Origin of the sequence: Pseudomonas sp. GM55 (assembly GCF_000282395.1) — a bacterium.
Classification (GTDB): Bacteria; Pseudomonadota; Gammaproteobacteria; order Pseudomonadales; family Pseudomonadaceae; genus Aquipseudomonas; species Aquipseudomonas fluorescens_CC.
Map to the genome: position 1 here is coordinate 1 of NZ_AKJJ01000058.1, position 49,745 is coordinate 49,745.

Consider the following 49,745-nt stretch of genomic DNA (forward strand, 5'->3'; position numbering starts at 1 on the left):
GGCCGTTCTCTGCCGATCATGGTTACAAAGCGTGCTGGTCAAATCCGATGCAATCGGTGGTCAGAACGAATGCAAATGACTGGTCAGGTCGAATGCAAGCGGGTGATCAAGTAGAGTGCAATTTCGCAGCTGAATATCGGATTAGTGTTGTGGGGACTTGTAAGGGGTGATGATGGGGCTCAACAAACCAGTGCAGGACCTGAAGCGCGATCTGCAGGGGGTCGCCTCTGATTTGAAGTGGTCGGCCGTGGAGTTAGTTCGGATTGCCGAGCGGCTAAGCCACGCAGGTAATGGACCAGACGCTGAGGCGCTTCGAAGGATGATCACAATCTTCCAGCAAGGTGAGAATCGGTTAGATGGCTGGATTAAAGAAATCGGTGCAGGTCAGGTAGTCCGGCCGGCGAAGGCAGACCACTGCCAATGATCGCGGAAGGGATTGGCAGGAGGTTGTCATGGCACTTAACAAACCCAATCAAGAGTTACGCCGCGACTTGAAAGCCGCTGCATATTCCCTCGAAGAAGCTGCCCTGGAAATGTTCAGGCTTGCAAAACAGCGCGGGGATACAGAGCTTCTGGAGGCAATGGAGACGATCGAAAAGCTGCATGAGCAAGCTGATCGGCTGACTGCTTACACAGATGAGGTGAAGGCGGGAAGGATTGTCCGGAAGGCTGAATAGCCATGCGTCTGGCGGGCGTATTCGCGCTAGATCTGAAATACAAGCAATGCCCTGTAAACGGTTACTCAATGAAGAAGAAGCTGACGGACAGTAAAGCAGCAGTGACTGCTGCTGAAATTGAGCGTTCTATCCAAGCCCTGAACAAAATGGCTGAACGCCTATGGGGGGATGGCCGGGAAGCCGAGGCGAAAGCTCTCCTCGATGCCTTGGACGCATTAAACCGGGCGCTTGATCGGATCAGGATTGGAGAGAGTCGCAGGGTTCTCCATTGAACGGCACAAACTAGCTGGCGGGTTATGAAGGTGAGAAGAAGTGTGCGGGGGAAGGCGGAGTAGGCGCGTGGTATGACGGCGAGATGTTGTAGCGGCTTGGCGGTCGCACCGATGTAACTCAAATGCCCGGTCCAGAGCCGGGCTTCTCGTATCTGCCCCTGTCATGCCTTCGTCACACCTACCAAGCACAATGCAGTCAGCCAAAGGGATTTGGCCCATCTACAGAGAGCCCGGCTAATGTGCCGGGCTTTTTCGTTTCTACGACATGCTTTTCACCAATCGCTCACATGGTGGAGCGCAGATTAACCCTGCTCCTTTGAAGAATTCCCATTTGGCCCGCCCGCATGCGGGCCATTTTTTGGTCGCTGCCACGATTTCTACAAGAACTGGAGAAGCGACCATGTCAGATGACTGCGAAATTGCACTCCACTTGACCACCCGCTTGCATTCGACCTGACCAGTCATTTGCATTCGTTCTGACCACCGATTGCATCGGATTTGACCAGCACGCTTTGTAACCATGATCGGCAGAGAACGGCCAGAAGCGGACGTTCCCGAGCGTCTATTTAATCAGGGGCGATTCAGGGGCTGGGGGTATGCATAGTTGATTGCCAAGCTAATCCTCAAGCTCAAACTGCTGAAAACCTACGCGCCTGACGTAAACCCAAAAGTCATCCCTTGGCTCATACTGCTCCATGCAAACGCTGTGATCCTGGCACAGTTCATCTTCGTCGATAAGGATACGATCCCAATCGAAATCAGGGTTCTTGGAAATAGCGTAGCTAGGGTAAGGTTTGTCGAGATCGAAGTGGATCGAGTACACGAACAACGGAGACTCCCACAGCATGTGGGTTTCGTACAACCGCATCAGTTCGGGCATCAGTACTTTACAGTGCTGTTCGGCAAACTTCAGTGCCTGGGGCAAGTCATCCCACACATCCTTGACCACTCGTTGCGCGGCGCCGAGCCTGGCGCAAGGTGGCTCGCCATTGTGGTGTTCGACGTAAATCAATCGGTTGCCGAACTGGAATTCGCATTGCCAGACACCCGAGGGAGCACGCCAATGGCCAAGCATGGATTCGATCAGTAGATTGATGTCCATATCGCTACCACACAGATGGAAAGGTGCTCAGGTTACCCTCTCAAGCACCAGCCTGGGAATGCCGTAGGCACTTGGGCAAGTTGTCCGACATCCACTGGATCTGACCGGCAACTATGGGTCGAAAGCCCCCCCTTCGTGACAGACAGAAATCGGCCAGAAGCAGTCACTGGCCTGTCTCAACTGGAGCGCTCGCTCAAACCGCTCTAGAAACTCGCGGTTGTGGTGTGAAGATTGACCAGTTTCCATTGGCCCATTCTCACCACATAAACCTCCGTATAAACCAGCTTGTAAACACTACCTCCATTCACGGTAAACGCAGCTTTACCGGTAACAACGGCCACGTCTCCATACACCTTCGCGGAGGCTTCTTTCAGAGCGATATTGTCGTATCTAAACCGTTTGCTTCGCAGTTCACTGATCCATTCCTGCTTCGTGGTGACGAACCCAGTGATGTGCACAAACACCAGGTTGTCATCGAATAAATCCTCGATGAGGTCGAAATCCCCTGTTGTTTTCCAACGGAATTTCTCCATGGATAGACAAAGGATTTCACTTTCCCAAGAGGAAGTGTTGCATGGCATGAGCATATTGGAACGTATCTCAAAGGTTATGACTATGGGCTTTTGGGGAGGGGCTAAAGGCGTGCCTCTAAAAAGACACGCCTGCGGTATCAGTCTTCGGACATCGACAGCAAACCCTCGTCTAGCCGGCCACCCTGGATATTGATTGCCGACAATTGCTCATCGATTTCCCGCAGGTCCGTTGCAGTCAGCTCAAGCTCGATCGATTTGATGTTGTCATCCAGGTATTCGATTTTGTCCATGCCGGGGATGGGCACAATCCACGGCTTCTGGGCCAGTAGCCAGGCCAGTGCAATTTGTACCGGGGTCGCGTTCTTTTTCGCGGCCATGGCGCGGAGCATGTCCACCACCGGCATGTTGGCCTGCATCGCCGCCTGAGTGAAACGCGGAAAATTCGCTCGCAGGTCGGTGGCGCTGTCGAACTTCGTATTAGCGTCGATAGTGCCGGTCAAAAAACCGGTCCCCAGCGGTCCCCAAGGCACAAATCCGATGCCCAGTTCTTCGCACACAGGGATCACTTCAGCCTCCGGCTCCCGTGTCCAGATCGAGTACTGGTTCTGCACCGCCGCAACCGGGTGCACAGCATGCGCTCTGCGAATGGTCGAGGCGCCGGCTTCAGACAAGCCGTAGTGCAAGACCTTGCCCTCGGTGATCAGGCCTTTCAGCGTCCCCGCCACATCCTCAATCGGCACATCAGGGTCAACACGGTGCTGATAGAAAAGGTCGATGTAATCCGTCTTCAAGCTTTTCAGCGAAGCTTCGGCCACCGCTCGAATGGTTTCTGGCCGGCTGTCGGTGCCGACAATGCCACCGTTCTCCAGCTTGAAACCAAACTTGGTCGCGATAATGACTTGGTCACGAAACGGAACGAGAGCTTCACCCAGCAGCATTTCGTTGGTGTAGGGGCCGTAGGCCTGTGCCGTGTCGAAGAAGTTGATACCCCGCTCCACGGCAGCGCGAATAACCTTCACGCCTTGGCTTTGTTCGACGGCTTTGCCGGTGCCGAAGCTCAGGTTCATCACGCCCATGCCCAAGGCAGACACTTCAAGGCCGCTGCTGCCCAACTTGCGAGTCATCATTTTTTCACCTTTTGCGTTAGCAGTTAGTTTTGATGCCGCCAGTGTGTGCCCACGAGAAACGCGGCTCCGCTGTGCTTTTGCCCGACCTGTTGTGATTTTGCTTATATATTCAGGATTGGTGGTGCGCATGCCCTGCTCCCACTTCAAAGCCCAGGCGAGGCAAATCTGTCGTCGTATCGGAGCGCCCCATGATCAACACTTCAGTCCCACAGATGACTTCAGCCGAGCACCTTGATGCCTACCCCGCCGGCCAGCGAGTCAGCACCACCAACGGCCCCGCCTGGCAAGACGTGCGGCTGTCCGTGTTCTCGCTGGCGTCAACCTCGGAGGTATTCAGCATGCCGGCGGTCGCTGAGCCTTTGATCGTCTGGGTGACCTCGGGTGAGGCTGAAACCCAGGAGCGCGAGGAAGACGGCCCGTGGATGATCAGCCGGATTAAACAAGGCTCGCTGTTTGTAACTGCCGCCGGTGCGCCTTATGACTTTCTCTGGAAACGCTTGAGCACCGAGCCGTTCGAAGTGGTCATGGTGCTTCTGAGCCTGGCGCTGTTCGAGGAGGCCTTGCACGACCTCTACGGCGCGAACGCTACGCACGCCACACTTCGCGATATCTCGGGGTTCGAAGATTCGCAACTGGTCACCTTGCTGCAATGCTTGCGCGAAGAAGCCGACCGTCCCGAGGCCAGTAAACTGTTTACTCACGGCATCGCCCAGGCCTTGTGTATCCATCTGGCCCGCCACTATGTAGAACTCGATACAGGCTCGATCAGGGGGGCGTCATCCCTGCCGGCCTTCAAGCTGCGCCGGATCACCGCCTGGATGGCCGAGCATTTGGCCGAGGAGTTCAGCCTGGCGCTGCTGGCCGAACAGGCGGGCATGAGCGAGTACCACTTCAATCGCCTGTTCAAACGCGCCGTGGGCATTGCACCGTCGCAGTATCAAATCAAATTGCGTATAGACACGGCACGACGTCTGTTGCGCGAAACAGAGATGACGGTCATCACGATCGCGAACGAAGTCGGATACTCCAACCCGAGTCACTTCTCTCGCATATTCCGCAAAGACACCGGTTTTTCACCGAGCGACTACCGGCGCCAGCGCTAAGCCACCCTCCCCGGCACGCGGCAGATACTTACAACTCAACAACATGAATCTGATGCGCGTTGTTGGTGCCGGTGAGGATTAGTTCTTGTAACGCAAGGCGTCCACCAGCAAAGCAAATGCGGGCGATGCCTGGCGCCGACTCGGGTAGTAGAGATGGAACCCGGCGAACAGCGGCGACCAGTCTTCCAGCACATGAATCAGCCGGCCAGTCTTGAGGTGGGGCGCGACCAGGTCGTGGGGAATGTAACTCAGTCCGAAACCGTCCAGCGCCGCCTGCAGCAGCTGATAAACGCCGTTGTATGTCACTTGGCCCGTCACGCGAACCTTGAGGCTTTCACCATCCTTGGAGAACTCCCAGGCGTACAGGCCACCGTTTGTGGGCAGTCGCAGGTTATTGCATAAATGATCGGTGAGTTCTCGGGGAGTCTTGGGCAATTCACGGTTTGCAAAGTAGGCAGGTGAGCCAACCACCGACATACGCATATCCGGACCGATACGAGTGGCGATCATGCCTTCTGCCACGTCCTCGCCCAGCCTGATCCCGGCGTCAAAGCCTTGGGCTGCAATGTCGACAAAGCTGTAATCGCAGCAGACTTCCACCGAGATGTCCGGGTATTTGGGCAAGAACTCTTTCAGCACGGGCCGGATGATGAGATCCAGTACATGGTCCATGGCGTTGATGCGGATACTACCAGCGGGGGTATCGCGCAGATCACTCAGACCTGCCAGCTCGATTTCAATCTCCTCAAAACGGGGTCCGACCTTACTGATCAAACGCTCGCCCGCCTCGGTGGGCGAAACGCTGCGCGTGGTACGGGTCAGCAGCCGCAGGCCGAGTCGCGCTTCCAGACCACGAATGGTATGGCTTAGCGCCGATTGAGAAACCCCCATCTTGGCAGCGGCCTTGGTAAAGCTCCTTTCCCGGGCGACAGCAAGAAAGGCGAGCAGATCGTTGGCATTTTCCCGCAGCATTAATGAATCACTCACATAAGTCTATTCTGATTCTAGCGGCTAATCATCTTAATACGCAGCTGATAAATTTGTGACCTTGCTCTGGGTCAGCTGACCGCACGCCTGCCAGGTTCAGGAGGCGCTTTTGAGTTCTCCATGTTCCGCTCCGTTACTCGTCAATCCAGGCCGTCACTGACGGCTGTTGCCTAAGGGGGATCGTCATGAAAAGCCTCGCATCCACGGCGTTATCGCTGTCATTGCTCGCTCTTGATGTACCCGCAGAGGAAAAATCCATGCTCGTCATCAACACCAACGGCTCGCAGCCATCGGCCAAGGGGCCCGCCGATTATTTCACCGGCACTGTTCGTGTCGACGCGCCGTTCAAGGGCACAGAAGACGCTCGGGTCAGCGGCGCCACCGTGACCTTCGAGCCGGGCGCGCGCACTGCCTGGCACACTCATCCTTTAGGTCAGACCCTGATCGTCACCGCTGGCTCCGGCCTGGTGCAGGAGCTGGGCCAGCCGGTGCGTTCCATCAAACCGGGCGATACGGTGTGGATTCCACCGAACGTCAAACACTGGCATGGCGCGACCGCGACCACTGCGATGACTCACATCGCCATTGCCGAGGTTCTGGACGGCAAGGTGGTCGACTGGATGGAACAGGTCAGCGACGAACAATATGCCCAAGGACTTTGATACCGCTGAAACGCCATCCGACCGCCAGAGCCTGTCGACGCTGGCAATCCTCAGTATGTTGATGGCGTTCGCCTCGGTTTCCACCGACCTGTATCTGCCCGCCTTGCCCGCCATGGCCCACGCCCTGCACGCCAACAACGGCCAAGTGGAGCTGACTATCTCCGGATACCTGATCGGCTTCAGCCTTGGGCAGTTGTTGTGGGGGGCCAATTGGAGACCGTCATGGTCGCCGCTTGCCGATTGCTCTGGGTTTGGTGCTATTCATCATTGGCTCTGCGGGGTGCGCGCTTTCCGACAGCGCCAGTGTGATGATCGCCTGGCGTGCCGTGCAAGCAGTGGGAGCCTGCGCCAGCGTAGTGCTGGCACGCGCGATGGTCCGTGACCTGTACAGCGGGCATCGTGCCGCGCAGATGCTTTCGACCCTGATGACGGTCATGGCTATCGCGCCGCTGCTGGGGCCCAGTCTCGGTGGACTGATCCTGCATGTGGCGTCGTGGCGGGCGATCTTCTGGGCACTGGTGCTGGTCGGGCTGGGAACCCTCACAATGCTCTATGTTCTGCCGGAAACCCTACCCCCTGAGCGCCGTAATCGGGAACCTCTCAGTAATGCGCTGAGCCGCTATGTGCGGTTGCTGGGCGACCGCAGCGTCCTCGGTTACATCGGTGCCGGTGGATTCTTCTACGGTGCAATGTACGCCTACATTGCAGGAACGCCCTTCGCCTACATCAGCTACCACCACGTCTCACCCCAGCAATACGGCGTGCTGTTCGCCGTAGGCATCGTCGGCATCATGCTGACCAATCAACTCAACTCGCGCTGGGTGGCACGCCATGGCAGCGACCGCTTGCTGCGGATGGGCACCCTGGCCGCCGCGCTGTCGGCGCTGCTGCTGGCCATCGACGCCTGGACTGACTGGGGTGGCCTTGCGGGGCTGGTGATCCCGCTGTTCCTGTTTGTGTCCGCGACCGGTTTCATCGTGGCCAATTCTATCGTAGGGGCCATGAGTGCGTTCCCCGAGTTCGCCGGAGCGACCTCGGCACTGGTCGGCTCTCTGCAATACGGCACAGGCATTCTCGGTTCAGGTCTGGTTGGCACGTTCGCCGATGGCACCCCCCGGCCGATGGCGGCGGTGATCCTGTTGTTTGGCGTCGGCAGCCTGCTCTGCGCCAAATGGCTCGTCCCCGAAGTAAAAGTACCGACTGCCACAGCGGCATCTCTTTAGAAGAAACACTCAGCCAATGAGATTGAATTTCACACGAGGTTTTCCATGAAAAACACCCGTAAAGTCACAGTCGTCATCGGAGCCGGATCGATAGGTCAGGCGATTGCCCGCCGCGTCAGCGCGGGTAAACACGTCGTGCTGGCCGACCTTCGCCAGGAGAGCGCCGATACAGCGGCCAAAGTGTTGCTCGATGCAGGGTTCGACGTCACGACAGCCATCGTCGATGTGTCCTCGCGTGAGTCGGTGCAAGCGCTGGTTCAGACGGCAACCGCCATCGGTGATATCACCGGCGTAATCCACGCTGCGGGTGTTTCACCTTCGCAAGCGCCGGTGGCGACCATCCTGCGTGTGGATCTGTACGGCACCGCGCTGGTGCTGGAGGCATTCGGTGACGTGATCGCCGAAGGTGGTTCGGGGATTGTTATCGCCTCGCAATCCGGGCATCGCCTTCCTGCCCTGACACCTGAGCAGAATAAGGCGCTGGCAACCACGCCTGTCGAAGAGCTATTGGCGCTGCCGATGCTGCAAGCCGACAAGGTGACGGACCCACTGAATGCTTACCAGATATCCAAGCGCGGCAACTCACTGCGCGTGATGGCCGAGGCCGTGCGCTGGGGCAAGCGCGGAGCACGTGTCAACACCATCAGCCCCGGCATCATCTTCACCCCGTTGGCCAGAGACGAATTAAGCGGCCCGCGAGGCGAAGGCTACCGCCGCATGATCGACCTAAGTGCCGCGGGCCGTGGCGGCACACCTGATGAAGTGGGTGCCGTCGCGGCACTACTGATGGGGCCTGAAGGAACTTTCATCACCGGCAGCGACTTCCTCATGGACGGCGGTGTCACCGCAGCCTACTGGTACGGCGACCTGGCGCCTCAGTAGGACGACTGGCGTTCACCGGAAGCAAGTCCACCCCTCTCCCATTTCTAGCGTTTTCGAGGACTCCCAATGAAGACCGTAGGCTACGCAGCCCTTACCGCCGAATCACCCATGACACCGTTCGTGTTCAATCGTCGTGCCCTGCGCCCCAACGACGTCGCCATGGAAATTCTCTACTGTGGCGTCTGCCATTCGGACCTGCACACTGCACGCAATGATTGGGGCTGGACCGTTTACCCCGCATTGCCTGGCCACGAAATCGTCGGTCGGGTCACCTCCGTGGGTGCCGACGTGGGCCGCTACGAAGTGGGCGACATCGTTGCCGTCGGCTGCATGGTGGACAGCTGCATGGAGTGTGATCAGTGCCGCAAGGGCGAAGAGCAATTGTGCCGCGAAGGCAATACCAACACCTATAATGGTCAAGACCGGGTGACCAGGGAAAATACCTACGGCGGTTACTCCAAGCACCTTGTGGTTCGCGAAGAGTTCGTCTTGCGCGTGCCCCAAAACCTGGATCTGGCAAAAGTCGCTCCCCTGCTGTGTGCGGGCATTACCACCTACTCACCGCTGCGCAGCTGGAGTGTCATGCCCGGCAGCCGCGTTGCGGTGATCGGTCTGGGCGGGCTGGGTCACATGGCGGTCAAACTGGCCCACGGCATGGCTGCCAAGGTCACCGTACTGAGCCGCTCCGCCGACAAAAAAGACGACGCTTTGGCGCTTGGCGCCGATCACTTCCTGCTGTCGACCGACAGCGACGCGATGACCAAGGCGCAGTCGAGCTTTGACCTGATCATCGACACCATTCCGGTGAAGCACAGCGTCGACCCTTATGTATCGCTGCTGGATGTCGACAGCACGCTGGTCCTGGTCGGCCAGGTCGGTCCGATGGACGAACACAATTCAGTGCCGATGCTGCTCGGTCGTCGTCGCATCGCCGGGTCGCCTATCGGTGGCATCAAGGAAACGCAGGAAATGCTCGACTTCTGCGCCGAGAAAAACATTCTGCCCGACTGCGAAATGATCCGCATGGACGAGATCAACCATGCCTTTGACCGCATGGAAAAAGCCGATGTGCGTTATCGCTTCGTCATCGATATGGCGTCCCTGAATCAGGGATCGAATCCATGAAGCTGATCACCACCACGCTCGCCAGCGTGTTGTTTTCCACCTTGGTGGGCGCTGAAGAAGGCAAGCCCCGGCCTGACCCCGAGTGATCGCAGCCTGATCACCGTGGCCACACTGATCAGACAGAACCAGTCGGCACAACTGGCCTTCCACCTCAACCGCGCAATGGACAACGGATTGACCCGCGAACAGGCGTCAGAAGTGGTCACCCATCTGGCCTTCTATGTTGGTTGGCCGAAGGCGATGTCGGCAGTGCCGGTACTCAAGGAAGTGTTCGCTTCGCACAGCAGGGGCTGACGCCACAAAGCCACTTACAGCCCGGACACCCGGATTGTTTAAATCGAGCCATGGATAACATTGTCCATGGCGACCTTAACCGGTCAGTCCTGTCTTCGCTCATGGAATTCATACCTGGAAATCCGTCACTGGTGTTTGGGCTAACTAACTTCATGGTTTTAGTCACCGCCGCATTGATGTTGCTCGCACACAAACACACTGGATGAAGCCTGTTGCTTGAGCAGGGACTCAACTGTTCAGCGAACCAGAGCAGTGTCCGCTTTGGGTCGTTTTTCTGCCTCACGCGACAGGCAGAAATCGGCCAGAAGCTGTCGTTCGAACACCAAGGTTAAACGGGCTTGTTCAAGTCACCGTTGCAACCTTACGGTTACTAATCCTTGCGAGTAAGGACTAATGACGAAGCATCTAATGATGCCTCGTCTTGAAGCTTAGGCTGGCTTGAAACAGTACGCAGCCAGTTTGTTCCCATCGAGATCCCGCGCGTAAGCCGCATAGGCGTCAGGTGCCCAGCCTCGCGGACCCGGCGTACCTTCGTCGGTGCCGCCACTGGCCAGCGCCGCGGCGTGGAAAGCGTCAATGGCGGCACGATTCGGCGCCTCGAAGCTGATGGTGACACCATTACCCACACTGGCCGGGGCGCCGTTCGCCGGTTTCAGCACGAAGAAGGACGGGGCGCTCTCACCCCAGATCGACCCCTTGTCGTCCAGATCAGCGATGCGTTTTTGGCCCAGAGTACCCAGGACTTTGTCATAGAAACTGCGCGCTTTTTGCAGGTCGTTGGTACCGACGGTCACATGAGTGAAAATGGTCATCTTTGTGCTCTCTTTGGTGTAGATACGGTGGGTTGATGGTGCAGGTTTTCGCGCCTTTGACTTGCCCTGACGGGCTTCGCCAATCTGTTGAGTCAGCGATCGAAATGGATAACGGTGCGGATGCTTTCGCCTTTGTGCATTAGGTCGAAGGCTCTGTTGATCTCCTCCAGCCCCATGGTGTGGGTAATGAAACTGTCCAGTGGAATGTCGCCCTTTTGCGCGCTCTCGACATAGCTGGGTAGCTCGCTACGTCCTTTCACACCGCCAAATGCCGAGCCGCGCCAGACTCGCCCGGTCACCAGCTGGAAAGGACGGGTACTGATTTCCTGCCCTGCTCCGGCGACGCCAATGATCACCGACTCGCCCCAGCCCTTGTGGCAGCACTCCAGAGCGGCGCGCATCAGATGGACGTTGCCAATGCATTCGAAGGAATAGTCCACACCGCCCTCGGTCATCTCGATGATCACGTCCTGGATCGGTCTGTCGTAATCCTTGGGGTTGATGAAGTCGGTAGCGCCCAGTTGCCTGGCAATCTCAAACTTGGCCGGGTTGATATCGATCGCGATGATCCGGCCGGCCTTGGCCATGGTCGCACCGATAATGGCTGCCAGCCCGATGCCACCCAGACCGAAGATGGCCACGCTGGCTCCCTCCTCCACCTTGGCCGTATTGATCACCGCACCAATGCCAGTGGTTACACCACAACCGAGCAGGCAGACCTTCTCCAGTGGCGCATCCTTGGGGATTTTGGCCAGGGAAATTTCGGGAAGCACGGTGTATTCGGAGAACGTCGAGGTGCCCATGTAGTGAAAGATAGGCTGCCCTTCGTAAGAGAATCGGCTGGTGCCATCGGGCATCAAGCCTTTGCCTTGAGTGGCACGAATCTTTTGACAAAGATTGGTCTTGCCGGAGGTGCAGAATTTGCACTCGCCACATTCCGGGGTGTAGAGCGGGATCACATAGTCGCCCACCGCCAGTGAAGTGACCCCCTCGCCAACCGCTTCGACGATACCGCCACCTTCGTGGCCAAGAATGACGGGGAAGATCCCTTCGGGATCGGCGCCAGATAACGTAAACGCATCGGTATGGCAGACACCTGTCGCAACAATGCGTACCAGCACCTCACCGGCTTGCGGCGGCGCTACATCGACTTCGACAATTTGCAGAGGCTGGTTCGCCGCGAAGGCGACGGCCGCTCGTGATTTGATCATGTTCATGATTCCCGGACGCAAAGAGACGCCGTTCCTGTGTAGAAACAGTCAAGAGATGGTGTTCAGAGGGGCGTTACAGAGGGCGAGCGTCCTTGCCCTGGAGGCAGACTAGAGCGATGCCTCAATCTTTTTTGCCGCGGCTTCGTCGACCCAGGCATGCCAGACTTCGGGGTGTTCCTTGAGGAACATCCTGGCCAGCTTCGGCGATTCGATGCGTTCCCGGGTCATTCTCGCCAGGTTCTGATTCAGCAGATCGATGGGGATGTTGACCTTTTCAAGTACTGCGACCAATTCGGGAGCCTGTTCATGAAAAGCCTTGGAGAGTCCCACCATGGTGATGACGTCTTTGTTGGACCCGGTCTTTTCCTCCAGCCTTATCGCATCGATCTGCCCCATCAGCGGCGTCGGTGACCAGTAGTAGAACAGCACCGGTTCACCGCGCTTATAGCTGGACAGGACAGCCGCATCCAATGCGGCACCAGTGCCTGGACGGAAATTCGTGAACGTGTTCTCAAGACCATACTCTTTCAACATCTCGGTATTGTCCTGCTCACAGATCCAACCCGCAGGACAATTGTAGAAACGGCCTTTGGACGGTTCCTCCGAATCGCGAAAAACACTCGCGTACTTGCTCAGGTCAGCGACTGTCCTGAGGTCGGGCGCCTGCGCTGGCCGGTTACGTTTAGCGTCCCCTTCAACGACGTAACGCGGCACATACCAGCCCTGAGTCGCACCAATGATCGGAGCGCCAACCCCGACAACCTTTCCGGCCGCCGCCGCCTTTTTCCAGACTTCGCTGCGCTCCATCCACTCTTCGCCAAACACCTGAATGTCATTGCCGGCCAGTGCGGTCTCGAGAATGATGGTGTTACCCACCAACTGATCCGTTGCACAGCCATAACCATCCTTGAGCACGATCATCATGATGTCGGTAAGGAGCATCCCGCTCTCCCAGTTCAGACCGGCAAATTTCACCGACTTGCCCGATTCACACCACCCGGATGCCTGGCTTGAAGCACTACCGACAAGCAAGCCAAGGGTGAGCAACGAGGCCAACAAACTCTTCCTGTTTTTCATGATCAGACGCTCCGAATCATTATTATTGGGGGCAGCGAACTGTTGCGTGCGACACAGGAACAAACGAGTCCATCATATTCAGCATGGACAAGTGCGTGCGCAAACACGTGAAACAAAGGCGTGAATCAATTGCTTTTATTGTTATTGGCGAAACTCAAGCTAATGGATCAACAGAGGTACGCCCGTAGAACAACTGGCGCGCATAGGCACTGAACTCGACATCGGGCTGGTCCACGTACGCAAACACCGCGTTGAGCCTCAGCCTATCCCCTTCCACCGGTGTGACCCGGTGCAATGAATAGCGACCGCGGAACAATGTCAGGGTGCCAGGCACTTGAGGCAGAACCTCTACCTGCTGTGTTTGCGAGTCATCGAGGAATTGCCTGACCGCGTCATAGCAATCGTCGCGTTCATTGCGCAGCATCCGCACATACTCGAAATCCCCACCGGCGCTTGCAGCCTGAAGGGACAGCGTGACGCTGAAGTCGGAACGATCAAAGTGCCACCCCAACTCCTGCCCTGCCGTGAAGCCCTGCAAGTTAAGGGCGGCCAATGGATCGGCATGACGATAGAGCGTGTCCAGAGCCAAAACATCTTTGATGAAAGCAAGGACGTCGTCCGACCCATAGATCTGCCGGATCAAATGGTCGGCAGGAATATCGGCATAGGCAACGGTATCTTTTGCCGTGTTCATCAAGCGTCGTAGCGGGTGTTGCGGATCAACGCTTTCGTCCTGGGGTTTGAAATAAACCGTGTGGTTTTCCCGAAAATGAAACATGCGCGAGTGCAGTGCAAGTGTCTGCTGCGCCATCGTGACAACCGATGGATTGCGCACAAACCCCGGAAAGATCGCAACGCCCTCTTGTGCCAGCAACGACTGACTGTGAGTGACCAGTGCGAGATAAGCGGGGCTGGTGCGATCGGTGATTGGGTAACGCTCGAGATCGACGAGATCGCCCAGGGTTAGCGCAGGTGTGAAAGGCAGGGTAGTCATTGTTGTTGGTCTCCGTTGGTTCTGCTGGATTCAGATTGCATCGGCACCAAAAACAAGTCACGCTCATAATTTTACGCAATTTTGTGAATTATTTTCAGGTCGCATACCCATGAGACTGACACTGGATCACTTGGTGATGTTGCAAACCCTGTCGGAAGTCGATTCGATAACCGCGGTGGCCGAACGTTTATGGCTGACACCTTCAGCCGTCAGTCACCGCATACGCGAAGCGGAGCGGCGGCTAGGTGTGAGCCTGACGGAAAGATCAGGAGGAAAGCTCAGACTCAGCCCTGCCGGCGTACGCCTGGAACGGGCCGCCAAAGACATCATCGCCATACTCAATGAGGCCGAGTCCGAGGCCCGGTCCATGGCCGGTGGCGTCACAGCGTTTGTCCGTATGGGTGTCACCTCCTACGGCCCATTTCGCTGGATTCCAAAATTCATCAAGCACTACTCAAGACTTCGGCCGGACATCGAAATCACACTGGTGACCGTGCCCCGTAACGACGTTTACGCGAGCCTGATGCAAGGCAGACTGGATGTGTCCATTATCGATGACGGCATGGTGCCTAGCGGTGTCGCCAGGTTGCCGCTTTTTCGGGACGACTTGATTGCAATCATGGCAACCGATCATCCCCTTGCGGGAAGGAAAAATATCTATGCGCAAGACTTCAAGACTTACAACCTGGTGACGTATTCGACCGATCGCGCCAGTGGCTGGGAGTATGACCGTTTCTTCGCCCCCGCCAGCATCTTGCCGCGCCGCATGATCACAGTGGAGTTGATCGAAGCCATCGTTGAACTGGTCCGTTCAGGATACGGAATCAGCATATTGCAACGGGATTTGGTAACCCCCAGTCTTGAGCGCGGGGAACTTGCGTGGGCGGCCCTGAATGACGGCTTGGATATCGCCTGGAACGCAATCGTTCGCCCCTCGGAACGGGAAGATAGCGAGGTCAGTAAAATGGTTACGGAGCTTGATACCTGGATTAAAAATGCAGGAAAACCTGAACGCAGCTAATCGCTCGTTAGCGCGTAAAAATGGTTTTTGGTCGATGGCATCCCTTCGCGACGAGCAGCTATCGGCTGTGGATTCAACCGGTGATCACCACATTCGACGCCCGGCGGCTTTCGGGGCGTCCGTCTACTGCGCGGTCATTGACTACCGGTTAACTGAAACCCGGGCCGCGTAGCTGGATGTTTCTTCGCGCATACCGACTTGAGTATGGACATTCAGGCTGCAGCCATTAATTCCATTGGTTATGTGGGTGAGGAGCATTCGTTCTATTGCACGCGGCACAGGTGACTAATCTACGGAGGTTGAAGGGGGGCAACCGTCAGGAAGGTGCAGCCATATGGACGTAAATCCGATCGAAACCGACTACCTGATCATCGGTGCTGGCGCGACGGCCATGGCTTTCGTCGATACGCTACTCATGGAAACGAATGCCCGCATCGTGATGGTGGATCGACACGACCGACCTGGCGGGCACTGGAATGATGCCTACCCCTTTGTCCGGTTGCACCAGCCCTCGACCTGCTATGGCGTCAACTCACGCGAACTGGGCAGCGGAACGAAAGACACGACGGCACTGAACGAGGGCTTGTATGAGCTAGCCTCCGGCGCCGAGGTGGTGAGCTACTTCGACCAGGTGATGAATCAGCAGTTTCTGCCGTCAGGTCGAGTCCGTTATTTCCCCATGTGCTACTACACCGGCGACCGCATTGACGACCACCGGTTTACCTCGCTGGTCAGCGGGGTAAACCATCAGGTCCGGGTGCACAAAAAGGTGGTCGACGCCACCCATGCCCAGACAGCAGTGCCCTCGACCCACCCGCCCAGGTACAGGGTGGAACCCGGCGTGCAATGCGTACCACTGAACGACTTGCCGAAAATCCGGCACCCATACTCCAGCTACGTGGTAGTGGGATCGGGCAAGACCGGTATCGACGCCTGCCTGTGGTTGCTGCAAAACGGTGTGGCGCCCGCAACAATCTGCTGGATCATGCCGAACGATCCGTGGTTGATCGACCGGGCCAACATGCAACCCGGCCTCGACAGCTTCGAACGAACAATCGGCGGCGTCACGGCACAGCTCGAGGCCATCGCAGCCGCAGACTCGATCCCGGACCTGTTCTCCAGGCTTGAGGCGACGGGCCAGCTCTTGCGCCTGGATACGTCCGTCGAACCCACTGCTTACCGCTGCGCCACCGTCACTCAAACGGAATTACGCGAGCTTCGACGCATCGACAACACTGTGCGCCTGGGGAGAGTGCAAGCGATCGAGCCAACGCGCATCGTGCTCGAGCAGGGCAACATCGCCACGAGCCCGAGTGCCCTGCACATTGATTGCAGCGCCAGTGCCATCCCGATACTCCCTGAAATGAAGGTGTTCGACGGCGGCAAGATCAACCTGTTGATGGTAAGCAGTTGCCAACCCGTGTTCAGCGCGGCCTTGATCGCCTATGTGGAAAGCCACCTGGTCGATCAAGCGCACATGAACTCGCTGTGCATGATGGTCCCCCCGCCTCACGTCCCCACGGACTGGATCAGAATATGGGCGGTTTACCTGGGCAACCAGCTACGCTGGGGAGAGCATGAAGGCCTGGCCCGCTGGATCAAGCAGTCGCGTTTGTACTTCATGACGGCGGTGGTCAGGGGCTTGCAAGAATCCGACACCGAGAAACTGGCACAGCTGCATCGGCTCTCTGTCAGCAGGCAGCAGGCTCAGGCGAGTTTGCCGCGGTTGCTGGGGGCCATCGCTTGAATCGCAGGAAGCGCACATGAACGAGCCACACCTCGAACTGCTCGACATCAATGGCATCCGCATGCAGATAGCAACGCAAGGTAGCGGACCGCTGGTCTTGCTATGCCACGGTTTTCCGGAGCTGTGGTACTCGTGGCGCAACCAGCTTGCTGCGCTGGCGGCCGCCGGCTACAGAGCGGTAGCGCCCGACATGCGCGGCTATGGCGGCACAGATGCGCCGGCCGAACCCGACGCCTACACCACGCTCCACCTGGTAGGCGACATGGTCGAGCTGGTCCACGCACTCGGCGAACAGCAAGCGGTGATCGTCGGCCATGACTGGGGGGCGCAGGTGGCCTGGAGCGCAGCAATGATGCGACCCGATCTGTTCCGCGCAGTGGTCGGCATGAGCGTGCCCTTCTCGCCACCGGCGCGCGTGGAGCTCCTCAGCGCGCTTGCCTCGCGGGGTATCAACGACTTCTACATCCAGTATTTCCAGGCGCCGGGTGTGGCCGAGGCCGAGCTGGAAAGGGACGTCGAGTCGTCGATCCGGCGCATCTACTTCAGTGGCTCGGGTGACGGACCCGATTGGCCGGTGTTCGGCCGGCTGCAGCCGGGCCAGGGCTTCCTGGGGACGATGATCGAGCCCGAAACCCTGCCAGCCTGGCTAAGCCTCGAGGATATTGCCTGCTACACCCGCGAATTCACCCGCAGCGGATTTCGCGGCGGCTTGAACTGGTACCGCAACATGACGCGTTCATGGGCACTGCTGGCACCCTGGCGCGGTTGCATTATCCGGCAGCCGTCGATGTTCATTGCCGGGAGCCGCGACGGCGTGCTGAAGTTTCCGAGCTCCCCGCGGCAGATCGAAGCCTTCGCGCAGACACTGCCGGAACTGCGCGGATGTCATATCCTCGAAGGTGCCGGCCACTGGATACAGCAAGAGCGCGCGACAGAGGTCAATGAGCTGCTGTTGGGCTTCCTGAAAAAACTCTGAATGGCTTTAAAACTGGAGGGAACCATGAGCAATCTCATCGCCACCGACGAGCCACCTGTAGCCGTTCGCCTCATGGTCAAGGTTTACGCCTACTTGCTGCTCGCTGGATTTGCGTTTGTTCCGGCCTATCTGATTGGCTACTTATACTTCTTTCAGGACCCCACGCTTATATTCGAGAATCACCTGTTCCATGTAGTTGCGATCACGACAGCCACCTTGGCAGGCTCGTTTGTTACTTACGTAACGTGGCGCTGCTATCAGTCATCGGGAGATCCGCTGCTGCGATGGATGACGCTTGGTTTCCTCGGTTTTGTACTGATCTACGCGTTGCATGGTGCGTTCACCGGACTTGCACACCACAATATCTGGCTCTTCCTGCTTTATGGACCGGCCTCTCGACTGGTCATGTCGATTCTGCTGTTGGTCGGATTGCTGTCGTACCACCGCCCACCTGATGCCGCGGACCAACGAATGAAGGCCCGCCCGTGGTTGACCTGGATAGGGCTGTTCCTGCTGGTTGACCTGGCAGTGGCGTACGTCGCGAATTTGCCGATCGCCGGCAATCTCGCGGTGCGCCTCTCGATGGAGGGTGGTGCCCTCGTTCTTTCCACATTGACCGCGACAATACTCCTGCTGCGCCGTATCCGTTCGCCGCTGATGATCATTTTCATCATCTCGGTCACCGCGTTCGCGCTGTCATCTCTTGCCTTCATCCTTGCACGTCCGTGGAACCATATGTGGTGGCTCGCTCACGCGATCTTCGCCGGTGGATTCTTCATGTTGAGCTATGGGGTGGTGCAAGCGTTCCTCACCACGCGGTCGTTTTCCAAGATTTACAGCCAAGAGGAGTTGATGGTGCGTCTTGCCGAAGCGATGGCGTATGCCGAGAGCGCCCTGCAGGAACTCCAGCGCACCAATCAAGAACTCGGGCACCTTGCGGCGACCGATCCACTGACAGGCGCTGATAATCGGCGTCGGTTCATGGAGCGGGTCGAAGTCGAAATTGGCCGGACCAAACGCGGCGGTGCGCCGTTCTCCGTGCTGGCACTCGATCTGGATAATTTCAAATCCATCAACGATCGCTTCGGGCATCAGGTTGGCGATGACATCCTGAAGAGCTTCGTGGAGAAATGCCTCGATTCGATCCGGCCGTATGACGGTGTAGCCCGAGTGGGCGGGGAAGAATTCATGATACTGCTGCCCCAGACTTCACTTGAAGGCGCGCACGAAATCGCTGAGCGCCTGCGAAGCACCGTTGCAAATAGTTCTTTTCATGGCCTGCAGCGGTCAACCGTGGTCACAGTGAGCATCGGCGTATCGCAATCCGGTCGCGATGGCGACACCATCGAAGCAATTCTGCGTACAGCCGATCAACGCCTGTATCACGCTAAACACGAAGGCCGTAACCGTGTGGTTACTACCTTCAAAATCAGCCTCCAACCTCTGCCCTGACCATCGTCGCGAAGTCGCTGAACGCGTTGGTACTTACCGTGAAAGTGGGACGGACTATCTATAATGGGTCGTATGCCGCTCGTCGCTACAGGCAATAACCGACCAAATGCAAACTTTAACGCTGGCACGCGGTTATGATCCGGGATCATCAGGCTCCCTTGGACCCAAGCTTATGCCAGCCTCGCAAATCCGCCCCTCACCCGCGCCACTGCTCAAACCAGGAGAGACGGTGGTCTTGTTCGATGGTGTCTGCAAACTGTGCAATGGCTGGGTAAGGTTCCTGATTCGCCATGACCGCCAGCGGCGCATGCGGTTGGCGGCGGTTCAGTCACCCGAGGGGCAGGCTCTGCTCGCGTGGGCCGGTTTGCCTGTGGATCAATTCGACACCATGGCGGTGATCCGCGACCGACACTACTGGGCGCGTTCGGATGCATTTTTCGAAATCATCGCCCAGTTTCCCGCAGTCTGGCGCCCCGTGAACCTGTTGCGCATCTTCCCTCGCACACTTCGAGATTGGGCATACGACCGCATTGCGCTTAATCGTTATCGGCTCTTCGGGAAATACGACACATGCCTGTTGCCGGATCCTGATCATGAACAGCGCTTTTTGAAAATGCCCCTATGAACGCCCTTAAACGCATTGACTGGATCACCCGTGGGGGGAGTTCATGTTTGCTACTACGGTCTGACTCCCAAGTTGCTGTGGCCAGACCCGGGCGAGCGGACAATGATCCAGTCTCACGGGATCACTCAGGTTGGGCTGATTAACGTCAGCCCTACCAAGCGTCAGTGAGAATATTCCAGTCACCTACGCTTTGCGGTGCTTTCCCGATCACTGATCCGCAGACCCCGTTACGGCGAAAATGTTGCAGGGCACTTGATACAGAACCTGCTCCGTCGTACTGCCCACCCATTTGCCCAGCCCCTTGCGATGCGCATTTCCCATGACGATCACATCGGCCCGGTGATGCGCTGCAAAGTCGGCTAGCGCTTTGCCAGGCGGTCCTGCAACGAAGTGTTGTCGCTCAGTGGGAACGCCAAAGTGGTCGGCCAATGCGGTAAATGACTTTTGCAGTGACTTGCGTACATCGCTGCTGAAGCCTGGCATCGTCACTGCACCAGCGCCTGCGTCGGATATATGTGTCAGCGATAGATCGTAGGCATGCAGCAGATGCAGCTCCGCGTTGCATTGCATCGCCAACCCGTTCGCCGCCTGGATGATGCGGTCGTTGATGCCCGTGATCTGAGTCTCGGGGTGTGACGGATCGACTGCCGCCACGACCACCCGTGGAAGTGGGCACCTGAGTTCGCTGACCAGATGCACGGCCACCGGACATTCGCGCAACAAGTGCCAATCCAGAGGCGTAATGAAAACGCGTTTGAGCGCTGACTCGTGGTGCACGTCCTTGATAACCAGATCCGGCTGCATTTCTGCCACATGCCGAAGTATTTCTTGCAGCGCGGTGCGTGTAACAAGCACTTCAGTGCTCACTGCGACTCCGCGCCCGCGGATCAGATCAGCCTCATCCTTCAGCCACTTTTCGTTTTCTTGCTGACAGGCCTCACGAAAACGTGCACCGGCGCTCATCAAACCCAAGAGGCTGGAGTCTTCGATAAACACCGTGATATGCAGCGCTGCGCCAGTGGCTTCGGCAATGGCGACAGCTCGCTCCAACGCCGGTGTGTGACGCATGACTGGACCGGCTATCAGAAAGAGTCGTTGATACTGGCTCATGTAACACCTCCAAACGTTCCGGGATATCTGGCTCCCCCAGCGCTCTCGACTGTCACACCACCGAAGATTTGCTATCGCCTCAACTCTCTGGACCGACACTATCAATATACGCTTGGATTCCATCGGCCCCCTACTTGGCCGAGTCGACTTTTTCAACAGAATCGACCGTTTTCTGTCGGTCGAGATCGGCAGCTATGGGTTGATCAGGGCTGATCGCAATAATGACTGTTTGGAGTGCTCTGCAGGGGTTGCGCCTGGCACAGAGCGACCAAAGCGGACGTTCACTGGGACAGCGATCTGACCGCAGGCAACGGCCGTACTATAATTAACTTCTGCCAATGTTTGCGTGGCGAGCGCTCCAAAACGAATCAGGTATCCATAGCGTTCACCTGACAGGCAGAAGGCAGCACAGCAAATGGGATGGTCAGTACGTCTGATTACGCGAGAGAGGATTCAGCCATGAAAATTCACTCCTTCCAGCATTACTCTCATGGTCTGGAAATGGCCGTTCACGATGCATGGATTACCGCCAAGGTGAAGTCGGCCCTGGCATTTTCCGATCCGACCCTTAGCCTGCATATCAATGTCAAAACCCATGCGGGAATAGTGGGGTTAAGCGGCCGCGTCAACACTCATAGACAGTGTGAACAGGCCATCGGTCTGGCCCGTTCGGTTCATGGTGTCACCGAAGTCGATGCCAGCGAATTGCAGACCCATGTGTTCACGCCAGGGAGTTTTCCAGAAGCGCCCAACGCCGAAGAGAGCACTGAGCGCCGGCCACAATCGTCAACAAAGATGGACGACAAATGATAATGGCAACTTTGTAGGCGCCGCGCTCCCAGTCGGGAACCGAGGGCAGAGGAAAGCTGAATGCCTGTGTACCCCCAGAGCGAATCGCCCATCGTTTCGTGGACATTTCCGACTGGCTGCTTATGGCCGATTCAGTTGAAAAAGTCGACCATGGTTTCCGCAGCAGAAAAGTATGCGTCCGAGATTGAAATCTTTACTTTCGGCAGAGACTTTCGGACTCAGATTTCACGTAGCGGTGTGCAAAAAAGCGTTTTAACCAGTCAATGACCAGGCTGTTTGGGCGAACCGACTTTTTCAACAGAATCGGCCAGAAGCCGACGTTCAATGGGGACAATGAGGGGGCGACATCTTGCTCCCATCTGCAAATAGCGCAGTAGACAACAAAAAACTCATTCCTGAGGTGCGGTCGCCCCCATCAGCCTTTAACTGATGCCCCGAAACCTGCAAAATTGCCGGCTATTTTCGCGACAGGAAGTCCGACCATGCAACGGATTGTAATTCTGGGTAATGCTGGTAGCGGCAAATCTACCCTCGCCCGCGCCCTCGGTAAGCGCCTTGGCCTGCCCGTGGTGCACTTGGACACACTGTTCTGGGAGTCCGACTGGGTCGAGCCCGACGCTGAGCAGTTCCGCGCACGGGTCAGCGAAGCAATCGCACCGACTGCCTGGATTTGTGAAGGCAATTATGCCCGGCGTACCTTCGATCTTCGCCTGCCCCGTGCCGACCTGATCATCTGGCTCGATACACCACGACTCACCTGTTTCACCCGGGTGATCATGCGCAGCATATTGAATCGCCCTCGGCCTGACCTTGCAGCAGGTTGTACAGAGAAGCTCGACCGGGCGTTCTTTACCTTTCTGAACTTCGTGTGGAATTTCGATCGAGACTACCGCCCAGGTATCGAGGCGGTGCGTCTGGCCATAGGCCCGCAGATTCCGGCGGTGCACTTGCGGCATCGCCGGCAGATTGCCGCATTTCTTGATAACTTGCCCCCAATGCCTCAAACCTGTCTTGAATAGGTGGACAGCGGCACTCGACACCCAAGGTTCTGTAGAGACACCCGCACTCGTACGCGATGAGGTACAAGCAGTATTGGAGGCTATTAAGAATGTCCGTCATGGGTCGGATGCAGCTGTTCACGACAGGCAGAAATCGGCCAGGAGCGGACTGTCAAAAGTGTTTGAAACCCCAAGAGGAATTGATTATTGGACATTGCGGTTGGGCGGTAGCCGGATCGACACGCAGCTCGCGCCTAGCATATGGAGTCTAGGCGCTGCTCTGGTAAGGATGCTCCCGACATAGGGCCTGGGGGAGATTCAATTTACTGAGAAGTGTCGTCTATCTGGACGCTGCATCCATATAAGACTTTACCGCCGCGAGCCCAGGTTGACCTTCCAGTGATTGAACATCAAGCAACGTTCTATCAAGCCATTCTGGATGGGCACTCAACCATTTTTTTACGGCAGAGCGTGGGTCAAGGCCACCATTGATCACGTAGTCCATCATGGTATTTTCGGCATCTATGGAGAACTCCAGATTCTTCAGAAGCTGGCCCACGTTAGGGCATTCGTCCAAGTATCCCGTACGCACATCGGTACGCACCGACGATGCGCCAAAATTTTCTCCGTAGTACTTGTCGCCACCTGACAAATATTCCAGTTCAATATTCTTGTTCATTGGGTGAGGTGCCCAGCCCAAAAACACGATCCAGTCGTTCTTTCTGATTTGCCTGCCGACTTGTGTCAGCATGCCCTTCTCACTGGACTCAACCAGGCTCCAGCTCCCCAGGTTATACGCGTTATCCGCGATGAGGTTCTGGATCGGTTTGTTTCCGCCTGGCTCTACTCCATAGATTTTCCCGCCAAACTTTGACTTGTAAGTGTCCAGGTCAGCATAGCTTTTTACACCTTGCTCATAGACGTATCGCGGAACCGCCAACGTAAATTTTGCCCCCGTGAGGTTCACTCGCACTGTCTGAATCGACTTGTTGTTGTAGTAAGGCTGAGCCGCCTCGATCAACGCGGGATCCCATGTTCCGAGGAACACGTCGATACTCTTGCCTTCCATCGCCTTGTAGGCAATTCCCGTCGATAACGTTATGACTTTTGGGGCGTAGCCCAGTCCTTCCAATACTGCTGTGGTCAAAGACGTCGTCAACGTGATGTCGGTCCATCCCACCTCTGCGAATTGAGGCGCGCGACACCCCACAGGGTCCGCGGCGCCGGCAATCCCCTGGAATGTCATCAACAGCACGGCACAAACGATAGCTCTGCTTTTCATACCGGATCCCCTTGCGTTCTCTTGTTTTTAGGAGAATCTAGTGATAACTTTTTTTTCATTGAGTGTCCAATGAAAAAAAGAGAAGCCCCATGCCAAAGGTCGGAATGCAGGAAATCAGAAGAAAACAGCTCGTCGAGGCAACGCTAACTCTCATTGGTGAGCAAGGCATGGCGGGGACAAGCATGGCTCAGGTAAGCGCCCGCGCGGGGTTGGCCAACGGCATCGTCCACCACTATTTCTCGGACAAGAATGCCTTGCTTGAAGCCACCTTGAGAGAGCTGAACAAACGCATCAATGCCGAGATCTTTGCGCGCCTGCGAATATCCGCAACACCCGCTGAGCGTGTTCTTTCGTTTGTGGACGGGAACGTCAGTGCCTTGAACCTGACGCGAGACAATGTCGCGGCCTGGCTCGCTTTCTGGGCTCAAGTACCGCAATCCCCCAAATTGCAACGGGTACAAAACATCGTTGCACGCAGGAGCCACTCCTTACTTTTCCATGCCTTGTCAAAAAGCATGGAAAAGGCAACAGCCCATTCCAAGGCGCAGATGATCGCGATCTTCATCGACGGTTTATGGTTGAGGGCTGCGGTCGATTGCAGCCCGGACGCGATCGATGATTCGCGTCGTTTGGCTTACGAGTTCCTCAACAACGTACTTGGTTATGATCTGGAGGCGTAGAAATGACACCTGAAGAGTATAAAAGTCTTGATGCCGTGGGCCTCGTTCAATGGTTGCAGTCCGGTGAAGTCACTCCGCTGGAGTTGGTCAACCTGGCAGCCAGAGAAATTGAAATCCAGGACTCTGCCTTGGGCGCGGTCGTTGCAATCGATATCGAAGGCGCGCAGCGAGCGGCGCTAGATCCCAAGGCAGGACCACTCGCAGGTGTACCGATCCTGATAAAGGACACCAATATCGATGTAAAAGGATTTGCAACCAGGCATGGTTCGCGAATGTACAAAGATGCCGCACCCGCTCAGGTCGACAGTGAGATTGTGAGTCGATTGCGCAAGGCCGGGGCAATCATTCTCGGGAAAACCAAAACACCCGAGTTTGCAGGAGACTTTGTAACAGAGCCTGAATGGCAAGGCCCTTGTCGCAACCCCAGGAATCCGCAGTACGCTTCTGGTGGATCAAGTGGAGGATCCGCCTGTGCCGTGGGCGCAGGCATGGTACCAGTTGCGCATGGCACCGACTGTGGCGGGTCGATCAGGGTTCCGGCTTCCGTTTGTGGTGTGGTTGGACTGAAACCAAGCAGGGGACGCAACCCTGTAGGTCCTCATGTCGGTGAGTTTGTTGGAGGCCTTGATTCCGAGCACGTACTGACCAGGACAGTCCGCGATAGCGCATTACTGCTGGATGTCCTGTCTGGCTATGAACCAGGCGCGCCTTATGCTGCGCCCCCCGCCCCTACCTCTTGGCTCGAATGCCTGAAGACGAAGTCGCCACGACTCAAAATCGCCTTTGCCTGTGCCCGTCCAGATGGCTCGAGTATCGATGAGGCCATCCACAAAGCCATATTGAATGCCGTGGATTTTTTAAGTAAAGACGGCCATGAATTACGCCCGTTCAATTGGCCAGACATGACGAAGGCCGGTGCAGCGGCTGCATTATTCTGGCAGATGGAAATTGAGGCCTTGATGGAACACAAAGCCCAAACTCGCGGTTATCCGATCTCTGTACAAGATGTTGAATGGATTACCTATGAGTTTTACAAATGCTCGAGTCAGAGAACAGCGCTGGATGTACACCATGCACGGGCCACCCAGAACAAAGTGAGCCACGACATGGTCGATAGCTTCACCGATATCGATGTCCTCATCACGCCAACAGTAGCGCTTGCTCCACCATTGATTGGTGGTTTTGTCGCTACGGGGGAAAGGCATCTGGACGAGTGGTATAAAAACGCTTACGCATTCTCTCCCTTCACCGAGGTTTTCAACTTGACCGGCCAGCCGGCCATCAGTATTCCCGTAGGGATCATGGAGAACGGCCTTCCAATCGGGATGCAGATAGTTGGAAAATTTGGTGACGAGGAAACCATCCTCAGACTCGCAAGTGAAATAGAAAGAAGCTCACTAGCAACGAGCCTATTTTCAAAAGGTTGATCTAACGCATAGCTGTCCTTCGCGAAGAGCAGCTATGGGTTGCTGCCCTTGGTGACAGATAAAAACAGGCCAAAAGCTACCTTTCACTTAAGTAAATCGTAGCGGCCTGGCAGTCCAACACCTCCAGACTTTGATTTGCTGACTCGGTGGCGCCGTCCCGAACTCGCGGAGCGCGAGTTCGGGGTCTTCCAAATCGCCACGGATAGCGACGACCCTCAGACAGGCGCAGAGATAAAGCAGAGACCCTCTTGTGGAGAGTGCACCGACAGCAAGGAGCCTGGTAAAGCACCTCGATCAGGCATGGCTACTAACGCCGTGGAACGCGTAACGTCCGCCCGCTGTAAAGAGCCCCCATGACAAGTTCAGTAATGGGTGCTGGAAAACTATTCAATCAATTCGTAGTGGAAATGCTCCGGGTCAGGTCGATTAGTACCGATAGGTTGCCTGCACTGAAACTCCATTCGCACTATTGTCGTATTTGGCACTGTATTCCGGTTGAAGAGCGGAGTTGTTCGACTGCTTTACCGAGACTTTGGAATCCCAGAGATAACCGTAAGCAAAGTCTATTGTCAGATCGGAATTCGGCGAATAAGCACCACCCAAGGTCACGGTTTGGCGATTCCCGACCGGAACGCGCACGCTACGATCGGCATTCCTGATGCGAAATGGGGACGGATTCATTTAGTACTATGAAAAATAGATCCGTCCCCATTCCCGAGCTACGCAGGCATTGTCATCAAGGTAATCCCTTACGCGAAGGCAGTGAACCGCACATCTGAAAGAGCTCTACTGGCCGATTTCTGTCTGTCGCCAACGTCAGCTTAGGGTTGGATAGCGACGGTCTAGCCTAGACCGTCGCAGTGGATGATTAGACTTCTGTCTGCTCTGCCATTTCCAGAGCATCGTCTACCTCGATGCCCTAGTACCTGACAGTGCTTTCGAGCTTCGTATGACCAAGCAAGAGTTGGACTGCTCTCAAGTTCTTTGTCCTGCGATAGATCAACGATGCCTTGGTTCTCCGTAGCGTGTGGGGACCGTACATGGTTGGATCAAGGCCAATGGCTGTCACCTACGCTTTGACTATTCGAGCGTATTGCCTGGTGGAAAGATGATCTGAGTCGTGCAACCGGGTCGGAAACAAGAAGTCCTCACTGCGAAGATAGGCTTGATGCATCCAAGCCTCCAGAACCGTTCGTGTTTGCTCAGTAATTTCAAACTGCACTGGATGCTGAGTTTTCTGCTGCATCACGATGGCCCGTGACGACACATGCTCCCCATACGCAATGTCTCGTACTCGCAGCTTGGTTAAGTCACAGGCACGCAGTTTACTGTCGATGGCCAAATTGAAGAGAGCCAGATCCCGTGTCTTCTCCGCGAGCTGGAGTCTGATCCGGATGGCCCAGATATCTCTGACTCGGAGCGGGGCTTTCTGCCCTACAAGCTTTCCCTTGTTCCAAGGCTGATGGTGATATGAAGCAATAGTGTTCATGACTTGTCCTCGAGGTTGAGCGTGGACAAGGGTGGATCAGTCGCAGTGCGTGGTGGTCGCAATGGACTCGGGCCGACATATCGGCAAGATCGTGCTCTTAACGCAACCGTAATAACACAGGGGCCAGTCCGCCGCTTGATACCGCACATCCGGCCCCTTGTTAAAGCAAGCAGTATTGGGCGCTCATTCCAGAGCGCAGAATCTGTCAGGTCAGTGCGCTGAAGCACCAGTTGCACCGACACCTGTCTGCCCGCGAACGTACTGGTCCTCGAATGCTTCACGCTCTGCTTTGGCCCGGGCGCTGTCGTCGAGTTTTGAGAAGACGTAGGCGGCGAGGAATGCCAATGGCATGGAGAACAGCGCCGGCTGGGTATAGGGGAACAACGCTTTGTCGAAATGAAATACGTCGACCCAGACAAGCTTCGATAGCACCACGAACCCCATCGCGCTGATCAAGCCTGTATAGCCGCCGGCTAGAGCACCTCGGGTGGTCAAGCCGCGCCAGAACATTGAGAGAAACAACACCGGGAAATTCGCCGAAGCGGCTATGCCGAATGCCAAGGCGACCATGAATGCGACGTTGATGTTCTCGAAGACGATACCCAAACCGATAGCCACCAGCCCCAGGCCAAGGGTGGCGAATTTGGTCACCCGCAGCTCCTGCGCCTCGCTCGCGGTGCCCTTCTTGACTACCCGCGCATAGAGGTCATGGGCGATCGCCGACGCACCGGCAAGTGCGAGACCGGAAACCACGGCGAGGATGGTGGCGAAAGTCACCGCCGAGAGGAAGCCGAGTAGCATGTTGCCGCCCACAGCTTGCGCCAGGTGCATGGCTACCATGTTGCCGCCGCCGAGCAGCTTCCCCCCCACCAGACCACCCTCGAAGTATTTCGGTTCCTGGCTGACGATGACGATCGAGGCCAGGCCAAGAAGAAAGATCACGTTGAAGAAATAACCAATGAAACCAGTCGCGTACAGCACTGACTTGCGCGCTTCCTTGGCATCGCTCACGGTGAAAAAGCGCATCAGGATATGCGGTAACCCGGCTGTGCCAAACACCAGGCCGAGACTGAGTGAAAGCGCCGTCAGCGGGTCTGCGAGCAGGCTGCCAGGTGCCAGCAAACGGTCACCGAGGCCATGGATACCCATCGCACGGCTGACCAGAGTGTCATAGCTGAAGTCGAATTCGTTCATCGCCAACAGCATCACCAGAGTCCCGCCGACCATCAGCAAAAAGGCCTTGATGATCTGCACCCAAGTGGTTGCGACCATGCCGCCGAAAGTCACGTAGAGCATCATCAGTATGCCGACAATGAGCAGCGCAACGTGGTAGTCGAGACCGAACAGCAACTTGATTAATTGCCCGGCGCCAACCATTTGTGCCACCAGGTAAAAGCACACGACCGTGAGAGAGCCAATCGCGGCCATGGTCCGCACCTTGCCCTGGTCGAGGCGATACGAGGTGATATCAGCGAACGTGAAGCGACCAAGGTTGCGCAGCCGCTCGGTCATCAGAAGCAATAAAACCGGCCAGCCGGCGAAAAAGGCAATCAAGTAGATGTAGCCATCCATCCCGGAGGTGTAGATCAGCGCTGTGATGCCCAGCAGCGTCGATGCGGACATATAGTCGCCGGCCAACGCCAGTCCGTTCTGCAGGCCGGAGATACCGCCCCCGGCGCTGTAGAAATCTGACGTCGAGCGAGTGCGCCGTGCGGCCCACCAAGTGATGCACAGAGTGAAAACGATGAACACCATGAACATGCCGATGGCATGCAGGTTAAGCGGCTGACGCTGTGCTACGTCCATTGTCGGGGTGGCCAGCACCGCAGAAGAACTGAACAGGGTGCCGAGAGCGAGCAAGGAAACCGTTTTCATCGCACCTCCTCCTCGCTGGCATGGGCGACCAGCTCACGGGTCATGCGATCGAACTCGCCATTGGCGCGGTACACGTAGAACCCGGATAACGCACAGAAGAGGACGAATAATGAAATCCCGGCAGCCACACCGAACGTCAGGTTCGAGCCCTCGGACAAGCGCCGACCGATCAGCTCGGGCCAGAACGATACCAACCCCATGTAGCCGTAGAACACCGCCAGAATCACTATGAAGAGGCTAAGGGTAAGCCGGTTGCGTCGAGTCACCAGATCGGTGAATTGGTTGCTGCAACGTATGCGAGCATATATTGAACTGGACATGGACCACCTCTGACGAAAGCACTTGTTGTTATTGGAAAAGACGTGCTGCGGGTCGATCAGTGTTAGGTTTCGGTGGGCGCCTCCAGCGGGCGTCTGGCCCATTCACGCAGAACGAACTTCTGAATCTTGCCCGTCGCGGTCTTCGGCAGCTCCACCAGCGATACATGCCGTGGCGCCTTAAAATGGGCCAGACGTTCGCGGCACCAGAGGATCAGGTCGTCGCCGCTGGTGTTCGTCAAGGCGTCCGCACGCAGAGTGACGAAGGCATGCGGAGTCTCTCCCCATCGGGAATCAGGACGGGCCACTACCGCGGCTTCGATGACACCAGGGTGCTGGTAGAGCACCTCCTCGATTTCCAGGGAGCTGATGTTCTCCCCACCGGAGATGATGATGTCCTTGGAGCGGTCCTTGATCTCCACGTATCCATCCGGGTGGAGCACCGCCAGGTCGCCAGTGTGCAGCCAGCCATCGGCGAAGGCCGCGCGGGTCTCTTCGGGGTTGTTCAGGTAGCCTTTCATCACCGTATTGCCGCGTACCACCAGTTCACCGAGCGAGGCCCCGTCAGCAGGTACCGGCTGGCCGGTGTCGGTGTCCAACACCGTGGCGTCCTCGAGCATAGGGTGGGCCACACCTTGGCGGCTCATGAACTGTGCGCGAGCCTCCAGCGGTAGTTCATCGAGGCCCGGTTGCCACAGGCAGAGGGTGCTTGGCCCGTAGCTTTCGGTCATGCCATAGGCATGGGTAATGTTGAACCCTCGTGCCTCCATCGCAGCGATCACCGCACTGGGTGGCGCGGCGCCCCCGGTGATGACTGCCACTGGTTGGTTGGCGCGTCGCTCACAAGGCTCTTCGGCATGGATGAGCATCGACATCACTACCGGCGCCGCACTCATGTGGGTGACCCCGTGTTTGGCGATGGCTGCATGGATCAGATCGGCCTGTACTTTGCGCAGGCAAATATGGGTGCCACCGGAAAGGGTCACCGCCCAGGTATGGCTCCATCCGTTGCAATGGAACATCGGCAGCGTCCACAGATAAACGCTGCGCGAGCTGAGCTGAAAGATCAGCGCGCCAGCACAGGCGTTCAGGTAGGCGCCGCGGTGATGCAAAACTACACCCTTGGGATCGCCAGTGGTTCCGGAGGTGTAATTGATAGCAATCGATTGCCATTCATTTTCCGGCAAAGACAGCGATCGCATTGGGTCGCCCTGATCGAGGAAGGCCTCATAGTCCAGCTCGCCAATCAGTTCTGCGTCACGGACTTGCACATCATCGATATCGATCACCAGCGGGCGTGTCTCCAACGCAGCAAGCGCCTGACGCGCAATGGCACTGAACTCGCGATCGCAGATCAGCACCTTGGCGGCCGAATGGCGCAAGATGAATGCAATGGTCTTGGCCTCCAGGCGAATATTGATGCTGACCAATACCGCGCCGGCACCGGGTACGCCGTAATGCGCTTCGAGCAGTTCGGGCACGTTCGGTGCGAGCACTGCCACCCGGTCGCCCGGCTGCACGCCGACACGCTCTAGTGCACTGGCCAGGCGTCGGGCGCGCTGGTGCAACTGCCTATAGGTGTAGCGGCGCTCACCATGGACCACCGCATCGCGGTCCGGGTAGATGTGAGCGGCGCGCTTGAGGAAGGACAGCGGAGACAGTGGCACGTAATTGGCTTGGTTTGGCGCCAACTCTGCCTCACATGCCGAAGGCATCATGATTGCCACCCCGCAGCTCTATGGAGATGGGCGAAGCGAACGGCGGACATGGCACTGGAACGTGAATACATAAAATCCTCCTGACCGATTTCGATCTGTTGTTCTTATTCGCGGAGCCGTGCTCCGACTGTTCGACATGCACGCAGCAAGCGCTTACAAGCCGCTACACAGATGCCCTCCATCAACCACTATTTCCGCCCCGCTCATCGCCTTCCCGGCATCGGAGGCAAGCAGTAACAAGGCGCCATCGAGATCCGCCGGCTGGCTGAAACGGCGCCCGGGAATTCGCGCACGGAGCTTTTCCCCAGCTTCACTACTCAGGAATGCTTCATTGAGTTCGGTAATCACGTAGCCGGGAGCTAGGGCATTGACGCGAATGCCGTGGCGCGCAAGCTCCAGCGCCATGGCACAGGTCAACTGGCTCAGTCCGGCCTTCGCCGCCACATAGGGACTGACTGCACCTGCTACGCGACTGGCAAGGATCGAGGTGACGTTGATCAGGCTGCCGCTACGTCCTGTGGCCACCATCCGCCGTGCGGTTTCCTGGGCGACGACCCAGGCTCCCTTCAGATTGGTGTCAAGGATGCGGTCCCAACCTTCGTCGTCGTAGTCCAACACATTCTGGCTGTCGCTAACCCCGGCGTTGTTGACCAGGATGTCCAACGGACCGGCCTCGTCAAGGCAGCGACAGACATCGTCGCGACGGGTCACGTCCATTGCGAATGCCCTGGCACGACCGCCAGCACTTTCGATTTCCTCGACCAACCCACGTAATGGTTCGATACGCCGCGCGGCGACCACGACCTCAGCCCCAGCCGCCGCCAAAGTGAGAGCGAAATGCCGACCGAGTCCGCTGGATGCGCCAGTGACCAGAGCGCGACGACCGTCGAGATCGAACAACCTGGCAATCGACGGTTTCATCAGTGCGCTCCTACGCGACGATCGAGGATCTTTTTCGCCAGGCTCATTCGATGGACCTCGCTCGGACCGTCGTAGATGCGAAATGGACGAATATCCCGAAAAATCCGCTCGACCACGGTTTCTCCGGTCACTCCACGGCCACCGAGAACCTGCACGCAGCGATCAACCACCCGCCACAGCGCCTCAGCACTGATTACTTTCGCCATGCTTGAATCCACGTTCGCGCGCAGTCCCTGATCGAGTACCCAGGCGCAATGCCAAACCGCCAAGCGCACGATATGCAGATCCATCAGGTTGTCCGCCAGCATGAAGCCAACCCCCTGATGCTCGCCCAGCGGCTTGCCAAAGGAGTCACGCGTGCGCGCATAGTCACAGGCGATGTCGTGCGCGCGCCGGGCAGCCCCCAACCAGCGCATGCAGTGGGTCAGACGAGCCGGAGCTAAGCGCACTTGTGCATAGCGAAAGCCCTTGCCGATTTCCCCGAGTACGTCGCTGGCAGGAATCCGCAGATTGTCGAAACGCAACTGCCCGTGGCCACCGGTGAAACAGCTGTCCAGGGAATCCAATTGGCGCTCGTGAACGATGCCGTCGCGGTTCATGTCGGAAAGAAACATGGTCGCGCTGCCGTCCTCCATACGCGCCATGATGATCGCGAAACCGGCGCCGTCGGCCCCGGTGATCAGCCATTTGCGCCCATTGATGAGGTAGTCGTCGCCATCGCGGGTAGCCGTGGTACGGAGCATCGACGGATCGGACCCCGAGCCCGGAGCCGGTTCGGTCATGGCGAAGCACGAACGTGTGTGGCCCTGCACCAGTGGGCGTAGCCAACGGTCCTTCTGGGCTTCGGTGGCGACCACGTCCATCAAGTGGATATTGCCTTCGTCCGGGGCATGGATGTTCAACGCCACGGGCCCCAGCGGTGAATAGCCAGCCTCCTCGAAGACGATCGCCTTGGCCGCGTGACTAAGCCCTTGTCCGCCCATCTCGCGGCTGGCATGAGGAGTCAGCAGTCCGGCTGTACGGGCACGCTGAATCAGTTCCTGGCGCAAGGCCTCACTGGGTCCATGGGCGTTCTGGCGCGGATCGTTCTCCAGCGGGATCACCTGCTCGGCGATAAAGGCACGAGTCTTCTCCTGCAGGACGAGCATTTCGTCGGGGATGTTGAAATTCATGGCTATCCTTCTGTACTCGGTTAGGTGCGGTTCACGCAGAACTTGAGGGTGGATGACGCGCTCACGGCAGCGCCTTGGGATTGCTGATTGCCAATTGAGCCAAGGTGGTCTGGCGCAGAACTTCAACTAAACCGGCTCGCCTTTTCGGCGCATCGTAGTGGCCCTCGCGGATGGCGGTGGCCAGCCGCCGGCGGGAGGACTCCAGCGATAGCTGATGGTCATCAAGCCACTCACGCAGGCGGTCGCCCTCCTCTACGCTGCTCTGGTGACCTGCCTGGTACTCGCGAGCGGCAATGGCCATGGCGTTGGCAACCATCAATGTCTGGTAACGCAGCTCACCAGGCAGCGCCGGAAGCAGTTCGTGCAACAGGGTCTGTCGGGCGATTTCCAGTAGTTCGCGGGCATCGGGACGGGTCATTGTGTGGCTCCAGTGGTCAGGCGCAGGATCTCGAGCTCCAGTTCTGGCAACAACCGTGCGGTAAGTGCCAGCTCCAGCGATGGCTCTTCTCCGGACAAGTGACGTTGCGCCTGCTGCAGGGCAATCACAGCCCAACGCAGAGTCGCCATCACCTGCCAGAAATCCAGCTGTTCCCGGTCGATTTGCAACGATGAAACCTCGCAGTACCCGCGCAGAAAATCGTCGAGCTGGCCGATGCCGCCTGCCTCCAGATCCGGTCGGGTAAAGCGCCAGCAGCGTGCCGTGAACCAGCCGATGTCTTCGCGGGCATCGCCCCAACCGGTGAACTCCCAGTCGAGTACCCCTTGCAAGCCCTCATCGCTGGCCAGGTAGTTGCCGGTGCGGTAATCGCGATGCAACAAGCAGACAGTGCTTTCGCTGGGTGCATTGAGTTCGCACCAGCGCAGCCCCCACTCCAATACCGGGTAGGCGCTGTGCAGGCTATCGAGAAACTCGCGATACGCGAGGACAGCTGCCATTGCTGGCGTTGCGCTGGGCTTAGGCAGAAAATCCAGCTCTGTACTCGGTGGCCGCAGGCGATGCAGTCTCGCCAGGTTGGCACCTAGTTCGGCGGCGAGTTGTGGGTTGCCGGTGGGCGCACACTGACCGCTGAGCAGCCGGCCGGCAGCGACACCGGAGACCATTTCCATCAGAAAAAAAGCCCGGCCAATGACGCGGGTGTCGCCGCACATCCACAGTGGCCTGGGTACCTTTACCCCAGCTCGATGCACAACGCTTAGCACAGCGAACTCTTCAGCCCGGCTGAGGCTGGCAGGAAGTGCCGAGACAGCGTCGCTACGTAGAACCCAGCGTTGCATACCCGCCCAAGGGCCGCCCTCGATCTGCAATTCGAGTAGCCAGTTTTCCTGGATGGCCCCACCCGAGAGCCGTTTACGCTGCAGCATGACTACCCGATGCGCTTGGGCCTGCTCGCGAATGAAGGTCAGCAGGTTTTCGTCGTTCTCCGTGGCGCTGTTCATGCCAGCGGCTGGAGACATTGCGTTGAGACTACTCATGGGTCAATGCGCCCTGCTCTGTGATTTTTGTCCGGGGTTGCTATGGCACTGGAGCTATAGCAACTGTCAGGCCAAGCGCTACCCGAATATCGGTTGCTCTGCGCAAAGCCGCGCAGGCTCTGGGCTGTAGCGTGTTAGTTGGATCAAACACAGAATTGACGTGGTAACCACTTGTTTCACTATTGAAGTGAATCTGTTCAACTCTGGAAAAAAAATTCACTATTGAAACAGGTATCCACCATGCGCCAACCCAGCGCCCAAATTGTCGTGCTCATCAGCCACCTTCAATGTCCAAGCCAGCAAAGTCGCCTGGCTGAAGTAGTCGCCGGGTTGATAACGGACTACACCGACGAGACTCACATACAGGTGCTCGACACCTCGGTGCATGAGGCGCTCGAAGTCGCAAGGGGGTTGGAGCGGCGCGACGAGGTCGACGTTTTTATCTGCGCCGGTGCCACCGCTGCCTATCTGCGCAAGCACCTGACCCGCCCGGTGCTGTCGATGCGAATCGGCGGCGCCGACCTACTGCGCGCACTAGGGCAAGCGCGAACACACTCCTCGCAAGTAGCAATCCTCAGCTACAACCGCATTAACGCGGATCTGGAGGCCATGAGTGAGCTGTTTACTGTGCAGGTTCATCAGGCGTCCTACACCACACTGGAGGAGGCACGGCTGGCGGTAGAGCATGCGGCAGGACTCGGCTGTCGTAGCATCATCGGTTCTTCGACGGTTGTAGAACTGGCGGAGCAAGCTGGTTTGCACGGGGTGCTCTCGCTGAGCGCTGATACCGTGCGCAAGGCATTGGAGGAAGCACTGGGGATCCTCGACAGCCAGCGGATCGAAACAGCCAAACGCCAGCACCTTAATGCCGTGTTGCGGCACATCCCGGCTGGCGTAGCGGCAGTGGACAATCAGGGAATCGTGCAATCGCTCAATCCGGCGCTGGCCTTGTTGCTGGACCTGCCGGCGAGCGCCGCGTTGGGTCGGCCACTACAAGAGCTTTGTCCGGAGCTGGATCTGGAGCAAGCGCTGCGCGATGGTGTCGGCGAGGAAAACCGGGTAATCCGGCTTGGTGCACATTCGGTCGTCAGCAACTTGCTGCCGATCATGGAGGATAGTCAGCGCACCGGTATGGTATTGACCTGCCAGGACATCACGGCGGTGCAGCGTGCCGACCAACGCATCCGCTCCTCACGGCGCCCCGGCGCCTTCATCGCGAAATACCAGCTGAAACAGATCAGCGGCAGTAGCCTGGCTAACCTCGAAATGTTGCGTTTGGCCGAACGTTTTGCCCTGACCGACTCGACCATCCTCATCACTGGCGAGAGCGGCACTGGCAAGGAACTGCTGGCTCAGGGCATCCATAACGCCAGCCGTCGTCCGCACGGCCCTTTCGTCGCAATCAATTGCGCGGCATTTCCTGAATCGCTGCTGGAAAGTGAGCTGTTTGGCTATGAGGAAGGAGCCTTCAGCGGCTCGCGCAAGGGTGGCAAGCCCGGTCTGTTCGAGGTAGCACACCGTGGCACGCTGTTTCTCGATGAGATAGGCGACATGCCGGTATCTTTGCAGACACGGCTATTGCGCATCCTGCAGGAGCGCGAGGTGCTGCGTCTTGGTGGCACCGAGCCGATAGCTATCGATGTGCGGATCATCGCCGCCACTCACCAGGATCTCCGCGGAGCCATAGAGGCCGGAAGTTTTCGCACCGACCTGTACTACCGGTTGAACATTCTTCGCCTGCAAACCACGCCCCTGCGCGAGCGTCGGGAAGACATCGCACTCATTGCCCGCAACATCAGTCAGCGATTGCTGGTCAGCGGCCAGCCGCAAGGTGCTGATGCCCTGCCTGCAAAGCTGTTGCCGTACCTGGCTGCTTATGCCTGGCCAGGTAATGTGCGGGAGCTGGAGAACATTCTCGAGCGCGCACTGCTTTCAGCGCAGGATCTGATACACGGTGGCAAAATTGACGAAAAGCGCCTGGCTCGTCTGATACCCGAACTCTTTGAACAGCCAGATACCCCATCTCCCAAACTCCAACAGGAAATGAAAGACTTACGCACGATAAGCAAGACCGCGGAACTGCAGCACGTATTACAGACATTAGAGGCATGCCAGGGAAACCTCGATGAAGCCGCACGCAGGCTTGGAATCAGCCGATCCACGCTGTGGCGCAGATTGCGCACCGAACGTAGGTGAAGCCGGACGCTCTGCGGTCGGGGCTCCCAAAATGTCATCGCGATGGTTCAGGGTTACGATAACGGTACAGCAGCTAAACGGTGTGGCTGGATTTTCTCACTGACCACCCGTCTATCCCCATCGTAAGAAGCAGTTCGCGTAGCCAGGTATTGGCTGGGTCCGTTGAGCGGTTGCTCAGCCAGTAAAGATTCAGCCTAACCTCGGGAAGCCAGAAAGGTACCTCCAGCAGGCAGTTCTCCAGGTAGCTGTTGATCGAAAGCGCGAGGCTGCGCGGCATCGTCAGCAGCAACTCGCTTTGAGTCACTAGCCGTGATGCGGCTTCATAACTCTGGCAGCGCATCATGACCTGCCGCTCGATCCCTTGCTGCGCCAGAGCGAAGTCCTCCAGAACCATGCCCGTGCGTCTCGAAGAGACCGTGACATGCTTCGCCTGCACATAAGTGGAGGTATCCAGCACACAGGGCCGCCGGCTTACCACCACCCAATCATCCTGCGCAAGCGGAGCATATGCCAACCCCTCCGCAGCAGGCTGCGTGACATCAATGGCGCAATCGATACGTCCTGCTGCCAAATCCGAGCGCAACGTGGAGCGGTTGATTCTTACGCTATCAATTCTCACATCAGGCAACTGGTGGTGTATGAGAGCCTGCAGTCGCAGCAGCAAGACCGGTTCCAATTCATCAGGCATGGCCAGCGTAATGCGGCGGATATCGCGATGTGGGTTGAAGCTTTCACTGCGGGTTATTGCGCGCTCCAGATGGCAGAGCCCCTGCTGGATATCTGGCCAGATGCGGTACGCCAGCGGAGTTGGAACTACGCCTTGCGCCTCGCGCGTGAACAAGGGGTCACCCAGATGACCACGCATGCGGCGTAGGGCATGGCTGACCGCGGACGGGCTGATACATAGACGCTCAGCAGCCCGCGTCAAATTCCGCTCCTGGTAGATCACAGAGAATATCTGCAGGAGGTTCAGATCCAGCCGGGCTAGCGCGTAGGAGTTGTGATTACTGTTCATAACACATGATGAATATTTATCGATTCGTTCATGTTACTGCAGCCTCTATCCTCGTGATACCTCATTCAGGAGCCGTACCATGGACTTCGAGTTCAGCCCGCGCGCGCAGGACTATCTCAAGCGCGTCAAAGCCTTCATTCGCACCGAGATCGAACCTGTCGAACCTGCTTTCTGGACCGAGGTAATGACCTCCTGCCAAAGTCCAGATTGGAAGACGTGGACCGTGCCGGTCGTTCTTGACGAGCTCAAGCGTAAAGCCCGTGAGCAGGGACTCTGGAATCTCTTCCTGCCGGACCCTGTGCTCGGGGCAGGTCTCGGCGCTCAGGAATATGCACCCATTGCAGAGGAAACGGGTCGCAGTCTCTTGGCGGCAACCGTGTTTAATTGCAATGCGCCTGACTCCGGCAACATGGAAGTACTTTGGCGCTATGGCTCCGAGGAGCAGCAGGAAAAATGGCTGAAGCCTCTCCTCGCCGGTGAAATTCGCTCTGTATTTTGCATGACTGAGCCGGACGTGGCGTCTTCCGATGCCACGAATATGCAAGCGACTGCCATTATCGAGGGAGACGAGATTGTCCTTAATGGTGATAAATGGTGGTCCAGCGGAATCGGCGACCCCCATGCCAAGATCGCCATCTTCATGGCGCACACCCCGGACGGCTCCAAGGATCGCCACCATCAACACTCCATGGTCTTGGTTCCTCTGGATACACCGGGTGTAACGATCGAGCGGATGCTCCCGGTGTTCGGCGAATTCGACGCCCCCCACGGCCATGGCCAGGTCAGTTTCAACAATGTCCGTGTTCCGGTCAGTCACTTCATCAGTGGCCCAGGCATGGGGTTCGAAATAGCTCAAGGCCGCTTGGGGCCAGGCCGTATTCATCACTGCATGCGCTGCATCGGTGCAGCGGAAAAAGCCTTGGATCTCACTATTCAGCGCGGGATGAGCCGCACTGCCTTTGGTAAGCCGATCCTCAATCTGGGCGGTAACCGCGAGCGGATTGCTGAAGCGCGGATTGCCATCGACCAAGCGCGTCTACTCACACTGTACGCCGCCTGGAAGATGGACAAAGTTGGCGCCATGGGCGCCATGTCGGAAATATCAGCAATCAAAGTGGCGGCACCGAACATGCTGCAACAGGTGGTCGACATGGCTATTCAACTGCATGGGGGCGCCGGACTCACACGCGATCTTCCCCTAACAGGGTTCTTTATCCAGGCGCGCAGCCTTCGTCTTGCCGATGGGCCGGATGAGGTTCACAAAGGCGTTATCACACGTATCGAACTCATGAAGCGCGGCTTCATGGATAAGAAGTGAGGCTCTCTCAATGCGTGACTGCCTTGTTGCTTCGGGAGTAGGCAAATGAGTGTGATCGATAAAGGCGGCGCCGTTCGGCGTGGTGAAGAGTTAGACATTGGCACCGTCGATCGCTGGTTGAAAGAGATGGTGCCGGATCTGCAAGGCACTGCAGAAGTCACCCAGTATTCTGGTGGTGCCTCTAACTGGACTTATCGACTCTTGTACTCGAACAGAGACTTCATTTTGCGACGTCCGCCCGCCGGCACCAAGGCGGCATCCGCACACGACATGATGCGCGAATACAACATCCAGCGACTGCTGAAAGAGGCCTTCCCGGTTGTGCCAACCATGGTTGCCGCCTGTCAGGACTCGTCTGTGCTTGGCTGTGACTTCTACGTAATGGAGCGTCTTGAAGGCATCATTCCGCGGGCCAACCTACCCCGCGAACTCAATCTGGACGCACCGCATGTCCGCAAGCTTTGCCTGAACATGCTCGACACGCTGGTCGCCCTCCATAAGGTTGACTACCAAACAGCGGGGTTGGCGGGTATCGGTAAGGGGGCTGGCTATTGCGTGCGCCAGGTAGAGGGCTGGGATGATCGTTATGAGAAGGCACGTACTTGGAATGTGCCGAGCTATCGAAAAGTACGCCGTTGGCTCAAAGCCAATACTCCGGCCGATAGTCGGACCTGCGTCATCCACAATGACTGGCGATTTGACAATCTTGTTCTCGCTCCGCAAGAGCCATCCCAAATCATCGGCGTGTTGGACTGGGAGTTAGCCACGCTGGGTGACCCTCTAATGGATCTGGGGTGCATGCTTGCCTACTGGGTACAAGCGGACGACAACGCTCTAATGCGGGCCTCACGTCGGCAACCCACTCACCTGCCCGGCATGCTGACGCGCCGAGAGGTTGTGGACTATTACCTGAGACGTTCGGGGCTTTCCTGTGAAAACTGGGCCTTCTACGAGGTCTTTGGGCTCTTCCGCCTGGCCTGCATCGCACAGCAGATCTACTACCGCTATCACCATGGACAGACCCGAAACCCCAATTTCAAGAACTACTGGGTACTGGTCAATTATTTTGACTGGCGTTGCCGCAGCATCATTCGCCATGCAGGTTTTTGAGCCTCCACTTTCCAAGAGATAATGACAATGAATGCCAACGCCAAAACCGTCGTTATAACTGGCGCCAGCTCCGGTCTTGGAGCAGGCATGGCCAGGGGATTTGCCGAGCTCGGGTATAACCTTGCACTGTGTGCGAGACGAAGCGATCGGCTCGAAGCCCTCAAACAGGAGTTGACCTCCCGCTTTGGCATCAGGGTCGAGTTACTGTGCTTGGACGTAAACAACCACGCAGAAGTGTTTTGTGTCTTTCGAGAGTTTCAGCGACTCTTTGGTCGAATTGATCGTATCGTTGTAAATGCCGGCGTCGGCGAAGGTCGCCGCATTGGCTCTGGGCATTTCGACATTAATCGTCGTACGGCCGAGACCAACTTCATCGCGGCGCTCGCCCAATGTGAGGCGGCCGTCGAAATTTTTCGAGAACAGAATTCCGGCCACCTGGTCACCATTTCCTCCATGAGTGCGGTTAGAGGCCTCCCCAAGCATCTGACCGCCTATGCCGCCAGTAAGGCTGCTCTTGCTCATCTAACCGAAGGTATTCGTGCGGAGCTGCTTTCAACACCTATTCGAGTCAGCACGATTTACCCTGGTTATATCCGCACAGAACTCAATGCTGGTGCCAAGAAACTCCCCTTCGAAGTCAGTGAAGAAACTGGATGCCGAGCTTTGGTAGCGGCTATTGAGCGAAAGCCAACGACGGCTTATGTCCCGGCATGGCCCTGGAGGTTCTTTGCGTTTTGTATGCGGGTCATGCCACTGCGCTGGATCGTGAGGTTCAACTGATGTGTAGCAACCCTCAGTCGGCGACGTCTGCGAAGCCCCATCACGTCTCCTCTTCGCGCGCGGTATAAAAAACTGCATTAGTTGGGACCAAATGCACCGCGTGCACTTGGTCTACCACCTGCCCTGACCACGTCACAACCATCTCAAGCGTTGCCTTGGCGGGTAGCGAATCGCACCTGAGTATTACGTCGTTCACGCTCACCTTAGCTTTACTGTCGAGGGTGAAGACCAGGGTTTCCTCAGCCGCTCGACATGGCGTTATGGCCGCCCCCGAAGCGTGATTGCGATGGCGAATTCAGCCAGCTTGCCGAAAGGTGCTCTGAGCAGGCCAGGTAGGCTCCAGCGACCCTGAACGAATACTCCCTTGGCATGGCTCATGGAGCGAAAACCCTCGATGCCGTGGTAGGCCCCCATACCGCTCGGCCCTACGCCGCCGAATGGCAGATCATCCACGGCAACGTGCAGCAGAGTGTTGTTGATGCCGACATTCCCGGATGTGGTGCGCTTGAGCACAGCTTCGCTATCGGCATCCATATTGCCGAAGTAGTAAAGCGCGAGTGGGCGCGGCCTGGCGTTGATGTAGTCGATTACTTCGTCGAGAGAGCGGTAGGTACGCACCGGTAGCAGTGGGCCAAAGATTTCTTCCTGCATGACCAATGCATCGTCTTCGGCTCCCACGATCAACACCGGAGCCAATGTCCGCGGTCGCTCTGCCGCACGCTCTGGGGTCACTCCTACCTCGATCACGTCTGCTCCCTTGGCGCGTGCGTCTTCGATGAGCGTATGCAACCGCATGTAATGCCTGTCACTGATGATCGAGGTGTAGTCGGGACTGGTTGGACCTTGCGGATAAGCACGGGCAACAGCGTCGCGGTACTGGGTGATGAACTCGCCCAGGTCGTCTTCATGAACCAGGGCGTAGTCCGGCGCAACGCAGGTCTGGCCAGCATTGGATAATTTGCCGAAGACGATGCTCTCCAATGTGCTGCGCCCTGCATGGCCTGGCGCCACGACCACGGGACTCTTGCCACCCAGTTCAAGGGTCAGCGGTACCAGATTGTCACTGGCGGCGCGCATTACCATTCGGCCTACCTGAGTGCTTCCGGTGAACAGCAGGTGATCGAACGGAAGGCTGCTGAAATAGGCACCTGTCTCAGGGCCGCCGAGTACCACTGCTACCTCATCGGCAGAAAAACAGCTCGCCAGCATGCGCTGAATCAGTTCGCTGGTGCGGGGCGTAAGCTCGGAGGGTTTGATCATCACCCGGTTGCCAGCCGCGAGCGCAGTCGCCAATGGGATGAGGGTTAGGGAGAACGGGTAGTTCCAAGGCGCCATGACTCCGATCACACCTTTGGGCTGGTACTCCACATAGGCGCGGCCGGCGCGATGAAACGCCGCGACGTGACGACGTTCGGGCTTCATGAAACGGCGCAGGTGTCGCAACAGGTAGTCAATGGACTGCACTACGCCCAGCAGCTCCATGATGTCGGTCTCATGCCTGGAGCGATTGCCGAAATCAGTACTGATCGCATCCTCCACTTCACGCCTGTGAGCGAGAACCACCGCGCGCAATTTGACCAGGTTGGCCCTGCGCCGCTTGAGGCTGGGTGGCCCGTCGTTAAGAAATGCCCTTCTTTGTTGGTCGAGCGTATTTGCGGTGTCAATAACTGGGGAGTGCTCTACAGCGATGGTCATCTTGCGTCTCCCAGGCCGTTGTAATGCGAAGACTTTTCTATCCATCTCCGATACTGGCGAGTGCGAAAGGCCATTGAGAGCTGTTGCAGGATCAGCGCGCGCAACGGTGAAACGCTCGGATCGGGCTTTTTAGCCCGACTGAGTTTGCGTAGCTGAAACTTCACGACTGCCATGTTTGCCAAGGATGCGATGGCTTTATTTTTCCAGGTAATCGGCGGCAATTGCGGGGCATTGTCTTTGCCCTGCAGCCAGTCACGAGGCAAGTGCGGATCGATGGCTAACGCCGTTCCGATGCCCACCATGTCCACGCCACTCTGCACGACGCTTTCGGCCACCGGGCGGCGACGTATACCGCCGGTGACCATCACCGGCATTTTGGCGACCGTTTGGATATCACGGGCGAACTCGACGAAATAGGCTTCGCGAGCCAGGGTGCGGCCATCGCGCGCCTCACCCTGCATGGCGGGCGCTTCGTAACTACCGCCGGATAATTCCACCAGATCCACACCGAGACCGTTAAGCAGCTCAACTACCTTTTTCGCATCATCGGCGGTGAACCCTCCACGCTGGAAATCGGCGGAGTTGAGTTTGACCGCTACTGCAAATTCCACCGAAACCACAGCCCTGACCGCCTTGACGATTTCGAGCAGCAGCCGCGCGCGGTTTTCCAGGGAACCGCCCCACTCGTCCGTCCTTTGATTGGTCAGCGGCGAAAGGAACTGGCTCAACAAATAGCCATGGGCTGCGTGGATTTCCACGCCGGTGAACCCGGCTTGCTCGCCCAGGCGTGCGGTGTTCGCAAAGCGCTGAATGACCTCTTCAATCACGCCAGGGGTCATCGCGTGAGGCGTAGCGAAACGCTTGGACAGTTTTCCCAGATCCAGCGGCACCGCTGACGGCGCCCAGGTTTTTTGCCCAAGGTTGGCCTGCATTTGCCGACCTGGGTGATTGATCTGCAACCAGATCTGCGCACCGCCGGACCGACCAATACGCGCCCAACGCTTGAACTTGTCCAGTTGCTGATCGTCCTGCAACACCACCCCACCCGGTCCGGTCATGGCACGGCCGTCGACCATTACGTTGCCGGTGATGATCAGGCCGGCACCACCGTCGGCCCACGCTTGATAGAGACGCATCAGTTCTTCGGATGGTGCCTGATCGGCGTCCGCCATGTTTTCTTCCATGGCAGCTTTGGCGATTCGGTTCTTGATGGTCGAACCGTTGGGAAGCATCAGGGTGTCGAACACATTCATGGAGCAGTCCTCAACTGGATATGAGGCTACCTTAAGTTTGAAGTCGACTTTAAGGTCAATACCTTTTTCAAGGTCAGTCGATGTTCATCGCGCCAGACCTTGGCAAGTGCGTCACCAGATCGGCGCCCAACAACCGAGCAGGCGTGTAGGCGCCGCCAGCCGGGCGCATCTGTAGCAGGTAGTCGAGCACGGCCAAGGCAGCGTCGACCGTCAGGCTGTAGACGTTCGCGGTGTGCACGCGTGCGACTTTGCAGTCGCCGCGAGCATTACGAGCCTCACCCCACACATAGGTGCCTTGATCGGCACGCTTTTCCTGATCCGGGCCGACCACGGTCTTGCCGATGCGCGCCTTGAGCAGCTTCTGCACGAAGGACAGACCCAGCAGCGGACGAATGAAATTGGCGAACCTGGCGCCGCGAATCATGCCCGCAGAGCCCGGTATGAACACTTCGATATTGGCAATGCCGGTGGTGTGCCAAGCCGTGGAAACGTCGCCCCAGGGAATGGTCATCGCCAGTTTCTCTCCAGCGCCGAAGTCGATACGACGCACCCGATACGCCAGCGGTACCGAGACAATCTTGCCATTACGACGAACCTTGCCGCCCTGCGCCATGCCTTCGATTGAAGTCTTGGCAGTGCCGGGTGAAAAGCTCGAGCGCGAATCAAACCCCAGCGCCAGATGCGTTGCATCCGGCAGTGCGTTTTTCAATGCCGCGGCGACGCAGTCAGTCGGCACCACATCAAAGCCGACCCCGGGGCAAATGACCACGCCCGCCGCACGCGCACGTTCATTCAGGGACTGGGCGTGTTCGAATACGGCAATCTCGCCGGTGATGTCCAGGTAGTGCGCATTGGCGCGCAAGCAGGCTTCCATCATCGGGGCGGCGGTCGCCGAAAACGGCCCTGCGCAATGCAGAACCAAGCCATGACCTTTGATCTGAGCAAGCAACCGCACTTCATCCTCCAATCCGAACACCCGGGCTTCAAGGCCCAGCTCCCGGGCCAGCGCCTCGACTTTGTCTCGGCTACGTCCCGCCAGCACAGGCTTGAGTCCACGCTTTACCGCATCGCGAACGATCAACTCGCCGGTGTAGCCGTTGGCCCCATAGATCATCCATTTCATCTGCGTATCTAGGTTGTCTTGCTGACTCATGCATTGCTCCTGAATGGATTGATGACGTGCGTTATTGCCTTGCCCAATCAGCGTCAGACGCTAGCGTTAAAGTCAGGTTGAGGGTCAAGCAGAAGTGAGCAACTACCGGCAGAAATTATTTGCAGCTGCGGGGATTGACCTTAAAGCGAGGTTTAAGGTGAGCATGCACTGACCTGCATGATTGATGGAACCCGGATGATGCTGAAGACCCTTGTTTCTTATGCGCTGGTATTGATAGGTGGTGCTTTCATGACTTTTGCAAATGCTGAGACGACTGCTGCCAAGGATCGCCAGATACTGGTGATCCTGACCAATCACGCCAGCTATCCCTCACGAACCGATACCACGGGGTTGTGGCTGACCGAGCTGACGCATTTCACCGATGTGGTGGAAGCGGCCGGCTACACGACAGTTTTTGCCAGCCCCAAAGGTGGCGCCGTGCCTCTGGATGAGCGGAGTCTCGGTTGGTTGTATATGGACAAGGCGGCGCGTGAGCATTTGCAGTCCCCTGCCTTTCGCGCTCGCCTGCAAAACACCCTGCCGATCGCCGATGTCGATCCGTCCCGGTTCAGCGTCATCTATTTCACCGGGGGCCACGGCGTCATGTGGGACTTCCCCAATAATCCCGACCTGCGGCGTGTCGCCGAAACCATCTACAACCAGGGCGGCATCGTTTCGGCCGTCTGCCATGGCGTAGCGGGTTTGCTGGATCTGAAGGATGAACAAGGCCAGTTGATCATCAAAGGCAAGAACATCACCGGATTCTCTGATCGCGAAGAGCTGTTTTCAGGCATGAAAAGTCAGGTGCCCTTCTTCCTTGAGGACAAGCTGGTAAGCCAGGGTGCGCGTTACCGCAAAGGCTGGCTGCCGTTCACTTCATTTGCCATCACCGATGGAAGGCTCGTGACAGGTCAGAACCCTCAATCGCCCAAGGCTGTGGCTGAAGCCGTGATGGCTGTGCTCTCCGCCGGCAACGTAGCCCGCTGAACCCTCAAGTAGATACCACCACCCGGAGAAAGACCGATTGAAACTCGCAAGCGCCGTTTTAACAGGATTGCTGTTCAGCTCTATTGCCAGCCATGCGTTGGCGGGGACGCCTGAAATGCCTAGCCCGACTGATACAAATACAATCGATATCGCAGGTCACCAAGTGCCCGTCGTCAAGGGCGGCCTGTACGACCGTTTTCGCTCGAACCCTCCCTTGTCAGTGATTGCAGGAGAACTGACGGGCGTCGATTTGAGCTGGTTCAAAGGATTGGAAAAGCAAAAGGTCGACATTGGCTTTGAGTCGTACTCCCCAAACTTTTACTACCAGAACAGTCGCGTAACGGCTGTCTATACGGCCGACCTGGACGCACTCCGGGCACTGATGCCACCCGAAGTACTGGCAGCCGTGCAGCCCCTGCAAGTCTGGCCAGGCCGTGGCTTGATCGCGTTTACCGCATACACTTATGAACATTGCGATAACGACGCCTATAACGAAGTTGCCGTATCAATCATCACCAATAAGCCAGGCAAAGCCAATCTGGGTCCATTCACACTGATTGGCCAGTCAATGTCTGGTGATTTCTGGGGCTATGTACTTAAGCTGCCGGTCAATACAGAGCTTGCACGGGTACGCGGTGTCGTCGGTTACAACCTGCCGAAATGGCTGACTGGAATTGACCGCAAAGAGGATGCCCAGTCTGTGGTCTATGACATCACCGACAGCCAGACCGGAAAAGTGGATGTGTCCTTCAAAGCGAAGAAACTCGACAACCTCTCTCGCGATGTCGATATCGTCACCAGCAGCTTCACCAACCTCGATCACCAGGGGCAACTGGCCTATGGGTATGCGGTTTCCCGCCAGCTCAGCCACGGATCCAGCCGGGACGCGGATTCGGCCACCCTCACGCTGGGCGACGGCAGCCTGTCGAACTACATCCGCGCCCTGAAGCTGGGGAAAATGATGAAGTACGAATATGTCCCTGAGTTCCAGAGCGCGCTCTATGCGCCAAAACCACTCGCCAGCCTGGTTGGCGAGCGCTGAAATCTTTTACGCCTGTCAGGCCCCGGAAGCCTGACGGGCGTTTTTTCTCGTGGAAGACGTTGCCGCACGCTTGCCTGAAGCATGGACAACCCCTTCTTCGCGCAGACGATTTATCAGCAATTGCGCATTGTCCGCACACGCCATGCCCTCGGGCTTACCCTCGATGCCCTTGATGACTAGCAGAAGTTGCGCTTTGTTCTGGGCCAGCCGTTGCTGCAGAACTCCGATTTCCTCAACCTTTTGCTTGAGTCCACTGAGCAACTCATCGTGCTGCCAGCCGCTGGTATTCATCGGCATCAATTGCCGGATTTCCTCCAATGAGAAACCTGCCGCCTGTGCGCCGGTGATGAGCTCCAGAACCCATTCGGTATCAGGCGCATAGTCCCGGTAGCCATTGGCCTTGCGCTCGACGGAGCTAATCAAGCCACTGGCCTCATAGAATCGGATGCGTGACGGTGCCAGTCCGCTGATTTTCGCCAGTTCTCCTATTCTCATACCTCACCCTGAAAAATCTATTGACCTTAAAGTTGACTTTAAACCTAAAGTCATCGGGCGGCCAAGCAAAACGTGTGGCTTGGTCGTCATGGAATTCATGGGGAAGCGGAGACTAATCCAGCATCACGCCCCCTGAACTGCCTAACGGAAGGGCTGCACTCTGTTCACTCAAGGCCATGATCGGAACACGATTCGATGAAGGCCTTCACTTCATTCAGGAGATACGAACATGGGGTATGTCACTACGCGAGATGGTGTTGAAATCTTCTATAAGGACTGGGGACCACGCGATGCCCAGGTCATCTTTTTTCATCACGGCTGGCCACTTAGCGCGGACGATTGGGACGCGCAAATGCTCTTTTTCCTGGCCAACGGTTTCCGGGTCGTAGCACACGACCGACGTGGTCACGGGCGATCCAGTCAGGTCTGGGATGGACACGACATGGATCACTATGCCGACGACGTCGCGGCCGTGGTTAATCACCTCGGCGTGCAAGGCGCTGTCCATGTCGGTCATTCCACCGGCGGCGGTGAAGTCATCCATTACATCGCGCGCCACGGCGAAGACCGAGTGTCGAAAGCAGCCATCATCAGCGCTGTGCCACCACTGATGGTCCAGACCCCGAGCAATCCTGGGGGCCTGCCAAAGTCAGTTTTCGACGACTTGCAGGCACAACTGAAGGCCAACCGCGCTCAGTTCTACCACGACGTTCCAGCAGGACCTTTCTACGGCTATAACCGCCCGGGTGCAAAACCGTCCGAGGGCATCGTCTGGAACTGGTGGCGACAAGGCATGATGGGATGTGCAAAGGCACACTATGACGGGATCGTGGCGTTTTCTCAGACCGACTTCACCGAAGATTTGAAGAGCATCAAGATCCCCGTCCTGGTGATGCATGGTGATGATGACCAGATCGTCCCTTATGAAAATGCCGGGGTTCTGTCAGCCAAACTTCTGCAAAACAGTACGCTGAAAATCTACCCGGGCTTCCCGCACGGAATGCCTACAACCAACGCCGATACGATTAACGCTGATCTGCTAGCGTTCGTGCGGAGCTAAAAAATTGGGGCGGGTAAAAATCCCGCCCTTTCCCCTTCAAGGCTACTAGATCGAAGTTCGGATTCAGCAATGTGGACTCGATACTGCGCTAACTGATTGCCTGCTTTTGGCTGTGGATTCAACCGGTCGATGCAACACAACTAAATTCTGTGTAAGCAGAAGGAGTGTTGCAAATGAAGCAGAGACCCTCTTGTGGAGAGTGCACCGACAGCAAGGAGCTTGGTAAAGCACCTCGATCAGGCATGGCTACTAACGCCGTGGAACTCTTAACGTCCGCCCGCTGTAAAGAGCCCCATGACAGATTCAGTAATGGGCGTTGGTAAAATTATTCAATCAATTCGTAGTGGAAATACTCTGGGTCAGGTCGATTAGTACCGATAGGTTGCCTGCACTGAAATTCCATTCGCACTATTGTCGTATTTGGCGCGGTATTCCGGTTGAAGACCGGAGTTGTTCGACTGCTTTAC

General features: G+C 57.1%; 46 protein-coding genes and 3 pseudogenes. 25 read left to right on the top strand and 24 right to left on the bottom strand.

From position 1 onward, the window contains the following. Positions 1-172 precede the first annotated feature (172 nt). The 3 genes from PMI31_RS31355 (at position 173) to PMI31_RS16535 (ending at position 949) form a co-directional block, all read left to right on the top strand. Positions 173-424: a hypothetical protein gene (locus PMI31_RS31355; RefSeq protein ID WP_043302427.1), complete on the top strand. Its 252-nt coding sequence runs from the start codon at positions 173-175 to the stop codon at positions 422-424. A gap of 28 nt (positions 425-452) precedes the next feature. Further along, positions 453-677 (top strand): hypothetical protein, encoded by a 225-nt coding sequence (locus tag PMI31_RS16530; protein WP_008019294.1) that lies wholly within the window; start codon positions 453-455, stop codon positions 675-677. A gap of 68 nt (positions 678-745) precedes the next feature. Then, positions 746-949 carry a hypothetical protein gene (locus tag PMI31_RS16535; RefSeq protein ID WP_043302433.1) on the top strand — a complete coding sequence of 68 codons (204 nt, stop codon included), beginning with the start codon at positions 746-748 and terminating at the stop codon, positions 947-949. Positions 950-1,565: 616 nt separating this feature from the next. On the opposite strand, the gene PMI31_RS16540 is transcribed toward PMI31_RS16535, so the two are convergent. From PMI31_RS16540 to PMI31_RS16550, 3 genes are all read right to left on the bottom strand, one after another. Next, complete coding sequence (locus tag PMI31_RS16540; protein ID WP_008019296.1) at positions 1,566-2,051, bottom strand: hypothetical protein; 486 nt, start codon at positions 2,049-2,051, stop codon at positions 1,566-1,568. A 203-nt stretch (positions 2,052-2,254) separates the two neighbouring features. Continuing rightward, on the bottom strand, positions 2,255-2,584 hold the full coding sequence (locus PMI31_RS16545) for a nuclear transport factor 2 family protein (RefSeq protein ID WP_043302428.1): 330 nt from the start codon (positions 2,582-2,584) through the stop codon (positions 2,255-2,257). A 137-nt stretch (positions 2,585-2,721) separates the two neighbouring features. Then, complete coding sequence (locus tag PMI31_RS16550) at positions 2,722-3,711, bottom strand: aldo/keto reductase (RefSeq protein ID WP_008019298.1); 990 nt, start codon at positions 3,709-3,711, stop codon at positions 2,722-2,724. A 188-nt stretch (positions 3,712-3,899) separates the two neighbouring features. Here PMI31_RS16550 and PMI31_RS16555 point away from each other — a divergent pair, with 188 nt between their 5' ends. Then, positions 3,900-4,814, top strand: a complete 915-nt coding sequence (locus PMI31_RS16555; protein ID WP_008019300.1) for a helix-turn-helix domain-containing protein — start codon at positions 3,900-3,902, stop codon at positions 4,812-4,814. A 78-nt stretch (positions 4,815-4,892) separates the two neighbouring features. Here PMI31_RS16555 and PMI31_RS16560 read toward each other — a convergent pair whose 3' ends face one another. Beyond that, positions 4,893-5,786: a LysR family transcriptional regulator gene (locus PMI31_RS16560; protein ID WP_008019302.1), complete on the bottom strand. Its 894-nt coding sequence runs from the start codon at positions 5,784-5,786 to the stop codon at positions 4,893-4,895. 272 nt (positions 5,787-6,058) lie between these two features. Here PMI31_RS16560 and PMI31_RS16565 point away from each other — a divergent pair, with 272 nt between their 5' ends. The 5 genes and pseudogenes from PMI31_RS16565 to PMI31_RS16585 all read left to right on the top strand — a co-directional run. Then, positions 6,059-6,463: a (R)-mandelonitrile lyase gene (locus PMI31_RS16565; RefSeq protein ID WP_008019303.1), complete on the top strand. Its 405-nt coding sequence runs from the start codon at positions 6,059-6,061 to the stop codon at positions 6,461-6,463. A gap of 233 nt (positions 6,464-6,696) precedes the next feature. After that, positions 6,697-7,686, top strand: a complete 990-nt coding sequence (locus tag PMI31_RS16570; RefSeq protein WP_238539294.1) for a multidrug effflux MFS transporter — start codon at positions 6,697-6,699, stop codon at positions 7,684-7,686. Positions 7,687-7,731: 45 nt separating this feature from the next. Beyond that, positions 7,732-8,568 (top strand): SDR family oxidoreductase, encoded by an 837-nt coding sequence (locus tag PMI31_RS16575; RefSeq protein ID WP_008019305.1) that lies wholly within the window; start codon positions 7,732-7,734, stop codon positions 8,566-8,568. Between the two features lie 66 nt (positions 8,569-8,634). Continuing rightward, positions 8,635-9,693: an NAD(P)-dependent alcohol dehydrogenase gene (locus tag PMI31_RS16580; RefSeq protein ID WP_008019306.1), complete on the top strand. Its 1,059-nt coding sequence runs from the start codon at positions 8,635-8,637 to the stop codon at positions 9,691-9,693. Positions 9,694-9,765: 72 nt separating this feature from the next. Further along, positions 9,766-9,987: pseudogene (locus PMI31_RS16585) on the top strand (carboxymuconolactone decarboxylase family protein); the annotation flags it as partial. A 428-nt stretch (positions 9,988-10,415) separates the two neighbouring features. Here the strand turns inward: PMI31_RS16585 and PMI31_RS16590 are convergent. From PMI31_RS16590 to PMI31_RS16605, 4 genes are all read right to left on the bottom strand, one after another. Beyond that, positions 10,416-10,799, bottom strand: coding sequence for a VOC family protein (locus PMI31_RS16590; RefSeq protein WP_008019308.1), 384 nt, complete (start codon positions 10,797-10,799; stop codon positions 10,416-10,418). 92 nt (positions 10,800-10,891) lie between these two features. Continuing rightward, positions 10,892-12,010: an S-(hydroxymethyl)glutathione dehydrogenase/class III alcohol dehydrogenase gene (locus PMI31_RS16595; protein WP_008019309.1), complete on the bottom strand. Its 1,119-nt coding sequence runs from the start codon at positions 12,008-12,010 to the stop codon at positions 10,892-10,894. A 108-nt stretch (positions 12,011-12,118) separates the two neighbouring features. After that, positions 12,119-13,087 (bottom strand): ABC transporter substrate-binding protein, encoded by a 969-nt coding sequence (locus PMI31_RS16600; RefSeq protein ID WP_008019310.1) that lies wholly within the window; start codon positions 13,085-13,087, stop codon positions 12,119-12,121. Between the two features lie 154 nt (positions 13,088-13,241). Next, positions 13,242-14,081, bottom strand: a complete 840-nt coding sequence (locus tag PMI31_RS16605; RefSeq protein WP_008019312.1) for a HalD/BesD family halogenase — start codon at positions 14,079-14,081, stop codon at positions 13,242-13,244. Positions 14,082-14,190: 109 nt separating this feature from the next. Here PMI31_RS16605 and PMI31_RS16610 point away from each other — a divergent pair, with 109 nt between their 5' ends. The 5 genes from PMI31_RS16610 to PMI31_RS16630 all read left to right on the top strand — a co-directional run bounded on the left by PMI31_RS16610 (position 14,191) and on the right by PMI31_RS16630 (position 19,902). Then, positions 14,191-15,102: a LysR family transcriptional regulator gene (locus PMI31_RS16610; protein WP_008019313.1), complete on the top strand. Its 912-nt coding sequence runs from the start codon at positions 14,191-14,193 to the stop codon at positions 15,100-15,102. A 334-nt stretch (positions 15,103-15,436) separates the two neighbouring features. Further along, positions 15,437-16,849: a hypothetical protein gene (locus PMI31_RS16615; RefSeq protein WP_008019316.1), complete on the top strand. Its 1,413-nt coding sequence runs from the start codon at positions 15,437-15,439 to the stop codon at positions 16,847-16,849. Positions 16,850-16,865: 16 nt separating this feature from the next. After that, the gene (locus PMI31_RS16620; protein WP_008019317.1) at positions 16,866-17,825 is read left to right on the top strand and encodes an alpha/beta fold hydrolase; all 960 of its coding nucleotides are present in this window, start codon (positions 16,866-16,868) and stop codon (positions 17,823-17,825) included. Positions 17,826-17,849: 24 nt separating this feature from the next. After that, a complete protein-coding gene (locus tag PMI31_RS16625) occupies positions 17,850-19,277 on the top strand; it encodes a GGDEF domain-containing protein (protein WP_008019319.1) in 1,428 nt (475 codons plus the stop codon). A 172-nt stretch (positions 19,278-19,449) separates the two neighbouring features. After that, the gene (locus PMI31_RS16630; protein WP_043302430.1) at positions 19,450-19,902 is read left to right on the top strand and encodes a thiol-disulfide oxidoreductase DCC family protein; all 453 of its coding nucleotides are present in this window, start codon (positions 19,450-19,452) and stop codon (positions 19,900-19,902) included. 207 nt (positions 19,903-20,109) lie between these two features. Here PMI31_RS16630 and PMI31_RS16635 read toward each other — a convergent pair whose 3' ends face one another. Next, entirely contained in the window at positions 20,110-21,012 is a 903-nt protein-coding gene (locus PMI31_RS16635) for a universal stress protein (RefSeq protein ID WP_008019321.1), read from the bottom strand. Between the two features lie 459 nt (positions 21,013-21,471). Here PMI31_RS16635 and PMI31_RS16640 point away from each other — a divergent pair, with 459 nt between their 5' ends. Both PMI31_RS16640 and PMI31_RS16645 read left to right on the top strand, forming a co-directional pair. Further along, entirely contained in the window at positions 21,472-21,822 is a 351-nt protein-coding gene (locus tag PMI31_RS16640) for a BON domain-containing protein (protein WP_008019322.1), read from the top strand. Between the two features lie 482 nt (positions 21,823-22,304). After that, on the top strand, positions 22,305-22,841 hold the full coding sequence (locus PMI31_RS16645; RefSeq protein WP_008019323.1) for an AAA family ATPase: 537 nt from the start codon (positions 22,305-22,307) through the stop codon (positions 22,839-22,841). 319 nt (positions 22,842-23,160) lie between these two features. Here PMI31_RS16645 and choX read toward each other — a convergent pair whose 3' ends face one another. Continuing rightward, the gene (gene choX, locus PMI31_RS16650) at positions 23,161-24,102 is read right to left on the bottom strand and encodes a choline ABC transporter substrate-binding protein (protein ID WP_008019325.1); all 942 of its coding nucleotides are present in this window, start codon (positions 24,100-24,102) and stop codon (positions 23,161-23,163) included. A gap of 89 nt (positions 24,103-24,191) precedes the next feature. Here choX and betI point away from each other — a divergent pair, with 89 nt between their 5' ends. Both betI and PMI31_RS16660 read left to right on the top strand, forming a co-directional pair. Next, on the top strand, positions 24,192-24,782 hold the full coding sequence (gene betI, locus PMI31_RS16655; RefSeq protein WP_008019326.1) for a transcriptional regulator BetI: 591 nt from the start codon (positions 24,192-24,194) through the stop codon (positions 24,780-24,782). Positions 24,783-24,784: 2 nt separating this feature from the next. Further along, positions 24,785-26,209: an amidase gene (locus PMI31_RS16660; RefSeq protein WP_008019327.1), complete on the top strand. Its 1,425-nt coding sequence runs from the start codon at positions 24,785-24,787 to the stop codon at positions 26,207-26,209. A 426-nt stretch (positions 26,210-26,635) separates the two neighbouring features. Here PMI31_RS16660 and PMI31_RS30005 read toward each other — a convergent pair. The 9 genes and pseudogenes from PMI31_RS30005 to PMI31_RS16700 all read right to left on the bottom strand — a co-directional run. Beyond that, positions 26,636-26,887: pseudogene (locus tag PMI31_RS30005) on the bottom strand (outer membrane protein transport protein); the annotation flags it as partial. 241 nt (positions 26,888-27,128) lie between these two features. Further along, positions 27,129-27,698: pseudogene (locus PMI31_RS16665) on the bottom strand (tyrosine-type recombinase/integrase). A 210-nt stretch (positions 27,699-27,908) separates the two neighbouring features. Next, positions 27,909-29,573, bottom strand: a complete 1,665-nt coding sequence (locus PMI31_RS16670; protein WP_008019329.1) for a cation acetate symporter — start codon at positions 29,571-29,573, stop codon at positions 27,909-27,911. After that, positions 29,570-29,893 carry a DUF485 domain-containing protein gene (locus PMI31_RS16675; protein WP_008019330.1) on the bottom strand — a complete coding sequence of 108 codons (324 nt, stop codon included), beginning with the start codon at positions 29,891-29,893 and terminating at the stop codon, positions 29,570-29,572. The genes PMI31_RS16670 and PMI31_RS16675 overlap by 4 nt, the downstream gene beginning before the upstream one ends. Before the next feature lie 62 nt (positions 29,894-29,955). Continuing rightward, the gene (locus tag PMI31_RS16680; RefSeq protein WP_008019331.1) at positions 29,956-31,608 is read right to left on the bottom strand and encodes an acyl-CoA synthetase; all 1,653 of its coding nucleotides are present in this window, start codon (positions 31,606-31,608) and stop codon (positions 29,956-29,958) included. A 153-nt stretch (positions 31,609-31,761) separates the two neighbouring features. Continuing rightward, on the bottom strand, positions 31,762-32,529 hold the full coding sequence (locus tag PMI31_RS16685; protein ID WP_008019332.1) for an SDR family NAD(P)-dependent oxidoreductase: 768 nt from the start codon (positions 32,527-32,529) through the stop codon (positions 31,762-31,764). Beyond that, entirely contained in the window at positions 32,529-33,701 is a 1,173-nt protein-coding gene (locus PMI31_RS16690) for an acyl-CoA dehydrogenase family protein (protein WP_008019334.1), read from the bottom strand. The genes PMI31_RS16685 and PMI31_RS16690 overlap by 1 nt, the downstream gene beginning before the upstream one ends. A 61-nt stretch (positions 33,702-33,762) precedes the next feature. Then, positions 33,763-34,119, bottom strand: a complete 357-nt coding sequence (locus PMI31_RS16695; protein ID WP_008019336.1) for a DUF6285 domain-containing protein — start codon at positions 34,117-34,119, stop codon at positions 33,763-33,765. Beyond that, complete coding sequence (locus PMI31_RS16700) at positions 34,116-35,174, bottom strand: phosphotransferase family protein (protein ID WP_008019337.1); 1,059 nt, start codon at positions 35,172-35,174, stop codon at positions 34,116-34,118. The genes PMI31_RS16695 and PMI31_RS16700 overlap by 4 nt, the downstream gene beginning before the upstream one ends. A gap of 240 nt (positions 35,175-35,414) precedes the next feature. Between PMI31_RS16700 and prpR the strand changes: the two genes are divergently transcribed. Beyond that, positions 35,415-37,370, top strand: coding sequence for a propionate catabolism operon regulatory protein PrpR (gene prpR, locus PMI31_RS16705; protein WP_008019338.1), 1,956 nt, complete (start codon positions 35,415-35,417; stop codon positions 37,368-37,370). Positions 37,371-37,443: 73 nt separating this feature from the next. On the opposite strand, the gene PMI31_RS16710 is transcribed toward prpR, so the two are convergent. Beyond that, on the bottom strand, positions 37,444-38,385 hold the full coding sequence (locus tag PMI31_RS16710) for a LysR family transcriptional regulator (protein WP_008019339.1): 942 nt from the start codon (positions 38,383-38,385) through the stop codon (positions 37,444-37,446). Positions 38,386-38,464: 79 nt separating this feature from the next. Between PMI31_RS16710 and PMI31_RS16715 the strand changes: the two genes are divergently transcribed. From PMI31_RS16715 to PMI31_RS16725, 3 genes are read left to right on the top strand one after another with little or no spacing between them, the layout of a single operon-like run. Continuing rightward, positions 38,465-39,703: an acyl-CoA dehydrogenase family protein gene (locus PMI31_RS16715; RefSeq protein WP_008019340.1), complete on the top strand. Its 1,239-nt coding sequence runs from the start codon at positions 38,465-38,467 to the stop codon at positions 39,701-39,703. 45 nt (positions 39,704-39,748) lie between these two features. Further along, positions 39,749-40,813: a phosphotransferase family protein gene (locus tag PMI31_RS16720; RefSeq protein WP_008019341.1), complete on the top strand. Its 1,065-nt coding sequence runs from the start codon at positions 39,749-39,751 to the stop codon at positions 40,811-40,813. Positions 40,814-40,840: 27 nt separating this feature from the next. Beyond that, on the top strand, positions 40,841-41,593 hold the full coding sequence (locus PMI31_RS16725; protein WP_043302431.1) for an SDR family oxidoreductase: 753 nt from the start codon (positions 40,841-40,843) through the stop codon (positions 41,591-41,593). Between the two features lie 258 nt (positions 41,594-41,851). On the opposite strand, the gene PMI31_RS16730 is transcribed toward PMI31_RS16725, so the two are convergent. The 3 genes from PMI31_RS16730 to PMI31_RS16740 form a co-directional block, all read right to left on the bottom strand. Beyond that, positions 41,852-43,288, bottom strand: coding sequence for a coniferyl aldehyde dehydrogenase (locus PMI31_RS16730; protein ID WP_008019344.1), 1,437 nt, complete (start codon positions 43,286-43,288; stop codon positions 41,852-41,854). After that, positions 43,285-44,541: an NADH:flavin oxidoreductase/NADH oxidase family protein gene (locus PMI31_RS16735; protein ID WP_008019345.1), complete on the bottom strand. Its 1,257-nt coding sequence runs from the start codon at positions 44,539-44,541 to the stop codon at positions 43,285-43,287. The genes PMI31_RS16730 and PMI31_RS16735 overlap by 4 nt, the downstream gene beginning before the upstream one ends. A gap of 73 nt (positions 44,542-44,614) precedes the next feature. Then, positions 44,615-45,694 (bottom strand): saccharopine dehydrogenase family protein, encoded by a 1,080-nt coding sequence (locus tag PMI31_RS16740; RefSeq protein ID WP_008019347.1) that lies wholly within the window; start codon positions 45,692-45,694, stop codon positions 44,615-44,617. Between the two features lie 195 nt (positions 45,695-45,889). Here PMI31_RS16740 and PMI31_RS16745 point away from each other — a divergent pair, with 195 nt between their 5' ends. Both PMI31_RS16745 and PMI31_RS16750 read left to right on the top strand, forming a co-directional pair. Continuing rightward, positions 45,890-46,681 carry a type 1 glutamine amidotransferase domain-containing protein gene (locus tag PMI31_RS16745; protein WP_043302432.1) on the top strand — a complete coding sequence of 264 codons (792 nt, stop codon included), beginning with the start codon at positions 45,890-45,892 and terminating at the stop codon, positions 46,679-46,681. Positions 46,682-46,796: 115 nt separating this feature from the next. After that, on the top strand, positions 46,797-47,723 hold the full coding sequence (locus tag PMI31_RS16750; protein ID WP_043302437.1) for a hypothetical protein: 927 nt from the start codon (positions 46,797-46,799) through the stop codon (positions 47,721-47,723). Between the two features lie 15 nt (positions 47,724-47,738). Here the strand turns inward: PMI31_RS16750 and PMI31_RS16755 are convergent, their stop codons facing one another. Beyond that, positions 47,739-48,218 carry a MerR family transcriptional regulator gene (locus PMI31_RS16755; RefSeq protein WP_008019350.1) on the bottom strand — a complete coding sequence of 160 codons (480 nt, stop codon included), beginning with the start codon at positions 48,216-48,218 and terminating at the stop codon, positions 47,739-47,741. A 229-nt stretch (positions 48,219-48,447) separates the two neighbouring features. Here PMI31_RS16755 and PMI31_RS16760 point away from each other — a divergent pair, with 229 nt between their 5' ends. Continuing rightward, positions 48,448-49,278: an alpha/beta fold hydrolase gene (locus tag PMI31_RS16760; RefSeq protein WP_008019352.1), complete on the top strand. Its 831-nt coding sequence runs from the start codon at positions 48,448-48,450 to the stop codon at positions 49,276-49,278. The last annotated feature ends 467 nt before the right edge of the window (positions 49,279-49,745 follow it).

Coding starts and splice junctions, on each gene's coding strand:
- PMI31_RS31355 (WP_043302427.1), top strand. CDS start 173: ATGGGGCTCAACAAACCAGTGCAGGACCTGAAGCGCGATCTGCAGGGG.
- PMI31_RS16530 (WP_008019294.1), top strand. CDS start 453: ATGGCACTTAACAAACCCAATCAAGAGTTACGCCGCGACTTGAAAGCC.
- PMI31_RS16535 (WP_043302433.1), top strand. CDS start 746: ATGAAGAAGAAGCTGACGGACAGTAAAGCAGCAGTGACTGCTGCTGAA.
- PMI31_RS16540 (WP_008019296.1), bottom strand. CDS start 2,051: ATGGACATCAATCTACTGATCGAATCCATGCTTGGCCATTGGCGTGCT.
- PMI31_RS16545 (WP_043302428.1), bottom strand. CDS start 2,584: ATGGAGAAATTCCGTTGGAAAACAACAGGGGATTTCGACCTCATCGAG.
- PMI31_RS16550 (WP_008019298.1), bottom strand. CDS start 3,711: ATGATGACTCGCAAGTTGGGCAGCAGCGGCCTTGAAGTGTCTGCCTTG.
- PMI31_RS16555 (WP_008019300.1), top strand. CDS start 3,900: ATGATCAACACTTCAGTCCCACAGATGACTTCAGCCGAGCACCTTGAT.
- PMI31_RS16560 (WP_008019302.1), bottom strand. CDS start 5,786: ATGCTGCGGGAAAATGCCAACGATCTGCTCGCCTTTCTTGCTGTCGCC.
- PMI31_RS16565 (WP_008019303.1), top strand. CDS start 6,059: ATGCTCGTCATCAACACCAACGGCTCGCAGCCATCGGCCAAGGGGCCC.
- PMI31_RS16575 (WP_008019305.1), top strand. CDS start 7,732: ATGAAAAACACCCGTAAAGTCACAGTCGTCATCGGAGCCGGATCGATA.
- PMI31_RS16580 (WP_008019306.1), top strand. CDS start 8,635: ATGAAGACCGTAGGCTACGCAGCCCTTACCGCCGAATCACCCATGACA.
- PMI31_RS16590 (WP_008019308.1), bottom strand. CDS start 10,799: ATGACCATTTTCACTCATGTGACCGTCGGTACCAACGACCTGCAAAAA.
- PMI31_RS16595 (WP_008019309.1), bottom strand. CDS start 12,010: ATGATCAAATCACGAGCGGCCGTCGCCTTCGCGGCGAACCAGCCTCTG.
- PMI31_RS16600 (WP_008019310.1), bottom strand. CDS start 13,087: ATGAAAAACAGGAAGAGTTTGTTGGCCTCGTTGCTCACCCTTGGCTTG.
- PMI31_RS16605 (WP_008019312.1), bottom strand. CDS start 14,081: ATGACTACCCTGCCTTTCACACCTGCGCTAACCCTGGGCGATCTCGTC.
- PMI31_RS16610 (WP_008019313.1), top strand. CDS start 14,191: ATGAGACTGACACTGGATCACTTGGTGATGTTGCAAACCCTGTCGGAA.
- PMI31_RS16615 (WP_008019316.1), top strand. CDS start 15,437: ATGGACGTAAATCCGATCGAAACCGACTACCTGATCATCGGTGCTGGC.
- PMI31_RS16620 (WP_008019317.1), top strand. CDS start 16,866: ATGAACGAGCCACACCTCGAACTGCTCGACATCAATGGCATCCGCATG.
- PMI31_RS16625 (WP_008019319.1), top strand. CDS start 17,850: ATGAGCAATCTCATCGCCACCGACGAGCCACCTGTAGCCGTTCGCCTC.
- PMI31_RS16630 (WP_043302430.1), top strand. CDS start 19,450: ATGCCAGCCTCGCAAATCCGCCCCTCACCCGCGCCACTGCTCAAACCA.
- PMI31_RS16635 (WP_008019321.1), bottom strand. CDS start 21,012: ATGAGCCAGTATCAACGACTCTTTCTGATAGCCGGTCCAGTCATGCGT.
- PMI31_RS16640 (WP_008019322.1), top strand. CDS start 21,472: ATGAAAATTCACTCCTTCCAGCATTACTCTCATGGTCTGGAAATGGCC.
- PMI31_RS16645 (WP_008019323.1), top strand. CDS start 22,305: ATGCAACGGATTGTAATTCTGGGTAATGCTGGTAGCGGCAAATCTACC.
- choX (WP_008019325.1), bottom strand. CDS start 24,102: ATGAAAAGCAGAGCTATCGTTTGTGCCGTGCTGTTGATGACATTCCAG.
- betI (WP_008019326.1), top strand. CDS start 24,192: ATGCCAAAGGTCGGAATGCAGGAAATCAGAAGAAAACAGCTCGTCGAG.
- PMI31_RS16660 (WP_008019327.1), top strand. CDS start 24,785: ATGACACCTGAAGAGTATAAAAGTCTTGATGCCGTGGGCCTCGTTCAA.
- PMI31_RS16670 (WP_008019329.1), bottom strand. CDS start 29,573: ATGAAAACGGTTTCCTTGCTCGCTCTCGGCACCCTGTTCAGTTCTTCT.
- PMI31_RS16675 (WP_008019330.1), bottom strand. CDS start 29,893: ATGTCCAGTTCAATATATGCTCGCATACGTTGCAGCAACCAATTCACC.
- PMI31_RS16680 (WP_008019331.1), bottom strand. CDS start 31,608: ATGATGCCTTCGGCATGTGAGGCAGAGTTGGCGCCAAACCAAGCCAAT.
- PMI31_RS16685 (WP_008019332.1), bottom strand. CDS start 32,529: ATGAAACCGTCGATTGCCAGGTTGTTCGATCTCGACGGTCGTCGCGCT.
- PMI31_RS16690 (WP_008019334.1), bottom strand. CDS start 33,701: ATGAATTTCAACATCCCCGACGAAATGCTCGTCCTGCAGGAGAAGACT.
- PMI31_RS16695 (WP_008019336.1), bottom strand. CDS start 34,119: ATGACCCGTCCCGATGCCCGCGAACTACTGGAAATCGCCCGACAGACC.
- PMI31_RS16700 (WP_008019337.1), bottom strand. CDS start 35,174: ATGAGTAGTCTCAACGCAATGTCTCCAGCCGCTGGCATGAACAGCGCC.
- prpR (WP_008019338.1), top strand. CDS start 35,415: ATGCGCCAACCCAGCGCCCAAATTGTCGTGCTCATCAGCCACCTTCAA.
- PMI31_RS16710 (WP_008019339.1), bottom strand. CDS start 38,385: ATGAACAGTAATCACAACTCCTACGCGCTAGCCCGGCTGGATCTGAAC.
- PMI31_RS16715 (WP_008019340.1), top strand. CDS start 38,465: ATGGACTTCGAGTTCAGCCCGCGCGCGCAGGACTATCTCAAGCGCGTC.
- PMI31_RS16720 (WP_008019341.1), top strand. CDS start 39,749: ATGAGTGTGATCGATAAAGGCGGCGCCGTTCGGCGTGGTGAAGAGTTA.
- PMI31_RS16725 (WP_043302431.1), top strand. CDS start 40,841: ATGAATGCCAACGCCAAAACCGTCGTTATAACTGGCGCCAGCTCCGGT.
- PMI31_RS16730 (WP_008019344.1), bottom strand. CDS start 43,288: ATGACCATCGCTGTAGAGCACTCCCCAGTTATTGACACCGCAAATACG.
- PMI31_RS16735 (WP_008019345.1), bottom strand. CDS start 44,541: ATGAATGTGTTCGACACCCTGATGCTTCCCAACGGTTCGACCATCAAG.
- PMI31_RS16740 (WP_008019347.1), bottom strand. CDS start 45,694: ATGAGTCAGCAAGACAACCTAGATACGCAGATGAAATGGATGATCTAT.
- PMI31_RS16745 (WP_043302432.1), top strand. CDS start 45,890: ATGATGCTGAAGACCCTTGTTTCTTATGCGCTGGTATTGATAGGTGGT.
- PMI31_RS16750 (WP_043302437.1), top strand. CDS start 46,797: ATGCCTAGCCCGACTGATACAAATACAATCGATATCGCAGGTCACCAA.
- PMI31_RS16755 (WP_008019350.1), bottom strand. CDS start 48,218: ATGAGAATAGGAGAACTGGCGAAAATCAGCGGACTGGCACCGTCACGC.
- PMI31_RS16760 (WP_008019352.1), top strand. CDS start 48,448: ATGGGGTATGTCACTACGCGAGATGGTGTTGAAATCTTCTATAAGGAC.